The organism is Crenobacter caeni (assembly GCF_010435965.1).
In the GTDB taxonomy this organism is placed as follows: Bacteria; Pseudomonadota; Gammaproteobacteria; order Burkholderiales; family Chromobacteriaceae; genus Craterilacuibacter; species Craterilacuibacter caeni.
In genome coordinates, this window is the sequence record NZ_JAAGAA010000005.1 from 1 (window position 1) to 54,580 (window position 54,580).

Annotated in this window: 58 protein-coding genes, 1 tRNA gene, 1 other RNA gene and 2 pseudogenes; 29 read left to right on the forward strand and 33 right to left on the reverse strand. The window is 65.3% G+C overall.

Going from position 1 to position 54,580, the window contains the following annotated elements; all coding sequences use genetic code 11:
* Positions 1 to 120 (forward strand): annotated as a pseudogene (locus tag GZH52_RS06660) (IS5/IS1182 family transposase); the annotation flags it as partial.
* Here the strand turns inward: GZH52_RS06660 and GZH52_RS16660 are convergent.
* The 16 genes and pseudogenes from GZH52_RS16660 to ilvA form a co-directional block, all read right to left on the reverse strand.
* Positions 101 to 457 (reverse strand): hypothetical protein, encoded by a 357-nt coding sequence (locus GZH52_RS16660; RefSeq protein WP_203525656.1) that lies wholly within the window; start codon positions 455 to 457, stop codon positions 101 to 103. The pseudogene GZH52_RS06660 and the gene GZH52_RS16660 overlap by 20 nt on opposite strands.
* Before the next feature lie 950 nt (positions 458 to 1,407).
* A complete protein-coding gene (locus GZH52_RS06670; protein WP_163315715.1) occupies positions 1,408 to 1,590 on the reverse strand; it encodes a hypothetical protein in 183 nt (60 codons plus the stop codon).
* Positions 1,591 to 2,552: 962 nt separating this feature from the next.
* Entirely contained in the window at positions 2,553 to 3,029 is a 477-nt protein-coding gene (locus GZH52_RS06675; RefSeq protein ID WP_163315716.1) for a hypothetical protein, read from the reverse strand.
* An 851-nt stretch (positions 3,030 to 3,880) separates the two neighbouring features.
* Positions 3,881 to 5,989: pseudogene (locus GZH52_RS06680) on the reverse strand (DUF927 domain-containing protein); the annotation flags it as partial.
* Positions 5,947 to 6,273 (reverse strand): hypothetical protein, encoded by a 327-nt coding sequence (locus GZH52_RS06685; protein WP_163315718.1) that lies wholly within the window; start codon positions 6,271 to 6,273, stop codon positions 5,947 to 5,949. The pseudogene GZH52_RS06680 and the gene GZH52_RS06685, both read right to left, overlap by 43 nt.
* A 3-nt stretch (positions 6,274 to 6,276) precedes the next feature.
* Positions 6,277 to 6,654 (reverse strand): hypothetical protein, encoded by a 378-nt coding sequence (locus GZH52_RS06690; protein ID WP_163315719.1) that lies wholly within the window; start codon positions 6,652 to 6,654, stop codon positions 6,277 to 6,279.
* Positions 6,651 to 6,908, reverse strand: a complete 258-nt coding sequence (locus tag GZH52_RS06695) for a hypothetical protein (protein WP_163315720.1) — start codon at positions 6,906 to 6,908, stop codon at positions 6,651 to 6,653. The genes GZH52_RS06690 and GZH52_RS06695 overlap by 4 nt, the downstream gene beginning before the upstream one ends.
* Positions 6,905 to 7,084, reverse strand: coding sequence for a hypothetical protein (locus GZH52_RS06700; RefSeq protein WP_163315721.1), 180 nt, complete (start codon positions 7,082 to 7,084; stop codon positions 6,905 to 6,907). Before GZH52_RS06700 ends, GZH52_RS06695 begins: the two co-directional genes overlap by 4 nt.
* Before the next feature lie 281 nt (positions 7,085 to 7,365).
* Complete coding sequence (locus GZH52_RS06705) at positions 7,366 to 8,043, reverse strand: KilA-N domain-containing protein (RefSeq protein ID WP_163315722.1); 678 nt, start codon at positions 8,041 to 8,043, stop codon at positions 7,366 to 7,368.
* A 10-nt stretch (positions 8,044 to 8,053) separates the two neighbouring features.
* Positions 8,054 to 8,284 carry a helix-turn-helix transcriptional regulator gene (locus GZH52_RS06710; protein ID WP_163315723.1) on the reverse strand — a complete coding sequence of 77 codons (231 nt, stop codon included), beginning with the start codon at positions 8,282 to 8,284 and terminating at the stop codon, positions 8,054 to 8,056.
* A 167-nt stretch (positions 8,285 to 8,451) separates the two neighbouring features.
* The gene (locus GZH52_RS06715) at positions 8,452 to 9,153 is read right to left on the reverse strand and encodes a hypothetical protein (protein WP_163315724.1); all 702 of its coding nucleotides are present in this window, start codon (positions 9,151 to 9,153) and stop codon (positions 8,452 to 8,454) included.
* Between the two features lie 323 nt (positions 9,154 to 9,476).
* Entirely contained in the window at positions 9,477 to 9,686 is a 210-nt protein-coding gene (locus tag GZH52_RS06720; RefSeq protein WP_163315725.1) for a hypothetical protein, read from the reverse strand.
* Positions 9,687 to 9,731: 45 nt separating this feature from the next.
* Positions 9,732 to 10,949, reverse strand: a complete 1,218-nt coding sequence (locus GZH52_RS06725; protein ID WP_163315726.1) for a tyrosine-type recombinase/integrase — start codon at positions 10,947 to 10,949, stop codon at positions 9,732 to 9,734.
* Positions 10,950 to 11,111: 162 nt separating this feature from the next.
* Positions 11,112 to 11,474, reverse strand: a transfer-messenger RNA (tmRNA) gene (gene ssrA, locus GZH52_RS06730).
* A gap of 46 nt (positions 11,475 to 11,520) precedes the next feature.
* Entirely contained in the window at positions 11,521 to 12,168 is a 648-nt protein-coding gene (locus GZH52_RS06735) for an HAD family hydrolase (protein WP_163315727.1), read from the reverse strand.
* A 202-nt stretch (positions 12,169 to 12,370) separates the two neighbouring features.
* Positions 12,371 to 13,903, reverse strand: a complete 1,533-nt coding sequence (gene ilvA / locus GZH52_RS06740; protein WP_163315728.1) for a threonine ammonia-lyase, biosynthetic — start codon at positions 13,901 to 13,903, stop codon at positions 12,371 to 12,373.
* Positions 13,904 to 14,110: 207 nt separating this feature from the next.
* On the opposite strand from ilvA, the gene GZH52_RS06745 reads away from it, so the two are divergent.
* The 4 genes from GZH52_RS06745 to lipA all read left to right on the forward strand — a co-directional run bounded on the left by GZH52_RS06745 (position 14,111) and on the right by lipA (position 17,225).
* Complete coding sequence (locus tag GZH52_RS06745) at positions 14,111 to 15,247, forward strand: D-alanyl-D-alanine carboxypeptidase family protein (RefSeq protein ID WP_136552842.1); 1,137 nt, start codon at positions 14,111 to 14,113, stop codon at positions 15,245 to 15,247.
* Between the two features lie 76 nt (positions 15,248 to 15,323).
* Positions 15,324 to 15,596, forward strand: coding sequence for an HP0495 family protein (locus GZH52_RS06750; RefSeq protein WP_163315729.1), 273 nt, complete (start codon positions 15,324 to 15,326; stop codon positions 15,594 to 15,596).
* Positions 15,593 to 16,225, forward strand: coding sequence for a lipoyl(octanoyl) transferase LipB (gene lipB / locus GZH52_RS06755; protein ID WP_163315730.1), 633 nt, complete (start codon positions 15,593 to 15,595; stop codon positions 16,223 to 16,225). The genes GZH52_RS06750 and lipB overlap by 4 nt, the downstream gene beginning before the upstream one ends.
* Positions 16,226 to 16,277: 52 nt before the next feature.
* Positions 16,278 to 17,225, forward strand: a complete 948-nt coding sequence (gene lipA, locus GZH52_RS06760; RefSeq protein ID WP_163315731.1) for a lipoyl synthase — start codon at positions 16,278 to 16,280, stop codon at positions 17,223 to 17,225.
* Positions 17,226 to 17,292: 67 nt separating this feature from the next.
* On the opposite strand, the gene GZH52_RS06765 is transcribed toward lipA, so the two are convergent.
* Both GZH52_RS06765 and GZH52_RS06770 read right to left on the reverse strand, forming a co-directional pair.
* The gene (locus tag GZH52_RS06765) at positions 17,293 to 17,559 is read right to left on the reverse strand and encodes a hypothetical protein (protein WP_349290643.1); all 267 of its coding nucleotides are present in this window, start codon (positions 17,557 to 17,559) and stop codon (positions 17,293 to 17,295) included.
* A gap of 134 nt (positions 17,560 to 17,693) precedes the next feature.
* Entirely contained in the window at positions 17,694 to 19,478 is a 1,785-nt protein-coding gene (locus GZH52_RS06770; protein WP_163315732.1) for an acyl-CoA dehydrogenase C-terminal domain-containing protein, read from the reverse strand.
* Positions 19,479 to 19,660: 182 nt separating this feature from the next.
* Here GZH52_RS06770 and GZH52_RS06775 point away from each other — a divergent pair, with 182 nt between their 5' ends.
* The 6 genes from GZH52_RS06775 to GZH52_RS06800 all read left to right on the forward strand — a co-directional run bounded on the left by GZH52_RS06775 (position 19,661) and on the right by GZH52_RS06800 (position 26,006).
* Positions 19,661 to 20,191, forward strand: coding sequence for a DUF2062 domain-containing protein (locus GZH52_RS06775; protein WP_163315733.1), 531 nt, complete (start codon positions 19,661 to 19,663; stop codon positions 20,189 to 20,191).
* Positions 20,178 to 20,729: an NUDIX domain-containing protein gene (locus GZH52_RS06780; protein WP_163315734.1), complete on the forward strand. Its 552-nt coding sequence runs from the start codon at positions 20,178 to 20,180 to the stop codon at positions 20,727 to 20,729. The genes GZH52_RS06775 and GZH52_RS06780 overlap by 14 nt, the downstream gene beginning before the upstream one ends.
* Positions 20,722 to 21,039 (forward strand): PilZ domain-containing protein, encoded by a 318-nt coding sequence (locus tag GZH52_RS06785; RefSeq protein ID WP_163315735.1) that lies wholly within the window; start codon positions 20,722 to 20,724, stop codon positions 21,037 to 21,039. Before GZH52_RS06780 ends, GZH52_RS06785 begins: the two co-directional genes overlap by 8 nt.
* 191 nt (positions 21,040 to 21,230) lie before the next feature.
* Positions 21,231 to 23,159: a PrkA family serine protein kinase gene (locus tag GZH52_RS06790; protein WP_163315736.1), complete on the forward strand. Its 1,929-nt coding sequence runs from the start codon at positions 21,231 to 21,233 to the stop codon at positions 23,157 to 23,159.
* A 58-nt stretch (positions 23,160 to 23,217) separates the two neighbouring features.
* A complete protein-coding gene (locus GZH52_RS06795; protein ID WP_163315737.1) occupies positions 23,218 to 24,498 on the forward strand; it encodes a YeaH/YhbH family protein in 1,281 nt (426 codons plus the stop codon).
* Entirely contained in the window at positions 24,495 to 26,006 is a 1,512-nt protein-coding gene (locus tag GZH52_RS06800) for a SpoVR family protein (RefSeq protein WP_163315738.1), read from the forward strand. The genes GZH52_RS06795 and GZH52_RS06800 overlap by 4 nt, the downstream gene beginning before the upstream one ends.
* Positions 26,007 to 26,071: 65 nt before the next feature.
* On the opposite strand, the gene dapB is transcribed toward GZH52_RS06800, so the two are convergent.
* Complete coding sequence (dapB, locus tag GZH52_RS06805) at positions 26,072 to 26,881, reverse strand: 4-hydroxy-tetrahydrodipicolinate reductase (RefSeq protein ID WP_163315739.1); 810 nt, start codon at positions 26,879 to 26,881, stop codon at positions 26,072 to 26,074.
* Between the two features lie 21 nt (positions 26,882 to 26,902).
* A complete protein-coding gene (locus tag GZH52_RS06810; protein ID WP_136552873.1) occupies positions 26,903 to 27,244 on the reverse strand; it encodes an outer membrane protein assembly factor BamE in 342 nt (113 codons plus the stop codon).
* Positions 27,245 to 27,327: 83 nt separating this feature from the next.
* On the opposite strand from GZH52_RS06810, the gene fur reads away from it, so the two are divergent.
* From fur to GZH52_RS06825, 3 genes are read left to right on the forward strand one after another with little or no spacing between them, the layout of a single operon-like run.
* Positions 27,328 to 27,762 (forward strand): ferric iron uptake transcriptional regulator, encoded by a 435-nt coding sequence (gene fur, locus GZH52_RS06815; protein WP_163315740.1) that lies wholly within the window; start codon positions 27,328 to 27,330, stop codon positions 27,760 to 27,762.
* On the forward strand, positions 27,759 to 28,463 hold the full coding sequence (aat, locus tag GZH52_RS06820) for a leucyl/phenylalanyl-tRNA--protein transferase (protein ID WP_163315741.1): 705 nt from the start codon (positions 27,759 to 27,761) through the stop codon (positions 28,461 to 28,463). The genes fur and aat overlap by 4 nt, the downstream gene beginning before the upstream one ends.
* Complete coding sequence (locus tag GZH52_RS06825) at positions 28,450 to 29,166, forward strand: arginyltransferase (protein WP_163315742.1); 717 nt, start codon at positions 28,450 to 28,452, stop codon at positions 29,164 to 29,166. Before aat ends, GZH52_RS06825 begins: the two co-directional genes overlap by 14 nt.
* Before the next feature lie 27 nt (positions 29,167 to 29,193).
* Here GZH52_RS06825 and GZH52_RS06830 read toward each other — a convergent pair whose 3' ends face one another.
* Genes GZH52_RS06830 through GZH52_RS06865 form a run of 8 tightly spaced genes read right to left on the reverse strand, consistent with a single transcriptional unit; the run spans position 29,194 to position 35,061 of the window.
* A complete protein-coding gene (locus tag GZH52_RS06830) occupies positions 29,194 to 29,658 on the reverse strand; it encodes an outer membrane lipoprotein (RefSeq protein ID WP_239058046.1) in 465 nt (154 codons plus the stop codon).
* An 11-nt stretch (positions 29,659 to 29,669) separates the two neighbouring features.
* The gene (locus tag GZH52_RS06835; protein WP_163315744.1) at positions 29,670 to 30,719 is read right to left on the reverse strand and encodes a quinone-dependent dihydroorotate dehydrogenase; all 1,050 of its coding nucleotides are present in this window, start codon (positions 30,717 to 30,719) and stop codon (positions 29,670 to 29,672) included.
* Positions 30,720 to 30,763: 44 nt separating this feature from the next.
* Positions 30,764 to 31,354 (reverse strand): malonic semialdehyde reductase, encoded by a 591-nt coding sequence (locus GZH52_RS06840; RefSeq protein ID WP_163315745.1) that lies wholly within the window; start codon positions 31,352 to 31,354, stop codon positions 30,764 to 30,766.
* On the reverse strand, positions 31,351 to 32,166 hold the full coding sequence (gene motD, locus GZH52_RS06845; RefSeq protein WP_163315746.1) for a flagellar motor protein MotD: 816 nt from the start codon (positions 32,164 to 32,166) through the stop codon (positions 31,351 to 31,353). The genes GZH52_RS06840 and motD overlap by 4 nt, the downstream gene beginning before the upstream one ends.
* 12 nt (positions 32,167 to 32,178) lie before the next feature.
* Positions 32,179 to 33,117, reverse strand: a complete 939-nt coding sequence (locus GZH52_RS06850; protein ID WP_163315747.1) for a S49 family peptidase — start codon at positions 33,115 to 33,117, stop codon at positions 32,179 to 32,181.
* On the reverse strand, positions 33,114 to 33,491 hold the full coding sequence (locus tag GZH52_RS06855) for a Rieske (2Fe-2S) protein (RefSeq protein ID WP_163315748.1): 378 nt from the start codon (positions 33,489 to 33,491) through the stop codon (positions 33,114 to 33,116). Before GZH52_RS06855 ends, GZH52_RS06850 begins: the two co-directional genes overlap by 4 nt.
* On the reverse strand, positions 33,467 to 34,120 hold the full coding sequence (locus tag GZH52_RS06860; protein WP_163315749.1) for an HAD-IA family hydrolase: 654 nt from the start codon (positions 34,118 to 34,120) through the stop codon (positions 33,467 to 33,469). The genes GZH52_RS06855 and GZH52_RS06860 overlap by 25 nt, the downstream gene beginning before the upstream one ends.
* On the reverse strand, positions 34,117 to 35,061 hold the full coding sequence (locus tag GZH52_RS06865) for an RluA family pseudouridine synthase (protein ID WP_163315750.1): 945 nt from the start codon (positions 35,059 to 35,061) through the stop codon (positions 34,117 to 34,119). The genes GZH52_RS06860 and GZH52_RS06865 overlap by 4 nt, the downstream gene beginning before the upstream one ends.
* A gap of 570 nt (positions 35,062 to 35,631) precedes the next feature.
* Between GZH52_RS06865 and GZH52_RS06870 the strand changes: the two genes are divergently transcribed.
* The gene (locus GZH52_RS06870; RefSeq protein ID WP_203525658.1) at positions 35,632 to 38,529 is read left to right on the forward strand and encodes an Rne/Rng family ribonuclease; all 2,898 of its coding nucleotides are present in this window, start codon (positions 35,632 to 35,634) and stop codon (positions 38,527 to 38,529) included.
* A gap of 74 nt (positions 38,530 to 38,603) precedes the next feature.
* Positions 38,604 to 38,679, forward strand: a tRNA-Asn gene (locus GZH52_RS06875).
* 277 nt (positions 38,680 to 38,956) lie between these two features.
* On the opposite strand, the gene GZH52_RS06880 is transcribed toward GZH52_RS06875, so the two are convergent.
* Complete coding sequence (locus GZH52_RS06880; protein WP_163315751.1) at positions 38,957 to 40,249, reverse strand: sigma-54 interaction domain-containing protein; 1,293 nt, start codon at positions 40,247 to 40,249, stop codon at positions 38,957 to 38,959.
* A gap of 195 nt (positions 40,250 to 40,444) precedes the next feature.
* Between GZH52_RS06880 and cydP the strand changes: the two genes are divergently transcribed.
* From cydP to GZH52_RS06945, 13 genes are all read left to right on the forward strand, one after another.
* Positions 40,445 to 40,630 carry a cytochrome oxidase putative small subunit CydP gene (gene cydP, locus GZH52_RS06885; protein WP_163315752.1) on the forward strand — a complete coding sequence of 62 codons (186 nt, stop codon included), beginning with the start codon at positions 40,445 to 40,447 and terminating at the stop codon, positions 40,628 to 40,630.
* Positions 40,617 to 42,170 carry a cytochrome ubiquinol oxidase subunit I gene (locus GZH52_RS06890; RefSeq protein WP_163315753.1) on the forward strand — a complete coding sequence of 518 codons (1,554 nt, stop codon included), beginning with the start codon at positions 40,617 to 40,619 and terminating at the stop codon, positions 42,168 to 42,170. The genes cydP and GZH52_RS06890 overlap by 14 nt, the downstream gene beginning before the upstream one ends.
* Positions 42,171 to 42,180: 10 nt before the next feature.
* Positions 42,181 to 43,326 (forward strand): cytochrome d ubiquinol oxidase subunit II, encoded by a 1,146-nt coding sequence (gene cydB, locus GZH52_RS06895; RefSeq protein ID WP_163315754.1) that lies wholly within the window; start codon positions 42,181 to 42,183, stop codon positions 43,324 to 43,326.
* 18 nt (positions 43,327 to 43,344) lie between these two features.
* Positions 43,345 to 43,476, forward strand: coding sequence for a cytochrome bd-I oxidase subunit CydX (cydX, locus tag GZH52_RS06900; protein ID WP_136552903.1), 132 nt, complete (start codon positions 43,345 to 43,347; stop codon positions 43,474 to 43,476).
* On the forward strand, positions 43,469 to 43,732 hold the full coding sequence (locus GZH52_RS06905) for a cyd operon YbgE family protein (RefSeq protein ID WP_163315755.1): 264 nt from the start codon (positions 43,469 to 43,471) through the stop codon (positions 43,730 to 43,732). The genes cydX and GZH52_RS06905 overlap by 8 nt, the downstream gene beginning before the upstream one ends.
* A gap of 122 nt (positions 43,733 to 43,854) precedes the next feature.
* On the forward strand, positions 43,855 to 44,337 hold the full coding sequence (locus GZH52_RS06910) for a hypothetical protein (RefSeq protein ID WP_163315756.1): 483 nt from the start codon (positions 43,855 to 43,857) through the stop codon (positions 44,335 to 44,337).
* A gap of 30 nt (positions 44,338 to 44,367) precedes the next feature.
* Entirely contained in the window at positions 44,368 to 44,748 is a 381-nt protein-coding gene (locus GZH52_RS06915; RefSeq protein ID WP_163315757.1) for a rhodanese-like domain-containing protein, read from the forward strand.
* A 193-nt stretch (positions 44,749 to 44,941) separates the two neighbouring features.
* Positions 44,942 to 46,726, forward strand: a complete 1,785-nt coding sequence (gene frdA, locus GZH52_RS06920) for a fumarate reductase (quinol) flavoprotein subunit (protein ID WP_163315758.1) — start codon at positions 44,942 to 44,944, stop codon at positions 46,724 to 46,726.
* Entirely contained in the window at positions 46,723 to 47,478 is a 756-nt protein-coding gene (locus GZH52_RS06925) for a succinate dehydrogenase/fumarate reductase iron-sulfur subunit (protein WP_163315759.1), read from the forward strand. Before frdA ends, GZH52_RS06925 begins: the two co-directional genes overlap by 4 nt.
* Positions 47,475 to 47,885 carry a fumarate reductase subunit C gene (locus GZH52_RS06930; protein ID WP_163315760.1) on the forward strand — a complete coding sequence of 137 codons (411 nt, stop codon included), beginning with the start codon at positions 47,475 to 47,477 and terminating at the stop codon, positions 47,883 to 47,885. The genes GZH52_RS06925 and GZH52_RS06930 overlap by 4 nt, the downstream gene beginning before the upstream one ends.
* On the forward strand, positions 47,882 to 48,247 hold the full coding sequence (frdD, locus tag GZH52_RS06935) for a fumarate reductase subunit FrdD (RefSeq protein ID WP_163315761.1): 366 nt from the start codon (positions 47,882 to 47,884) through the stop codon (positions 48,245 to 48,247). The genes GZH52_RS06930 and frdD overlap by 4 nt, the downstream gene beginning before the upstream one ends.
* A 95-nt stretch (positions 48,248 to 48,342) precedes the next feature.
* Entirely contained in the window at positions 48,343 to 49,719 is a 1,377-nt protein-coding gene (gene dcuC / locus GZH52_RS06940) for a C4-dicarboxylate transporter DcuC (protein ID WP_163315762.1), read from the forward strand.
* Positions 49,720 to 49,771: 52 nt separating this feature from the next.
* Positions 49,772 to 50,902 (forward strand): M20 family metallopeptidase, encoded by a 1,131-nt coding sequence (locus GZH52_RS06945; protein ID WP_163315763.1) that lies wholly within the window; start codon positions 49,772 to 49,774, stop codon positions 50,900 to 50,902.
* Between the two features lie 147 nt (positions 50,903 to 51,049).
* Here the strand turns inward: GZH52_RS06945 and moaC are convergent, their stop codons facing one another.
* From moaC to GZH52_RS06965, 4 genes are all read right to left on the reverse strand, one after another.
* Positions 51,050 to 51,529 carry a cyclic pyranopterin monophosphate synthase MoaC gene (gene moaC / locus GZH52_RS06950; RefSeq protein WP_163315764.1) on the reverse strand — a complete coding sequence of 160 codons (480 nt, stop codon included), beginning with the start codon at positions 51,527 to 51,529 and terminating at the stop codon, positions 51,050 to 51,052.
* Positions 51,530 to 51,572: 43 nt separating this feature from the next.
* On the reverse strand, positions 51,573 to 52,862 hold the full coding sequence (locus tag GZH52_RS06955; RefSeq protein ID WP_163315765.1) for a TRAP transporter large permease: 1,290 nt from the start codon (positions 52,860 to 52,862) through the stop codon (positions 51,573 to 51,575).
* Complete coding sequence (locus GZH52_RS06960; RefSeq protein ID WP_163315766.1) at positions 52,859 to 53,356, reverse strand: TRAP transporter small permease; 498 nt, start codon at positions 53,354 to 53,356, stop codon at positions 52,859 to 52,861. Before GZH52_RS06960 ends, GZH52_RS06955 begins: the two co-directional genes overlap by 4 nt.
* 159 nt (positions 53,357 to 53,515) lie before the next feature.
* Positions 53,516 to 54,541: a DctP family TRAP transporter solute-binding subunit gene (locus tag GZH52_RS06965; protein WP_203525659.1), complete on the reverse strand. Its 1,026-nt coding sequence runs from the start codon at positions 54,539 to 54,541 to the stop codon at positions 53,516 to 53,518.
* Between the last annotated feature and the right edge of the window lie 39 nt (positions 54,542 to 54,580).

The following is a 54,580-nucleotide window of genomic DNA, read 5'->3' on the forward strand; positions in this document are numbered from 1 at the left end:
TGGCTTGCTGGCTTCGGTAAACTGCGCATCCGTTTCGAACGACGACTTGATACCCATTACGCCTTGCTCAAATTGGCCTGCTCCTTGATCTGCCTGCGATTTATCGACAAGTTTTGTTAGCGGCTCTTAGTGAAAACGTTCGTGTCGCAAATTCAGGGTCTGTTTCGACAAGCTTTCGCGTAAGCTCTTCTGAATTTGTAACTTTATGAATAAAAGTTCCTGCGAGATAGCCTTCAATTGCTGATACTACGTGTCCATGCAGCATTACCCGCAAACTAAAAAGCGTGTCTACAGGAACCTCTACTTCAAGAAGAACTCGTACGCTTTTTAGGTGATTCTGCAGGATTTCATGATGTGTCTTACTTGCGATATACCAGTAAAGCTCATCACTTTCATCTTCTGGGTGGTACGGCATTCCATAGCTCACTTCAACATCGCCGTAATTTATGGAAGCCATTGCGCCATAAAAGGTGTTTGTAACCTGTATCGTGTATTCCGCGTCGCAAGAAGGGCAATACACTTCCTGCCAGGAATCTGTCTGGCTGTCATTATTTTTTCTGCAGAAAAGTCTGGATCTTGAACATCAACTACGTCTTCTACATGCTCACCACATTTACACGTAAAAGAAATATCCATCTGCAAGCTCATAACTCTCCTTTAAACAAACCGTGAGATATACACCTGTGCAGGTGTATATTTGGTTTGTCTGTGTGTATATCTCGGTAGGATATGTGCATTTATCATTGTTTTGCAAGCCATTGGGGTTGCCAGTGCCTGAAAGTACACAGCCAGATGGGGTTGTCGCGCCACCGGCTTACTGGATGTGCTGCGTGTACAGTATTGCAGCCTACGTACCGAGCAGTAACATGTCAATTGGGTGTTGTGCTTTCACCATCATCGACACTCTCGCGAAATGGGGAGGAGAAGGGAAACAGATTTCTTACCCATCTGGCTGTGGATATGCAGGCGTCTGTATCCACGCCAAAATCAGGATTTCTGGATGCTGGAAGTCCCCTCAGGTGCAAAAAGTTGAGTTCTTGCTTGTGACAGCGACTTCGGAAGGGTAAAAGTGCGAGGGGCTGGTGCCGCGCCGAGAGCGGAATTGCAGGCAAGAAAAAACCCAACCGGGGCAGGTTGGGTTTGGTGTCTGGTGGAGCCGGCGTCTATCACATAGACGCTTGAAAGCATTGCCAGATAAGGGTTCCTGTCGTTTTTTTTTATGAAATACCGTCAAAAATACCGTCTCCGGATTCTTGCTGCCCCGTGTTGGGCGATATTGGTTGGTGGTGGCGAGGTCGCGGGTATCGCCATTGTCAGAGGGGCCGGAAATATTTCTGGCTCCTCTTGCCTCATGCTGGTTGGAGCCGTGCCGCCACTGAAACCGCTCGCTGATCCGCTCGGCAATCGTCAGGCGTCAGCAATTGCCGGATGCGCGCGCTGTAGCGTCGAGGCGATGCCAACATGCACATGGTCGTCCAGTGCGGCGATCTCGCGGCAGGCGTCGATTTCGTGGCCTTGGCGGGCATTGCGCGCGGTTTTTTTGTCCACGTTTGTGCAAGGCGAGGGGAGCGGGCGGTCATCGGCGGCCATCAGCTCGACTTTCGACCAGCCCCACCACCGATGCCCCACAAACTGAGGTTCTGGAGTAAATCAAATGCCCCTGAAAGCCTTGTCCAGCGCGGATTTGCGAACAGTTCCCATTTGATTGTTTGTGGCGCCTGGGATTTTTTCTGCGCATGGGAGGAAGAGCGGTCTACAAGGGGCCGGCCACAAGGTTTCTGCCATACCCCCACCCCAGCCACCTTTTTATGGTGTGTCATTGCGTCATCACGGCGGCAGCCGGTGCTTCTGCTCGATGCCCCTTTTTATGGACGCGCAAAATTCGGCACGGTGTGGACTTGGGCTTGCCAGTGCCGGCCACTTTTTGGACTCAAGAAACTACCGGGTTGGCCTTGGTCCGGGCCTCCACCATCGGTGTGAAGCTCGGCGGCTGGTGTGGGCCCGCTCTCGCGCGCGCTGGACTACGGAAATTGCATCAGGTCGGCGGGCTTGGTGCGGATCATTTGCGCGCACCAATCCCCGCATTAACGCGGTCTAGGTGTGCTCGGCGTGTCGCTTTTTGCCTGTCGGTCTGCAACCAGCCCTGCAACCAGCCCGTGCTCCTCGGGTTCCGTGCCCTAGTCACGCCTTTTTGCCCGGGCGGCGCTAACTCTGGTGCTAACTTCGCCCGCTGCCTTTTTGCCGGCAGGCTGGAAACTTCGCGGAAACATTGCCGGCCTTTTTTGGGGGGCAGGCGTTAACCTCGGCGTTAACTGTGAACAGTTAAGTTAGCTATTCAGTTAACCGGCTAGTGAAGTCTCGCGCCTGCCCTACCCGTATAGGGCGGGCGCACAGAAAGTACCTTTGCGCGGCGTAGAGGCCGTGCTCATGGTCGATGTAGTCGGCCAGCGACGTATAGTTTTGTGTAGTTCGATCCCTAGTTTTCCCTAGCCCATGACCTGTACTTTTCTCTACCGTCAGTCAGCAAAACCCCGCGCTCGGCGGGGTTCGGGTCAGCGGGTCATCGTTCGCAGTATCACGGCTTCGGCTTCTGCTAAGGCAACGCGCAGCGCCTCGGCGTCTGGTGCTGATTCGGCCACGATGGCGAAGCGCTCGCGCACGCGCTCGGTCAAGTCGTCGAGGTCAAGGCGCTGGCCGTAGCGTGCCACCAGCTCTAACACCAGCGATGTCAGGTCGTCGTCGGCAATCACCGTGCCGCCGGCATTGCCGCCTTTGCTGCTGTCCAGCCTGAATTGCAGGACGTTGCGCGGTGGCGGGCCAGGTTCGCGTGTGCTGTCGCCCGTGTTTTTGCAAACATTGCTATTTTCTACGCGAACCACGCGAACCACGCGAACCAGCGGCTGCAAGCCTTGTCCCGTAAGGGTTTCATCGTTTGCAGTTGGTTCGCGTTCGGTGTTTTGCGCAACGCGAACCACGCGAACCACATTAGCGGCTTCGGTGCTGGCCGACGGAACGAAAGACAGCTTCATGCTGCGTCCTCCAGAATCGCCGGGCCAATCAAGTACACCTCGGTCTTTTTGTTGCCCATGCCGGGCAGCTTTGCCGCGTAGGTGCAGCGATCCTCTCGCTGTGTCTTGAGCCAGCCCTTGTCGACCATCGCGCGGGCTATCGTCGGGGCGTTGAAGCCTTTGCACAGCTCGCCCCGAAACACGGACGGCAGCACGTAGTAGTTCAAGCCGTCATCCTGTGTGCGGCGGAAACCGGCGCGGTTGATCGTCCTGGCCGCCGTTTCTGGGTCAGCGTCCCAAGGGGTGAACCGGCTTTCGCCGTGCTGTTCGATGAACGCACGCACCGACAGCAGGCCGTTGGTGACCTCGGCATCACCAGCCCCTCCGCGAGCGGCCAGCCACTCATGAAACAAGCGCACCGCTGTATGCATGGCTTCACCTGGCGGCCAGCCTGTCAGGCCGTATGCGGTTGCCAACTCCCCGGCTACGGCCACCAGAGCGAAGCGCCCGGCAGCGCGCAACACTTGCCCGGCTGCCCCCCTGGGTACGTCCTCAGCAATGATGCTGTCCCGGCCCTCACGGATGGCGGCCAGCACAGCTGCGCGATCTTCCACAACACGGCGCAGAAAGGCTCGGCCAGCGTGGCCATAGTGTTGTGCCGCGTTCCGCTTGAACGCCATGGACAAGTCCGCGCCTGATGCGGAGCCCGCCAGCGTATCGAATAGCCCAAGCCCTGCGCCCGCATCGGCGGCGATGTCGATCAAGCGCACCTCCTGCCCGGCACGGGCATGCTTGCCGGCCTCGCGCATGTGCTGGCTCAGGTTGATTTCGCCAGCCGACAGCATCAGCGTGCGCCAGCGGCGCGGGGTACGAATGGCCCCCGTGCGGTCAGACCGTGCCTTGCCTTGTCCGTTGGCGATCATGTAGGCCGCTTCGCCTGCCTCGCGTGGGTCAACCTGCGCCAGCTCGTCTAGGATCACCAGCAGGTCGTTTCGACTGGCACACATGCCCTCCAGCCCGTTGCTGGTGGCGCGCCACTTGAACCCGTATTCGGCGGGATGGCCCCAGACAGAGGCTGCGGCCTCCAGAGCGGTGGACTTGCCGGCGCTTGATCCGCCGACGATGTGAAACCCGCCCGATTCGTTGGCGAGCTCGGCCAGCGGTGCCGCGAATGCCAGCGACAGTGCAAACACCATGCGGCTGTTGCCAGAGGCCAGCGCGGCCACCTCATCGCGCCAGCACTCCAGCGTGCCGGCCTGGGCCATCCCGATAGACTCGTCACGATCGCTTTGCAGGATGACGCGCTCGCCATCTTTGGCGCCGATGACTTCGCCGTGCAGCACAAACACGCCATCGTGCCAGCCGGTGCGCTGGGTGCAACGGGCGAAGTGTTGCGGGGCCGCCTTCACGATGTACGCGGTCAGCAACTCGCGGGCTTTGCGGCCTGGCTCTACATCCAGCCCGCCCCGGGCCAGCTCCTGCGCCAGCGCGCCGCCATCGCTGTGCGGTAACTCGGCGGGCATGGCCCACTCATGCAAGCGCCCTTCGGCGTCGAACCACACCAGCAAGCGGCCCCAGTTCGAGCCGTTGCCGTCGCGCGTCTTGGCGTCCACGATCAGCGGCGAGCACAGCCAGCGCGGCGGCTTGTCGCCCTCTGGATCGAGCCAGTACACCCCCGGCCTGCTGCCATCCTGCTTGAGCAGGTAGCCGTAGGGCACGGCGGGCTTGTCCGTGTTTTGGTTCGCGTGGTTCGCGTTCGCGTTTTCGGTGTGCGCGAACCACCCCCCATTGCTGGAACCCTCGCCGTTATTGGGTTCTTGCGGTTGGTTCGCGTGGTTCGCGTGGTTCGCGTCGATTTTTGGAATGTTTGCATTTTTCTGGGTGTCAGGCAGGGCAGAAGGGGGCTTCTCTCCCTCCAAAACTTGAGGCGACATATCAAAATGGGGTTTTTTGCCCCCTTTTACGCGAACCAACATGGTGTCGCGGACACTTTCCAGCCCCGCCAGCTGGTGCAGGTCGTTGAAGTCAGAAGGTGCCTTGCCCGTGGCGTGCTGGTGGCGTTCGATCTGTGCCTGGCTGAACTCGGGCAGCACCACTTCGCCGCGCGGCGCGAGGATGGCGGCGGCCTGGCTGGCCGCTTCTTGGCCGGTGCCGCTGGTGTCGGTATCACCACACACCAGCACCCGAAGCGTCTCCGCCAGACTGGTGGCCATACGCTCGGCCACGGCCTTGAGGTTGCCGGCGTTGAACGCCACCACCACAGGCAGGCCGGTGGCTTCCTGTAGCGTGCAGCCGGTCGCCCAGCCCTCGCACAGCAGGACGGTTTGCGGATCATGCTGCCAGCCTAGCGCCAGTGAAGTGCCCTTGACCTGGCCGCCGGTCAGGAAACGCTTGCTGCCGTCGCTGCTGATGATTTGCAGGTTCACCAGCTCGCCGTCCACCCTGAGCGGTACCAGCAGCATGTCGCGCAACTGGCGCGCGCCGTAGGGGCGGGTGCCCTTGCTGACTAGGTACGGGTGGGTCGCGCTCACATCACGCCCCAGCGCCCATAGCTTCGCCGCCTTGGCCTTGGCGGCCTCGCGCTGGGCTTGCTGGAGGGCTTCGGCCTCTTGCCTGGCGGCGGCGCGTTCGTCCTCGATGCGGGCCAGTTCTTCTGGCGATGGCGGGGCGATCGGGCGGCTGGGTTGCCATCCCTTGGCCTTGGCTGCGTGGTACAGCGTGCGCGCGGTGACCCGCCCGCCGGCTTTGACCGACTTCCACACGGCGCGGGCGTCCTTGGTGCGGTAGTTGTCAGCGCCCTGGCTCCAGTTGTCCCAGATCGGGAAGCCGTCTTCGCCTAGTGCGGCCTTGCACGCCATCGCCATCGTGACCCACTCGTCGCGGTCGTGCGGGTCGAGGCAGGCTAGGGCCGATGCCAGTTCGTCATGGTCGTAGTGGCTCATCCCAGCCCCCTTTCCAGCTCGGCAATGAGCGCCGGGCATTGTTCGATCAGCGAGGCCATGAACACGTCCACAGCGTCAGCGCTTGGGCCAGTCATGGCATCCAGCAGGCAGGCGCTGAACACCCCGAAGAAGCTGTCTGCAAAGGCCGTTGCGGCCTGTTTGCCGTGTGCTGGGTATTCGTGTCCATCCAGATGCCAGCGCAGCGTGTGCAGCATGCGTAGCGCCGCCATCAGTCCATCCCGTTCGGCCATGTGCAGAGCGTTGGGGGCGATTCTAGGCAAGCCGGTAGCCTCACCCGTCAAGGTGATGTCTTTTTCATGCATGGCTTATTCCTCGGTCAGCGCCTTTTGGCGGGCTTTGGCGGTGTGGTACTGATGGGCATAGCCGGCGGTGCGCTCCATTTCGTTGGCTAGCTTGAGTGCGGAGCCAATCAGGCGTAGAGCGCCGGGCATGTGGTCGACAATTTCTTCTTCGTCGCCTGCCGTTCTGTCGCGGTGAGTCATCAGGCGGGCCAGCAGTTCGATGGCATCGGCGCAGTCGTCGGCGGTGAGGGCGGCGGCGCTCTCCAGGTGGCTGGCCTCTTTGGCGCTGACAGCCGGAACGGTGAACCCGAGTGCGTCATCGAAGCCCGCGCGCTGTTGTAGGGCGGCGTGGTACTCGGCCAGCAGTGGCAGGCTGGAGGCGGTATGCATTTTCGCGTTCATGCTGCTGCCTCCATGCGTTTTGCGCGCTTGTAGGTGCTGGCGTCGTCGATCGCTTGGTTCAGATCGTCCACGATGCATGTCATCAGCTTGGTGACGGCAACCAGTGCATAGCCGTGTTCCGTGTTGATCTCGGCTTCGATCTCTGCCGATGCGATACGCTCCAGCAGGGCCCGGAGGTTGTGGGCATCCGTGCGGACAGCTTCGATTTGGCCACGGACTGCATCGAGCTGGTTGATGATGTCAGGCGCGTTCATGCGGCCACCTCCGCAACGGTGAAGCCTTGGGCGGCGGACTGGATGACAACACGCTTGCCCATGGACACCAGCAGCGCAGCCAGGGCGCGGGCTTCGGCCAGCGTGGGCATGGTCGAGACGGTACGAGCGGAAAGCGGGAAGACGGCGCGAAAAGCGCGCAGGGTGATGCTAGGCATGGTGGCCTCCTGTGCAGATTTACACCTGCTCCCAGACGCCAATCGGGGGTGGCAGGCACGTGGCGGGATTGGCGTACCGGCGCACAGGGAACCGGCGAGCCTTGCGGCTCTCCCACCACGGCCCGCCATAGAAAAGGACGCACCAATGGTGTTGTGGACGGACATAAAAAATGCCGCGTGGTGGCGGCTGTCCGCCTGTGCATTCGAGACGCCAATCTCGGTGCCGCTATTGAACGGCACGGAGCCATTCTGTGCCATGTCGTGGCATTGGGTCAAGGCGATCATGCCGAAGCCCTCCCTGCGTCATTGGCTGGCAAGGCGAGGCGCTGGCGTTGCTCGGCGGCGAAGGTTGCCAGCGCACGTTTGCGTGCCTCGTAGGGCAGGCCACGGCCCAGCAACACCATATCCTGAGCTTCCAGCAGCTCCAGCAGACGCAGCTCGGACTTACCCAGTGCATCTCGGTTGACCGGTGCTGTGCTGCCAGTCAGTGCCAGATTGATGATCCTGGCTTCGTTGATGTAGTGGTGCTTGGCTGCGCCCTTGCCCTCGGCCATCCGGGTGAGCCTCACCATGTCGCACACGCCCCGGAAGCGCGCGCCGGCATCGTGCCGGGCGGCCTGCCAGCTGTCGGCGCTGGTGTTGCCACGGACTAGGGCATCTAGCTGCTCGTCGCACCAGATGGCGAACCGGACATCCAGCCAGCGGGCAAACATGACTGCCAGTTTGGGGTGTAGCCAAGTACCGCCAGTGTTGCCGCGCTTTGTCTTGATCAAATTCCCGAGATTCCGGGTATTTGGCGATTCACTTAGCGCCGTGATGTACTCGGTTGTTTCCTGATTGGCCAGCCAGTGGTCGACCCGCTTCCCGTACTTGTTCGCCGCCAGCGTGGCATTGAACCAGCCGTCCCCATTGAATTGCATGACGCTGCCGTCAAATTCGGCTTTGATGATCTTGGTCATGGCTATTCCCCTATGCCGCTTGGCCCTGTTCGTCCAGCCAGCGGCGCACGTCCTCAGCGCGCCACGCGGTCACGCGCTCGGACAGTTTGACCGGTGCAGGGAATGTGCCTGCACGAACGCGACGCCAGAGGGTGGAAGGGGAGAAAGGCAGCACGCCTGGGGTGCCAGTGCGCGTATCGCCCACCAGCAGCGGCTGGCGGACGAAACCGGTTTGGGGAAGGGTGATGATCGGGCTTTGCATGTGTCGCTCCTTTGTGAAGTGTTGCGACACGTATTAAATAGATCAGTCTATAGAGGCGCACCGCAACTGCGGCACGCCGTACTGCAATAGCGGAACTAGGTAGGGTGGGGTGGCAGAAGGATGCGGCGTAACCCACCACGATTTGGCGAGGCTCGGCCGCTGGTGGGTCACGTGTCCTGCTCCCTTAGCCGGCGCTTGGCCTCCGGGAATTTTCGGGAGAGGTTGCTTTTGGATAGCCCACGATACCCACGATAAAAGTCGTCGATCTTGTCTATGAGTTTTGCTTCACTTTCGAATGACGGGTGCTTCTCAATATTCGGTAAATTACCCGCGATACAGTCGAGAAGAGCTGCCACCATGTGCTGGTAGCTTGTCTCTGAGCGGTCATCCACTTGCACTACGCTTTTTGCCTGCTTCCCCAGGTTTTCAACCATCACACGCAATGCATCTCTTTCAGCCTCCGCGGAATTTTTGGCATCGTGTAATTCGCGGATGCGTTCATGGGCGGCAGCTAGCTGCTGCACCTTGGCATCGTGAGCAGCTTTAAGAGCACGGTAGGAGTCGGCGCTGATTGCTGAGTGAGCGTCTCGTTCGATTTCGTCAAACAAAAAAGTTGGTCGCTCTGTTGGCGCAATTTTCTTTGCCCACTCTTTTAAGTCGAGCCCATAAACATGTCGGCGTTCGTAGGCAACGTGCCCATCATCCTTCCGCCCGTCTTCGCGACATGCAGTGATTTCGCCTGAATCAATGGCCGTTTGTATTGCCCGTATCCGAGGCTCAAGGCATTTCAGATATGGATGTCTGAGGATTGCCCGACTGAGAGCATTGGATTGTCCAATTGGCTTTGCGTGGCGTAACTCCTCATCCACTTGGTCAGGCGGTACTCCACACCATAAGGCCGCGGCCACTGGTACGGGATATACGGCATAGCATGCTTGTACCGTTGCGCAGCTATCGTTCTCCCACGGTCTATTCATTGCGTTCCCTTTGCGCTTCCCTGTGAGGATTGCCACGCCAGCCGGGCAGGGTTCCCGGTCTTCGGCCCGTCGGCCTAGGCGTGGCAAAGCTGGTGTCTGTTTTGCGTGTAGCGTCTTGGCTGCGGTGTCTAGTCGTTCAAGCTGTAGTCATTTGTAAGCACTAATACTTTGTGCGGAGGGTGACTGGCTATAGGAACGCCGGGTGCCATGCCCTCTCATTCGCCACTGGACGGGAACCGGCGGGTGATGTTGACCCGGTAAAATTGCTCCACGGCGGGATCGTAATCGCTCGAAAGATCGGCACCCGATTTTGGGTAGATGTACTCCGCGTAGTACCGACTTTTAGCGCGCTTCCAGCGGCGGAACAGAAGGCCGCACGCGACTAGGGCGGCAACGAGCGCGATACCAAGTATGTATTTGGTCACGGCTTAAACCTTCAGTTCGTTGTTGGTGAGCAGAGGTAGCTGGTGTCAGGCCGTTTTGAATAGCGGCGTTACATTTGCGCCGGCTTTCAGGCTGTCCAGGTAGTCCGCCCACGCCTGCATCATGCGGCGGCGTTCTGGTAGGTACTCGGCGTAGTTGTAGGTGGCTCGGATGCTGTTTCTCTCCGCGTGCGCCATCTGGCGTTCGATGGCGTCACGGTTCCAGCCTTGCTCATTTAGCAGCGTGGATGCCATGTGGCGGAAGCCGTGCCCGGTCATGGTGTCCTTGTCGTACCCAAGGCGGCGCAAGGCTGCGTTGACGGTGTTTTCGCTCATCGGGCGGCCGTTGGTGCGCGCGCCCGGGAAAACGTACTGTCCATACCCTGTGAGTGGCTGCAATTCGCGTAGCGTCTCCACGGCCTGTTTGGAAAGCGGGACGATATGCTTTTCCCTTGCCTTCATGCGCTCTGCCGGGATGATCCACTGCGCGGCCTCTAGGTCGATCTCTTGCCATTCGGCCTTACGCAGTTCACCTGGGCGCACAAACACCAGGGGTGCGAGCTTGAGCGCACATTGCGTCACAAACGAGCCTCGGTAGCCGTCGATGGTATTGAGCAGTTCGGCGATCAGGGCAGGGCTGGTGATGGTGGGAAACGATGTGGAGATGACTGGGGCTAGCGCGCCGGCCAAGTCAGCGGCGGGGTTGCGTTGGGCGCGGCCAGATGCCACCGCATACCGGAATACCTGTCCACAGCTCTGAAGGGCGCGATGTGCTGTCTCGATGGCTCCGCGATGCTCAATGCGGCGCAGGGCGGCTAGGAGTTCAGGGGCTTCGATCTGTGCAATGGGGCGTTTTCCTACCCACGGAAAGATGTCCCGCTCGAAGCGGCGCATGATTTTGTCTGCATGGCCGGCTGTCCAAGTAGGCAGGTACTTGGCAAACCATTCGCGCGCGATGACCTCGAAGCTGTTCTCGGCTTGCAGTGCCTTGGCGGCCTTTTGCACTTTCCTGTTGACGCCCGGGTCTACACCTTCGGCTAGTAGGCGGCGCGCCTCGTCTCGCTTCTCTCTGGCGCTCTTGAGGCTTACCTCTGGATACACCCCTAGGGCCAGTGTCTTGCGCTTGTCGGAGAAGCGGTAGTCAAGACGCCAGTACTTGCCGGTTTGCTTGACCAGCAGATACATGCCTTTTTCGTCGGAGTACTTTGCCTGAGCCCCGTCCGGCTTGGGTTTGGCGTTCTTGCAGGCGGTATCTGTGAGCGGCATGGCGGTATCGGCCTTGGCGGTATCGGGTTTACCGACATAAGTACCGCCTGCGGTGGCGGTATGTCAAGGCACGGCATGACACGGTAGCGGACAATAAAAAACCCCGAGAGGCTTATTTCTCGGGGTTCTTGAGGCTTCATGACACGTCATGAAGTACTAGTTTGGTGGAGCCGGCGGGAATCGAACCCGCGTCCGGAAATCCTACACAGTGAGTTCTACATACTTAGTCTCGCCATTTGGATTTAACCTTTGCCACGCCGACGGACAGGCTGGACATTGGCGAGTTACCTAGAGTTTCGCCCCGGGTCAGGTAACCCGGCTCGGGACTAGCTGATGTAAAGTGACACTGCAGTGGTTTGACCCACCCGGCCCATCAGCGAACCGTTGCAGTGTCTGGCGCAATTAAGCGGCCAGAGCGTAAGTTTCGTCGTTTGCGACTATTGCATTTCAGCGTTTTACGGGGTGACTGAAATCCCGGTATGCCCTCATCCGCTTCGCAACCCCCGTCGAAACCAGGTCGGCCCCAGATAAGTGAGGCCAGTATACCCCGGGTGCTTGGGCAGCGCCAGCGTTACAGGTGGGCGAGCAGCGCCTCGGGGCGCGGGATCTCGATGTCGGCGCCCCATTCGGCGGGGCGGTCGCTGTCGGCGATGTAGCCCCAGGCGGCGAGCACGGTGGTCATGCCGACCGCGCGACCGGCAGCGATGTCGCGCTCGGCGTCGCCCACGTACAGGCAGCGTTCGGGCGCCACACCGATGATCCCGGCCGCGTGGCGCATCGGGCGCGGGTCGGGTTTGGCGACGCCGACGGTGTCGCCACTCACCACCACCGCGGGCGGATGGCGGAAGGGCAGGGCGGGCACCAGCCGGTCGGTGAAGCGCATCGGCTTGTTGGTGATGATGCCCCATTGCAGGCCGCGTTCGACGATGCCGTCGATGAGTTCGTCAACGCCGTCGAACAGACAGGTCGACTCGGCGAAGCACGCCTCGTAGTGGTCGAGGAAGCGCAGGCGGTATTCCTCGAAACGCGGGTGGGTGGCGTCGATGTTGAAGCCGAGGCTAACCAGCCCGCGCGCGCCGTGGCTGGCGATCGGGCGCACGGCCTCGTAGGGCTGCGGCGGCAGGCCTTCTTCGGCGAGGAGGCGGTTGAGCGCGCCACCCAAGTCGCGCGCGGTGTCAGCGAGGGTGCCGTCGAGGTCAAACAGGACTGCCTGCATCATGCGGTATTCCGTGGTCGGGTTTAGGCGGACGGGCGGCCATTGTAACCGACCGCGTATCCTTAGAACCTGTTCATGATCTGCTGCGCATCAGCGATACGGCGTTGAAAACGGTTTCGAAATGCTCATGTACGACCTGTACATTCCGCTTTCTCAGCCGTTTTCGCCTTGTCTCGCCCTCGCTCGCGAGATCATGGACACGTTCTTAGCGCAGCGTCTTGCCGAGGAACAGCTTGTACGCCGGGTTGTCGGTCTCGTCGACACAGGGGTAGCCCAGCGTGTCGATAAAGCGCGCGAACGCTTCGCTGTCGCTGGCGGGGACCTGGATGCCGACCAGCACGCGGCCGTAGTCGGCGCCGTGGTTGCGGTAGTGGAACAGCGAGATGTTCCAGTCGGTGCGCATGGTGTCGAGGAAGCGCTTGAGCGCGCCCGGGCGCTCGGGGAACTCGAACCTGAGCACGCGCTCGTCGGCCAGTTGCGGCGCGTGGCCGCCGACCAGGTGGCGGATGTGCAGCTTGGCCAGTTCGTTGTCGGTGAGGTCGATGCCCTCCAGCCCGGCTTCCTTCAGTGCGCCGACGATGGCCTCGGCGTCCTGCCGGTTGCTGATCTGCACGCCGACGAACACGTGCGCGGTCTTCGGGTCGGCGAAGCGGTAGTTGAACTCGGTGATGTTGCGGTTGCCGATCACCGCGCAGAAGCGTTTGAAGCTGCCCGGCGTCTCGGGGATGGTCACCGCGATGATCGCCTCGCGCCGCTCGCCCAGCTCGGATCGCTCGGAGACGTGGCGCAGACGGTCGAAGTTCATGTTGGCGCCGCAGTTGATGGCGACGAAGGTCTTGCCCCGGCAGGCTTCGCGCTCGATGTACGCCTTGGCGCCGGCCACCGCCAGCGCGCCGGCCGGCTCGGTGATGGCGCGGGTGTCCTCGAAGATGTCCTTGATCGCCGCGCAGATGGCGTCGGTGTCGACCACGATGATCTCGTCGAGCAGTTCGCGGCACAGGCGGAAGGTCTCTTCGCCGACCAGCTTGACGGCGACGCCGTCGGCGAACAGGCCGACGTCCTTCAATTCGACGCGGTGGCCGGCGGCGATCGACTGGCGCATCGCGTCGGAATCGACCGGCTGCACGCCGATCACCTTGATCTCGGGCTTGAGCCGCTTGATATAGCTGGCGACGCCGGCGGCCAGGCCGCCGCCGCCGATGGCGACGAACACCGCGTCGATCGCGTCCGGGTGCTGGCGCAGGATCTCCATGCCGATGGTGCCCTGGCCGGCGATCACGTCCGGGTCGTCAAACGGCGGGATGTAGGTCTTGCCGGTTTCCGCCACCAGTTCCATCGCGTGCTGGTAGGCGTCGCTGTACGACTCGCCCCTGAGCACCACCTTGCCGCCGCGGCTCAGGACGCCGTCGATCTTCACCTGCGGGGTGGTCTCGGGCATCACGATGGTCGCCTCGCAGCCGATGCGCCGGGCCGACAGCGCGACGCCCTGCGCGTGGTTGCCGGCGCTGGCGGTGATCACGCCGCGGGCGCGCTCCTCGGCGCTGAGGCGCGACATCTTGTTGTACGCGCCCCTGAGCTTGAACGAGAACACCGGCTGCAGGTCTTCGCGCTTGAGCAGCAGGGTGTTGCCGGTGCGCCGGCTGAGGTTGGGCGCGATGTCCAGCGGCGACTCGATCGCTACGTCGTAAACGCGCGAAGTCAGGATCCGTTCCAGGTAGTCTCGAGAGTCGGCCGCCATTTTGCTTTCCTTTGTGAAATGCCCATGTATTTTAGAGGGTCAGGTTAGCAGGAAGCGGCGGGGCAGGGAAAGCCCCGGGATCGGCCTGTACGGCTGATTTTGCCGGTCCGGCCGCTGTTCGCGCGCTGCACGGTGCGGTTGGGTGTGTATAATCTGCGGCTGATCCTTTGTGAACCGATCGGTTCGCTTTCCAACGCAAGACAGATGATGAAAAAACTGACTTCCCTGCTGGTCGCAGCCACCTTCGCGCTGCCGGCCTTCGCTTCGGTTCCCTTCGTCCCGCCGGCGCCGCAGATCGCCGGCAAGGCCTACTACCTGATCGATTTCCATAGCGGCGAGACGCTGGCCTCGCTGTCGCCGGACGAGCGCGTCGAACCGGCCTCGCTGACCAAGCTGATGACCGCCTACCTGACCTTCAAGGCCTTGAAGGAAGGGCGCCTGAAGCCCGAGCAGACGCTGCTGGTGTCGCAGAAGGGCTGGAAGACCGAAGGCTCGCGCATGTTCCTCGACCCCAAGGTGCCGGCCAAGGTCGACGACCTGATCAAGGGCATGATCGTGCAGTCGGGCAACGACGCGTGCGTGACGCTGTCCGAGGCGATCGCCGGTAGCGAGGAAGTGTTCGCCCAGCTGATGACGGCCGAGGCCAAGCGCCTGGGCATGAAGAACACCAACTTCCAGAACTCGACCGGCCTGCCGGGCGACGCGCACTACACCACCGCGCACGACCTGGGCATCCTCGCCGCGGCGATCATCCGCGACTTCCCGCAGTACTACCAGATCTACTCGATGAAGTCGTTCACCTACAACGGCATCACGCAACCGAACCGCAACCTCCTGCTGTACCGCGACCCCAACGTCGACGGCATGAAGACCGGCTTCACCAACTCGGCCGGCTACAACCTGATCGCGTCCAGCCACCGCGACGGCCGCCGCGTGGTGTCGGTGGTGGTCGGCACCGCCAGTCCCGAGGCGCGCGCGGTGGAAAGCTCGAAACTGCTCAACTACGGCTTGCAGTTCTTCGAAACGCCCAAACTGTATGCGGCTAACAAGGCGGTGTCCGAAGTGCCGGTGTACAAGGGCAGTGAGAGCAAGCTTGGCGTCGGCTTCAACCAGGACGTGTACGTGACCGTCGCGCGCGGCCAGGCCGGCAAGCTCAAGGCCGACCTGTCGACCATGCAGCCGGTGATCGCGCCGGTGAAGAAGGGCCAGGTCGTCGGCAAGCTGACGGTCAGCCTGGACGGCAAACCGGTGCGCGAAGTGCCGGTGGTCGCGCTCACCGCCATCGAAGAGGGCGGCTTCTTCAGCCGCCTGTGGGACAGCATCAAGCTCTGGCTCGGCTGGTAAGCGGGCAGGGCGGCGTTCTCGCGCCGCCCTCTGCCTTGTGCCGCCAGGCGAAGGGCGCAGTTTAGGAGACAGATTCATGAGTGATAACCCGGCCGACGCGCTGTTCGAGTTCCCTTGCCGCTTCCCGGTCAAGGTGATGGGCGAGCGCCACGAGGAGCTGCATGCGCAGGTGATCGAGGTGGTGCGCATGCATGCGCCGGACCTCGACGAGGTCGACGTGGTGGTGCGCGAGAGTTCGAGCGGCAAGTATTTGTCGCTGACGGTGACCGTCAACGCGCAGAACCGCGCGCAGCTCGACGCGATCTACCTGTCGCTGACCAGCCACCCGCTGGTCAAGATCGTCCTGTGACGCGGCAGGTCAGGCAACTGGGGGTTGCCGACTACGAACCGACCTGGCGGGCGATGCAGGCGTTCACCGACACGCGCACGGCTAACACGCCGGACGAGCTGTGGGTGGTCGAGCACCCGCCGGTCTACACGCTGGGGATGGCGGGCAAGGAAGAACACCTGCTGCGCCACACCAACATCCCGCTGGTGCGCACCGACCGTGGCGGCCAGGTGACCTACCACGGCCCAGGCCAGCTGGTGGTCTACCTGATGATCGACTTCAAGCGCCTGGGCGTCGGCGTGCGCGAGCTGGTGCGGCGCATCGAGAACGCGATCATCGCGACGCTGGCGGATTACGGCATCCAGGCCAACGGCGACGTCAACGCGCCCGGCGTTTATGTCGACGGCGCCAAGATCGCGTCGCTCGGCCTGCGCATCAAGGGCGGTGCCGTCTACCACGGCCTGTCGCTGAACGTCGACATGGATCTTGCGCCGTTCGGCTGGATCAACCCGTGCGGCTACGCTGGGCTCAAGGTTACCCAACTGCGCGAACTGGGCGTGGTCGCGACCGTCGACGAGGTGGCCGCGCGGCTGCTCCCCGAACTTGAGCGCGCGATCGACGCGCCGGTGGCGGTGCCGCAGGCGGACTGAACAAACCGATACGCAATGACAAAAGCACCCACAAGGTGCGACTGGAGACCTCATGAAGCAGGACAACGAAGCCGGCATCAAGCACAAGGGGGCGTCCAAGACCGCCCGTATCCCGATCAAGGTGGTGCCGCTCGACGAGAAGCTGAAAAAGCCCGAGTGGATCCGCGCCAAGCTGCCGTCCGGCCAGCGCTTTGGCGAAATCAAGGACATCCTGCGCGCGCAGAAGCTGCATACGGTGTGCGAGGAGGCGACCTGCCCGAACATCGGCGAGTGCTTCAGCAAGGGCACCGCGACCTTCATGATCATGGGCGACATCTGCACCCGCCGCTGCCCGTTCTGCGACGTCGGCCACGGCCGGCCGAACCCGCTCGACCCCAACGAGCCCAAGCACTTGGCCGAGACGGTCGCCGCGCTCAAGCTGCGCTACGTGGTGATCACCTCGGTCGACCGCGACGACTTGCGCGACGGCGGTGCCCAGCACTTCGCCGACTGCATCAGCGAAATCCGCCGCGTCTCGCCCACCACCCAGATCGAGGTGCTGGTGCCGGACTTCCGCGGCAGGCTGGAGATCGCGCTGGAGATCCTCGCCGCGACGCCGCCGGACGTGATGAACCACAACCTGGAAACCGCGCCGCGCCTCTACAAGCAGGCGCGCCCGGGTGCCGACTACCTGCACTCGCTCGAACTCCTCAAGCGTTACAAGGCGCTACGCCCCGAGGTGAAGACCAAGTCCGGCATCATGGTGGGCTTGGGCGAGACCGACGAGGAAGTGCTCGAGGTGATGCAGGACATGCGTGCGCACGACGTGGACATGCTGACCATCGGCCAGTACCTGCAGCCGACCGACGGCCACCTGCCGGTGCTGCGCTACGTGCACCCGCAGGTGTTCGCCGGCTTCGAAGCGCAGGCGACCGAGATGGGCTTCAGCCACGCCGCCGTCGGCGCCATGGTGCGCTCAAGCTACCACGCCGACCAGCAGGCGCATCAGGCCGGGGTGTAAGGCTTGACGGCATGAACAAGGCCCGGTGGGAGAAACCTCCTGCCGGGCTTTGTTGCGTCTGGGGTCCTCAATCTTCCGCTGCGTCCTGCAGGCGGTGGCTGGCGGAAGCGTCCAGGTCCAGCCCGTAGATCGCCTTGAGCTGGGCGATGACGGCGAGCGTTTCGGGCGAGAACGCCTGCTTGCCGTCGAAGGCGTGCAGGACGATGCCTTCGATGAGGTCGCCCAGCGTCATGTCCTTGTGTTCGGCCAGCGCCTTGAGCACCTTGAGCAGTCGTTTCTCCAGGCGGACGCCGGTCTGCACGCGCTCGACCGGGATGGGGGTGGTGCCGCTCACGATATTGCTCCTGTTGTCTTGGTATGCATGTACCAATGTACCTTGGTTTAATCAGGACGCCAACCGGGCGCGCAGCAGGCGCAAAAAAACCGCCCCTGGTCGGGGCGGTCGTGGTTTGGCGTTGTGCGACGTGATCAGAATGCGAAGCTGTCTTCGTCCAGCGCCATCAGCGGCTTGCTGCCCGTCTTGATCTGCGCCTTCAGGCTTTCGACTTCCGGCAGCAGCTTGGCGTAGTAGAAGCGCGCGGTGGTGATCTTGGCGTTGTAGAACGCGTCGTCGCCCTGGCCCAGCTTGGCGTACGCGACTTCGGCCATGCGCGCCCACAGCCAGGCGTAGGTGATGTGGCCGATCAGGCGCAGGAAGTCGGTGGCGGCGGCGCCGGCCTCGTCCTTGTTCATCATCGCGGCCATGCCGATGCCCATGGTGGTCTCGCCGACTTCCTTCAGGAGCTTGGAGAGCGGGCCGACAAACTCGGCCAGTTGCTCGTTGCCAGCGTTCGCTTCGCAGAACTTGTGGATCTGCTTGCTGAACTTGCGCAGCTTGGCACCCTGGTCGAGCAGCACCTTGCGGCCCAAGAGGTCGATCGCCTGGATGCCGTTGGTGCCTTCGTACAGCTGCGAGATGCGGCAGTCGCGCACCAGCTGCTCCATGCCCCATTCGCGGATGAAGCCGTGGCCGCCGAACACCTGCATGCCCATATTGGTCGCGGTGTAGCCGTTGTCGGTCATGAAGGCCTTGGCCACCGGGGTGAGCAGGGCGACCAGGTCTGCCGCGTCCTGGCGCGCTTCGGCGTCCGGGTGCTTCTCTTCGATGTCAAGCTGCAGCGCGAGCAGCGCGGTCAGCGCACGGCCGGCTTCGGTGTACGCCTTCTGGGTGAGCAGCATGCGGCGCACGTCCGGGTGGACGATGATCGGGTCGGCCGGCTTGTCCGGGCACTTGGCGCCGGTCAGCGCGCGCATCTGCAGGCGCTCTTTGGCGTAGGTCAGCGCGCCCTGGAACGACGCTTCGCCCAGACCCAGGCCCTGCATGCCGCAGCCCAGGCGCGCGGCGTTCATCATGGTGAACATGCAGGCCAGGCCCTTGTTCGGCTCGCCGATCAGGTAGCCCTTGGCGTTGTCGAGGTTGATCACCGCGGTGGCGTTAGCCTTGATGCCCATCTTGTGTTCGAGCGCGCCGCAGGAGACCGGGTTGCGGCTACCGTCGGCGTGGAACTTCGGCACGATGAAGAGGGAAATGCCCTTCACGTCCTTCGGCGCGTCCGGCAGGCGGGCCAGCACCAGGTGGATGATGTTGTCGGACATGTCGTGCTCGCCGGCCGAGATGAAGATCTTGGTGCCGGTGATGCTGTAGCTGCCATCGCCGTTCGGTTCGGCGCGGGTCTTCAGGAGGCCCAGGTCAGTGCCGCAGTGCGGCTCGGTCAGGCACATGGTGCCGGTCCAGCTGCCGTCGACCAGATGCGGTAGGTAGGTGGCCTTCTGCTCGTCGGTGCCGTGCGCGTGGATCGCGGCGTAGGCGCCGTGCGACAGGCCCGGGTACATGCTCCAGGCGACGTTGGCCGAGCACTGCATTTCCATGATCGGGAAGGCGAGGGTCTTGGGCATGCCCTGACCGCCGTAGGCCGGGTCGCAGTCCAGACCGGTGAAGCCCAGCTCGCAGAACTGGCGGTACGCGTCCTTGAAGCCGGCCGGGGTGGTCACGCTCCTGGTGGCCGGGTCGTACGCGCAGCCTGCCTCGTCGCCCGAACGGTTCAGCGGTGCGATTTCGTTCTCGCAGAACTGCGCCGCAGCCTCCAGGTAGGAGGCGAAGATGTCCTGGGTGGCTTCTTCGTAGCCAGGCAGCGTCGGGATGGTATCCTGAACGCGGATCAGTTCGTTGAGGACGAAGTCGAAGTCACGCAGGGGGGCTTTGTAGGCAGGCATTCGCTGGATCTCCTTGTGGTGTCGCGCCCGGTGTCCGGGAGGGTTCGTCGCTGCCGGTACTTGCCAACAGCATTCAAACGTATGTTTAAATCAGTGGCGCCGCTTTTGCAATCCCCGCGCCGCATTTTTTCGTCTGCCCGCGACGGGAGTCGGTCAAATTGCGACAATTTCTGCATAAACATATGCCCAGTCGCGAGGAGGTGCTCGCCAATCCGTGGTTGCGCCCGTTCGCGCCTGTCCTGCTGCAGCCGGCGTACTGGACGTGGAACCGGCGCAAGGTGTCGCTGGCTGTGGCGGTCGGCCTGTTTTCAGGGCTGATGCCCGGGCCGACCCAGATGCTGGCCGCGGCCTTGCTCGCGCTGTTGTTCAGGGTCAACCTGCCGGTCGCGCTGCTGACCACGCTCTACACCAACCCGCTGACCTATTTGCCGCTTTACTGGCTGGCCTTCGAATACGGCCGCTTCTTACTCGATATGAATGGCGCGGTTACAATGGACCTCGCGCCCTTGCCGGTATTGCACGGTGTCGATTTCGGCCGCTGGCTGGCCGACTTCGCGCGCTGGTGCCATGCGCTCGGCTGGCCGCTGCTGGTTGGCGTGCCGGCGCTGGGGCTGACGCTGGGCGGTATCGGCTACCTGTCGGTGCGCCTTGCCTGGCGCGCGTACCTGGTCGGCAAACTACGGAAAAGAAGGAGCACTCGTGCAACTCGATGAACAAAGGCTGGGTGGCTCGGAAGTGTTCCGCGGGCGTTTCCTGCGGGTGAACCGCGACGAAGTGCGCCTGCCGGACGGCACGCGCGCTAGCCGCGAGTACGTGCGCCACCCCGGCGCGGTCGCGGTGCTCGCGCTGACCGGTGACGGGGAGTTGGTGCTCGAGCGCCAGTACCGCTACCCGCTTGCGCGTACCTTTGTCGAGATCCCGGCCGGCAAGATCGACCCGGATGAGGCGCACGAGGCGACCGCGCGGCGCGAGCTGATGGAAGAGACCGGCTACAGCGCGGCGCGCTGGACGTGGCTTGGCACCGCCTACCCGTGCATCGGCTACTCCGACGAGGCGATCCACTACTACCTGGCCGAGGGCCTGGTGTCCGGCGAGCGCGCGCTGGACGACGGCGAGTTCCTCGAGGTGTTCACGCTGCCCTTGGCAACGGTGCGGCAGATGGCGGGCAGCGGCGAGATCTGCGACAGCAAGACGCTGGTCGGGCTTTACTGGCTGGACGCGCATCTGGCGAAGGCCGGGCGCGATGGCTGAAGTCGACCCGCGCCGCGACCGGCGCGTCACCCGCCGCGTGAAGATGGGGTGCAAGGCGAAGATCAGGGTGCCCGCCAGCGGCGAGACCTTCTACGGCGAGTGCGTCGACTTGTCGGTCGACGGGCTGGCGGTGCGCTCGAACTTCGTGCCGTGCTTTGGCGAGCGCGTCGACGTGGTGCTGATGGTGCCCGGCATCGGCGCTCAGGCGGCGCGGCCGTTGATGCTGCACGCCGAGGTCCGCCGCTGCAACGAGTGGGTGCCCGGCTACCTGTACGATATTGGCTTGAGGATCGTCTCGCGCGAGCCGTAATGACGGCCTTGTCCTTCCCGAGTAGCCGGCGCGTGCCGGCTTTTTTGTTGCTTTTTTTTTGCTTGTCTTCTGCGCGCTCGCTATACACAAAAAAACACCAAACATAAGTCGTAGGGAGTTCATCTGGCCAAAGGGGGACGCGGTTGCATTGCGCAGCGCGCTGCCCGGGTCAATAGCGAAGGAGCAGAGCCATGCCCGCGGACATCTTCAGTCACTACGCCGCCCGGTACGACCGTACCCGCGAAGAAGAGTACACCATCCAGGAATACCTCGAGCTGTGCCGGCGCGACAGGACCGCGTACGCCACGGCCGCCGAGCGCATGCTGATGGCGATCGGTGAACCCGAGCTGGTCGACACCCGCTCCGATTCCCGCCTGTCGCGCATCTTCTCCAACAAGATGATCAAGGTCTATCCGGCGTTCCGTGACTTCTACGGCACCGAAGAGGTGATCGAGCAGGTGGTCGCTTATTTCCGCCATGCCGCGCAGGGGCTGGAGGAGAAGAAGCAGATCCTCTACCTGCTGGGGCCGGTCGGCGGTGGCAAGAGCTCGATCGCCGAGAAGCTCAAGGAGCTGATGCAGAACGTGCCCTTCTACGCGATCAAGGGCTCGCCGGTGAACGAGTCGCCGCTCGGCCTCTTTAACCCCGAGGAAGACGGCCGCCTGCTCGAGGAAGAGTACGGCATCCCGCGCCGCTACCTGAAGAGCATCCCCAGCCCGTGGGCCGTCAAGCGCCTGCACGAGTTCGGCGGCGACATCGGCCAGTTCCGCGTCGTCAAGCGCTACCCGTCGGTATTGCGCCAGGTGGCTATCGCCAAGACCGAGCCTGGCGACGAGAACAACCAGGACATCAGCTCGCTGGTCGGCAAGGTCGACATCCGCAAGCTGGAGAAGTACGCGCAGGACGACCCGGACGCGTACAGCTTCTCCGGCGGCCTGTGCCTGGCCAACCAGGGCCTGCTCGAATTCGTCGAGATGTTCAAGGCGCCGATCAAGGTGCTGCACCCGCTCTTGACCGCGACGCAGGAGGGCAACTTCAAGGGCACCGAGGGCTTCGGCGCGATCCCGTTCGACGGGGTGATCCTCGCGCACTCGAACGAGTCCGAATGGAAGCAGTTCAAGAACAACAAGAACAACGAGGCCTTCCTCGACCGCATCTACATCGTCAAGGTGCCTTACTGCCTGCGCGTGACCGACGAAGTGCAGATCTACGGCAAGCTGATCGACAACTCGTCGCTGGCCAAGGCGCCGTGCGCGCCGGGGACGCTGAAGATGATGGCGCAGTTCGCCGTGCTCTCGCGCCTGAAGGAGCCGGAGAATTCGAGCCTCTTTAGCAAGATGCAGGTGTACGACGGCGACAACCTGAAGGACACCGACCCCAAGGCGAAGAGCCTGCAGGAGTACCGCGACTACGCGGGCGTCGACGAGGGGATGAGCGGGCTCTCCACGCGCTTCGCGTACAAGATCTTGAGCAAGGTGTTCAACTTCGACCATAGCGAGGTCGCGGCGAACCCGGTGCACCTCCTGTACGTGCTCGAGCAGCAGGTCGAGCGCGAGCAGTTCCCGCCGGAGATCGAGCAGCGCTACCTGACCTTCCTGAAGGAGTACCTGGCGCCCAAGTACATCGAGTTCATCGGCAAGGAGATCCAGACCGCGTACCTGGAGAGCTACTCGGAGTACGGGCAGAACATCTTCGACCGTTACGTGACCTTCGCCGACTACTGGATCCAGGACCAGGAGTACCGCGACCAGGACACCGGCGAGATCTTCGACCGCGGCTCGCTGAACGCCGAGCTGGAGAAGATCGAGAAGCCGGCGGGGATCTCCAACCCGAAGGACTTCCGCAACGAGATCGTCAACTTCGTGCTGCGCGCGCGCGCCAACAACCACGGCAAGAACCCGGCGTGGACCAGCTACGAGAAGCTGCGCACGGTGATCGAGAAGAAGATGTTCTCCAACACCGAGGAGCTGCTGCCGGTGATCTCCTTCAACGCCAAGGCGAGCGTCGAGGACTCGAAGAAGCACGAGGACTTCGTCAACCGCATGGTCGAGAAGGGCTACACCCCGAAGCAGGTACGCCTGTTGTGCGAGTGGTACCTGCGCGTGCGCAAGTCGTCCTGACCGGCCGGCCCGGGCGGCAGGTGCCGCCCGGCAACGCCAGACGAGGGGAGGAAGCGGCATGGCCCATATCATCGACCGCCGTCTGAACGGCAAGAACAAGTCCGCGGTCAACCGCGAGCGCTTCCTGCGCCGCTTCAAGGCGCAGATCAAGGAGGCGGTGGCGCGGGCGGTCAAGGGGCGCAGCATCACCGACATCGACAGTGGCGAGAGCGTGTCGATCCCGGTGAAGGACACCTCGGAGCCGGTGTTCCATCACGGCAAGGGCGGGGTGTGGGAGCATGTGCACCCGGGCAACGAGGAATTCGTGAAGGGCGACCGCATCCCGCGCCCGCAAGGTGGCGGCGGGGGCGGCGGCAGCGGGCAGGGCAAGGCAAGCCAGGACGGACAGGGCGAGGACGCCTTCGCGTTCGAGTTGTCGCGCGAAGAATTCATGGACGTGTTCTTCGACGACCTGGCGCTGCCCAATCTGGTCAAGACCCAGCTCTCCGGCATCATCGAGATGAAGACGGTGCGCGCCGGCTTCACCAACGACGGCACGCCGGCCAATATCAATATCGTGCGCTCGCTCCGGGGTGCGATGGGGCGGCGCATCGCGATGGCCGCGCCGATGCTTGCGTCGCTGAACGAGGCGGAAGAGGAACTTGACAGCCTGCTCGAGTCGGACGCCGACACCGATCTGGACGAGCGCGAACGGCGCCGGCGCATCCACCTGCTACGCGAGCGGCTGTCGGCGATCCCCTTCATCGACCCGTTCGACTTGCGCTACAACAACCGCGTCAGGCAGCCCAAGCCGACCAGCCAGGCGGTGATGTTCTGCCTGATGGACGTGTCCGGGTCGATGGACGAGCAGAAGAAGGACATGGCCAAGCGCTTCTTCATCCTGCTCTACCTGTTTTTGCAGCGCGCGTACGACCGCATCGAGCTGGTGTTTATCCGCCACCATACCAGCGCGGTCGAGGTGAACGAGCACGACTTCTTCCACTCGCGCGAGTCGGGCGGCACCGTGGTGTCGTCGGCGCTGAACCTGATGAAGGAGGTCGTGCACAAGCGCTACGCGTCGAGCGAATGGAACATCTACGCGGCGCAGGCGTCCGACGGCGACAACTGGGACAGCGACTCGGCCAACTGCGCGCGCATCCTCGAGGAGGCGCTGCTGCCGGTGTGCCAGTACTACGCGTACATCGAGATCACCGAGGGCGAGCCGCAGAACCTGTGGTACGAGTACCTGCGCATCCGCGAGGGCAAGCGCAACTTCGCGATGCAGAAGATCCGCGACGCGGCCGACATCTACCCGGTGTTCCGCGAGCTGTTCAAGAAACAGCAGGGGGTGAACAAATGAAGCCGATTTCCAGCGGTTCCGAATGGACGTTCGATTTGATCGACCGCTACGACGCGGCGATCCGCGAGGTCGCCCTCGGCGAGTACGGCCTCGACATCTACCCGGTCCAGCTCGAGGTGATCACTGCCGAGCAGATGATGGACGCCTACTCGTCGGTCGGCATGCCGGTCAACTACCACCACTGGAGCTTCGGCAAGCACTTCGTGTCGACCGAGAAGAGCTACCGGCGCGGGCAGATGGGGCTGGCTTACGAGATCGTGATCAACTCCAACCCGTGCATCGCCTACCTGATGGAGGAGAACTCGATGACCATGCAGGCGCTGGTCATCGCGCACGCCGCGTACGGGCACAACTCCTTCTTCAAGGGTAACTACCTGTTCCGCGCGTGGACCGACGCCTCCAGCATCATCGACTACCTGGTGTTCGCCAAGCAGTACATCACCCAGTGCGAGGAGCGCTACGGCATCAGCGCGGTCGAGGATCTGCTCGACTCCTGCCATGCGCTGATGAACTACGGGGTCGACCGCTACAAGCGGCCGGAGAAGCTGTCGCTCGAACAGGAGCGCGTGCGCCAGGCCGAACGCGAGCAGTACCTGCAGACGCAGATCAACGATTTGTGGCGCACCATCCCGCGCCGCGAGCGCGAGGCGGACGGGCACGCCGCGCCGCGCTTCCCGTCCGAGCCGCAGGAGAACCTGCTCTATTTCATCGAGAAGGCGGCGCCGCTGCTCGAGCCGTGGCAGCGCGAGATCGTGCGCATCGTGCGCAAGGTCGCGCAGTACTTCTACCCGCAACGGCAGACGCAGGTGATGAACGAGGGCTGGGCGACCTTCTGGCACTACACCCTGCTCAACCGCCTGTACGAGAAGGGGCTGGTCACCGACGGCTTCATGATGGAGTTCCTGCAGAGCCACACCAATGTGGTGATGCAGCCGCCGGTCACCTCGCAGTGGTACAGCGGCATCAACCCGTACGCGCTGGGTTTCGGCATGTACCAGGACATCAAGCGCATCTGCGAGGTGCCGACCGGCGAGGACCGCGCATGGTTCCCCGACATCGCCGGTTCCCCGTGGCGCGACACGCTCGACTTCGCGATGAAGAACTTCAAGGACGAGAGCTTCATCGCGCAGTACCTGTCGCCCAAGCTGATCCGCGACTTCAGGCTGTTCTCGATCCGCGATGACGACCGCGACGACAAGCTCGAGGTGTCGGCGATCCACGACGAGGGCGGCTACCGCCAGGTGCGCGAACTGCTGGCCGACCAGTACAACCTCGGCTCGCGCGAGCCGAACATCCAGGTGTGGTCGGTCAATATGCGCGGAGACCGCAGCCTGCTGTTGCGCCACACCATGCACAACCGGCGGCCGCTCGACCGCGGCAGCGCGGTCGAGGTGCTCCGCCATGTCGCGCGGCTGTGGGGCTTCGACGTGCGCATGGAGAGCGTCGACGCTGACGGCCACGCGCGCGAGCATTTCGAGGTCAAGGCACCGACCGAAGCGTACGCCTGAGCCGCGGCTTGGCCAGCAAAAAGCCCTGCGCGCTGCGCAGGGCTTTTGTGTGTAGCGGCGGGCGCTCAGCGCAGCGCGAGCACGTCCTGCATGTCGAAGAGGCCGCTTGGCTTGTCTTTCAGCCAGCCGGCGGCGCGCACCGCGCCGTTGGCGAAGGTCGCGCGGCTGGAGGCCTTGTGGGTGATCTCGACGCGCTCGCCGATGGCGGCGAACAGCGCGGTGTGGTCGCCGACCACGTCGCCGGCGCGCACGGTGGCAAAGCCGATGGTGTTCGGGTCGCGCTCGCCGGTCACGCCTTCGCGGCCGTACACCGCGCAGGTCTTCAGGTCCCGGCCCAAGGCGTCGGCGATCACCTCGCCCATGCGCAGGGCGGTGCCGGACGGTGCGTCGACCTTGTGGCGGTGGTGCGCCTCGATGATCTCGATGTCGTAGCCTTCGTTCAGCACGCGGGCGGCGATGTCGAGCAGCTTGAAGGTCAGGTTGACGCCGACGCTGAAGTTGGCGGCAAACACTACCGGCACTTCGCGCGCGGCTTCTGCGATGGCCGCCTTGCCTGCGTCGTCAAAACCCGTGGTGCCGATCACCGCCTTGACGCCGTGGCGCACGCAGGCAGCGAGGTGTTCGAGCGTGCCCTCGGGGCGGGTGAAGTCGATCAGCACGTCGGCGCCCTTGAGGGCCGCGTCGACGTCGCTGCTGATGGCCACGCCGGTTTGCGTGCCGCAAAACAGGCCGGCGTCCTGGCCGAGGTAGGGCGAGCCTGTGCGTTCGAGTGCGCCATGCAGGGTGCAGGCGGGCGCGGCGAGCACCGCTTCGATCAGCGCGCGGCCCATGCGGCCGCCGGCGCCGGTAATGACGATCTTCAGTTGCTGGTCCATCGGGTTTCTTCCGTGTCTGTCTTATTGTTTGGCCGGCGTCTCGCCGCGACCCTCGACGGAGACCACCATGTCGTCCTTGAAGACGACGGTGACGAGGCCCTTCTCGGTCGGCTTGCCCTGGACTTCACGCAGGTAGCTGTAGTCCCAACGGTTGGCGTGGAAGGGGTCGGCCAACAGCGGGGTACCCAGCAGGAAACGCACCTGATTGCGCGTCATGCCCGGCTTGACCTGCGCTACGGCCGCTTCGCTCAATTCGTTGCCTTGCTCGATCACCATGCGGTGCGGGGTGAACCAGTTGATCGGGTTGACCGAACTGCAGGCCGTCAGCAGCAGGGCGGCGGCGAGGGAAAGGATCTTGGTCATCGTGTGCGCGCCGGCAGAACCGGGTTGGGTAAACGTTTAAAAGCCTTTATGATACAGAGAATCACCGCACCAGTCATGACACGATGAGCAAAGCCAGTCACCTCAAGGATATCGGCCTGAAAGCAACCGGGCCGCGCCTGACCATCCTCGAACTGTTCGAGAACAGCGAGACCCGCCACCTGTCCGCCGAGGACATCTACCGCAAGCTGCTCTCGGACGAGGTCGACATCGGCCTCGCGACCATCTACCGCGTGCTCACCCAGTTCGAGCAGGCGGGCATCCTGGTGCGCCACCATTTCGAATCCGGCAAGGCCGTTTACGAACTGAACCAGGGCGGCCACCACGACCATATGGTGTGCGTCGGATGCGGGACCGTCACCGAATTCTTCGACCCGGAGATCGAGCGCCTGCAGGAACGCATCGCCAAGCAGCACGGCTTCGCGATCCAGGACCATTCGCTGTACCTGTACGGTGAATGCGCCGAGTGCCAGTCCAGGCGCGCACCGGGCAAGCGATGATTCCCTGGCTCGGCTCGTCGCCGGCCTTTCCGCCGGTCGATACCGCGCAGGAAGACCCGGACGGCCTGCTGGCCGCCGGCGGCGAGCTGACCCTGCCCTGGCTTGCGCGTGCGTACGGCCGGGGCATCTTCCCGTGGTTTTCCCGCGGCGAGCCCATCCTGTGGTGGTCGCCGTCCGAGCGCATGGTGCTGTTGCCCGGCGACCTGAAAGTCAGCCGTTCGCTGGACAAGACCTTGCGTAACCGCGCCTACGAGGTGCGCTGCGACAGCGCGTTCGAGGCGGTGATCCGCGCGTGCGCCACCGCTCCGCGCGAAGGGCAGGGCGGCACCTGGATCGTCGACGAGATGGTCGACGCCTACGTCGCGCTCCATCGTGTCGGCCACGCGCATTCTTTCGAGACGTGGATGGACGGTGAGCTGGTCGGCGGCCTGTACGGCGTCGCCTTCGGGCGCATGTTCTACGGCGAGTCGATGTTCCACCGTGCGCGCGACGCGTCGAAGATCGCCTTCGTGCATATGGCGCGCCACCTGCAGGCGAACGGCTTTTCGATGATCGACTGCCAGTTCCACACGCCGCACCTCGCCTCGCTCGGCGCAGCGCTCATCCCGCGGCAACGCTTTGTTGCGACGCTCGCAGGCCTGGTGGCGCAGCCGCAGCCGGCCGGGCTCTGGCATTACAGGTTCCGCAATGAGCCATCGTGACGCCAGCCAGTCGGTCGTGCATTTCTACGCGACCGCGCCTTACCCGTGCAGCTACCTCGACGGGCGCGAGGCGCGCTCGCAGGTCGCGATCCCGGTGGAGGCGATCGACGCCGCGCTCTACAGCCAGCTGGTGCGCATGGGGTTCCGGCGCAGCGGCTATTACACCTACCGTCCGTTCTGCGAGGGGTGCGAGGCGTGCGTGCCGGTCAGGCTGCGCGCGGCGCAGTTCGTGCCGGACCGCGCGCAGCGGCGCACCTGGCGTCGCCACCAAGGCCTGACGGTGCGGGTGCTGCCGCTCGCGTTCGACGCGCGCCACTTCGAGCTGTACCGGCGCTACCAGTGCGCGCGCCACCCCGGCGGCGGCATGAGCGAGGACGGCAGCCAGCAGTACAGCGAGTTCATCCTGAAAAGCCGGGTCGACAGCGTGCTGGTCGAATTTTGCGAAGGGGAGACAGTGCGCATGGTCAGCCTGATCGACCGGCTGGAGGACGGGCTGTCGGCGGTGTACACCTTCTACGACCCGGACGTGCCCGGCGCGAGCTACGGCAACTACAGCGTGATGTGGCAGGCGCGCTGGGCGCGCGAGCTGGGCCTGCCCTTCCTGTACCTTGGCTACTGGATCGGCGAGTGCCGCAAGATGGTGTACAAGTCGCGTTTCAAGCCGCTCGAGCGGCTGGCGGATGGTGTCTGGGCGCCGTTCTGAGGCGCCCGAGGTTACATCGGCACTACTTTACATTGGGACCACGCGCATGGTGCCGGCGCCGGTCAGGATGCGCACGCGCTGGCCTGCCACCAGCGGCAGGTCGCCGTCCTGCACCACCGAGATCATGCGGCCGTCGCGGTCGAGGCGCACGGTGACTTCCAGCGCGTTCTTGGTGCCCACGCCCTGCTGGATCGACTCGCTGGCGAGCCCGCCTATCATCGCGCCGGCGATCGCGCCGACCGTCGAGCCGGAGCCGCCGCCGATATTGCTGCCGGCGATGCCGCCGATCGCGGTGCCGCCCAGGGTCAGCAGCGGATTCTTCTCGCCTTCGACCTTCACGTTCTGTACCGAGACCACCTGGCCGAATTCGACCGTCTGCGGCTGTTGTAGTTGGCCGCGCTTGTAGACCACCGCCGAGTCCGAAGGCGCAGCGCAGCCGGTGACAGCCAGCGCAGCGGCGACAAAGAGGGTGGCGGGCAGGATTTTTTTCATTGCTGTGTCTTTCAGGCCTGGACGCTTGTGGCGCCCGTATTGTTCAGTCGCGCGATCGCGTCGACGCATTCGCCGACCAGGGACGGGCCCCGGTAGATCAGCCCGCTGTAGAGTTGGACGAGGGTGGCGCCGGCTTCGATCTTGCGTGCGGCATCGGTTCCGTCAAGGATGCCGCCCACCCCTATGATAGGCATCGCCCCGCCGAGTTCCTGCGCGAGGGTGCGGATCACTTCGGTCGAGCGCTCGCGCACCGGCGCGCCGGACAGGCCACCGGCCTCGTCCGCGTGCAGGTGGCCGGCGACCGCGTCGCGCGACAGCGTGGTGTTGGTCGCGATCACCGCGTCGACTTCGTGCTCGGCGAGCAGCCGCGCGATGTCGCGCACCGCGTCGTCGTCGAGGTCGGGCGCGATCTTCACGGCGAACGGCACGTAGCGGCCGTGCGTGTCGGCCAGCTGCGCCTGGCGTGCCTTGAGCGCCGCGATCAGCGCGGCGAGCTCCTGCCCCTGCTGCAGCTGGCGCAGGTTCTTGGTGTTCGGCGACGAGATGTTCACCGTCACGTAGCTCGCGCACGGGTAGACCTTGTCGAAGCAACTCAGGTAGTCGTCGGTGGCGCGTTCGATCGGCGTGTCGGCGTTCTTGCCGATATTGATGCCGAGCACGCCCTTGAAGCGGCTCGCCTCGACGTTGCGCACCAGGTTGTCGACGCCCAGGTTGTTGAAGCCCATGCGGTTGATCACCGCCTGGTGCTCGGGCAGGCGGAACAGGCGCGGCTTGGGGTTGCCCGGCTGCGCGCGCGGGGTGACGGTGCCGATCTCGATGAAGCCGAAGCCCAGGGCGGCGAGCGCGTCGATATGCGCGCCGTCCTTGTCGAGCCCGGCGCCAAGGCCGACCGGGTTGGGGAAGGTCAGCCCCATCGCCTTGACGGGGAGGCGCTTGGGCTTCTTCCCCAACAGGGTGTCCAGTTGCAGGGCGTGCGCCCTGTCCAGCGCGCCCAGCGTCAGGCGGTGGGCGGTCTCGGCGTCGAGGCTGAACAGGAGCGGGCGAAGCAGGCTGTAGAGCATGGCGGGTGCGGGCGTGATGCCCTATTTATGCAAACTTGCTGATCCTACAGGATCCGGCACGCTTCGTCGAAGGCCGGGCGCGGCAGCCGCGGGTGCAGGCGGCTCGCGTCGCCGTAGCCCAGGTTGATCAGGAAGTTGCTGCGCCAGCGTCCGTCGGCGAAGAATTCGGCGTCGACGCCCGCCTTGTCGAAGCCCGACATCGGCCCGCAGTCGAGGCCGAGTGCGCGCGCGGCCAGCATCAGGTAGGCGCCTTGCAGGTTGCTATTGCGCAGCATGGTCTCCTCGATCAGCACGTCGTTGCCGGCGAACCAGCTTCTGGCGTCGGTATGCGGGTAGAGCGTCGGCAGCGCTTCGTAGAATTCGCGGTCGGCGGCGACGATCACGGTGACCGGCGCCTGCAGCGTCTGCGCGACGTTGCCGGGGGCGAGGTGCGGCTCGAGCCGGGCCTTGGCCTCGGGCGAGCTCAGGAACACGAAGCGGCCCGGGCAGCTGTTGGCGCTGGTCGGCCCCTGGCTTGCGATTGCGTAGAGCTGGCGCAGCATCGCGTCGCTGACTCGGCGTGCCTGCCAGTGATGGTGGGTGCGTGCCAGGTTGAACAGTTGGTCCAGTGCGCTGTCGGCGATCGCGGTGCTCATTGTGTACCTCGTAGAGGGGTGGGCGAGGAAGCGTCTTCGGTGAGGGTAGAGGGCAGCGCGGCCAGCTCTTCCTTGCCGCGTGCCAGGATGGTGATCGCGACGCGCCGGTTCTGCGCGCGGCCCTGTTCACTTGTATTGTCGGCGAGCGGGCGCGTCTCGGCGCGGCCGATCGCGACCAGGCGCTCGGCGGCGACGCCGTTCTCCTGCAAGAGGCGCACCACGCTGCCGGCGCGCGCGGCGGACAATTCCCAGTTGGACGGGTAGTTCGCGTTGCGGATCGGCACGTTGTCGCTGAAACCCTCGACCTTGATCGGGCTGTCCAGCGGTACGAGCACGCCGGAGAGCGCGGTCACCAGCCGGATCGACTCGGGCGACGGCGTCGCCTGGCCGACCGGGAACAGCGCGTTGTCGCGGATGTCGACCTGGATGTCGTCGCCTTTGCGGCTGACCTTGACCTGGCCGTTGGCCGACAGCGGCGCGAGCACTTCGTTAAGCGTGCGCTCGAGCCGGTCGGCCTGCGTCTTCGGCGGCACCGGTTGCGAGGCGACCTTGCGCGCGATGTACTTGGCGTCAGGCGCGGCGATCTGGGTGTTCGCGCTGCCGGAGGGCTTGCTTTGCAGCGCCAGCGGCGAGGTGCCGAAGGCGTCGACCAGCGCACTGGAGAGCGAGCGGTACTTGCTCTCGTTCACCTGCGACACCGCGTACATCACCACGAAGAATGCGAAGAGCAGGGTGATGAAGTCGGCGTAGGAAACCAGCCAGCGCTCGTGGTTCTCGTGTTCTTCCTCGTGTCGGCGGCGTCGGCGGCTCACGGCGGCTCCGGCTCAGTAAAAGCGCGTACCGAACAGGGTTGCGAACCCCTGCGCGAACTCGACGCCCAGCAAACGCGCGGCGCGCTTGCCGAAGCCTTCTTCCTGCGTGAATTCGACCAGCTTCTCGGCCTTGAACTCGTCGCGTGCGACCTGACGCACCGACGAGAGTCCGTCGACGAGACCGTTCTGCTTGCCCTGCGCGCCCAGCCAGACGCGGCCGGAGAAGGTGTCGTCCGAAACCTGCAATCGCGCGCCGCGGCCGCTCTTCACCGCCTGGATGAACTGGCCGTGGATGGTGTCGACCAGTTCGTGGCGGATCGCCTCGTGCTGCGGGTTGGCCGGCGAGAACGGGTCGCCCATGCCCTTGTTTTGGCCGGCGGTCACCAGCCGGCGTTCGACGCCGAGCTTCTGCATCGCGTCGGTGAAGCCGAAGCCGTCGGAGAGTACGCCGATCGAGCCGACGATGGACGCCTTGTCCGCGTAGATGCGGTCGGTGGCCGCCGCGATGTAGTAGCAGCCGGACGCGCACACTTCCTCGACCACGGTCACCAGCGGGATGTCCGGGTGCGCCTTCTTCAGGCGACGGATCTCGTCATAGGCGATGCCGGAGAGCACCGGGCTGCCGCCGGGGCTGTTGGCGCGGATGATGATGCCGCGCGTGCCCTTGTCGCGGTACGCGGCTTCCAGGCCTTCGAGCAGGCGGTTGCTGCTGTCGTTCTCGCTGCTGATCGCACCTTCGAGGGCGACCACGGCGGTGTGCGTACCGTCGAGCAGGCGATTCTGGCTGTCCTGGTTGCGGCCGCTGACGGCGAGCGCGATCAGCGCGACGGCGACCGCCAGCCAGGCGAGGCGGAAGAAGATCTTCCACTGGCGCGCGCGCGTCTGCTCCTTCAGTGCAGCACCGGCAAGTTTGGTGATTAGTTCGCGTTCCCAGTCGGGTTGTTCGTTCACGTGGCGTCCGTCGTCAGAGTATGGTTTTCCGGCAGATGATAAACCCCTGCGTCATTTTCGTGTACGGCAACCGGTAGAAGCGACGCACCCGCGCACGGCCCGGCGACGCACAGGCCGCTGTCGGGCGCGTACAGCGCGCCGTGGGCGCTGCACACCAGGAACGCGCCGTCCCGGTCGAACACCTTGCCGTCGATCAAATCCAGTTCGAGCGGCAGGTGACGGCAGGCGTTGACCCAGCCGTAGACGCGGCCCTGGTAGCGCACCACGAAGGCGGGCCGCGTTTCGCCCCCGAGCCTCGCCTCCAAGCGCACGGCAAGGCCGCGTTCCTTGAGCGCGCTGCCCGCGCAGATCAGTACAGGCGCGGCGTCAGCCATGCGTCCAGCGCGGCGAAGTTATCGAAAATGGCGGCGGGCTGGCACGCGGCGAGGGTGTCGACCGGATGTGCGCCGTAGCTGACGCCCAGCGCGTGGGTGCCGGCGTTGGCGGCCATCAAAAGGTCGTGGCTGGTGTCGCCGACCATCGCCGTGCGCGCCGCGTCGACGCCAAGGTCGGCCGTGATCTCGGCGAGCATCTGCGGGTGCGGCTTGGACGCGCACTCGTCGACGGTGCGGGTGGCGTCAAACAGACCGGCGAGGCCGGTGGCCGCGAGTGCGCGGTCGAGGCCGCGCCGGCTCTTGCCGGTGGCGACCGCGAGCAGGGCGCCGCGCGCCTTCCAGCGTGCGAGCGCGTCGGCGACGCCGTCGAAGAGTTCGATGGTTTCCTCGCCGGTCAGGTAGGCGCGGCGATACGCGTCTTCCAGCGCGCGGTACGCCTCGTTGCTCTGGCCGGGGCAGGCGGTTGCCAGCGCACGCGGCAGCGCGAGGCCGATCACGTGGCTGGCCGCCGCGCGCTCCGGGACGGGCAGGCCGGTCGCCTCGCAGGCGCGCTGGATCGAGCGCACGATATGCGCGGTCGAATCCATCAGCGTGCCGTCCCAGTCGAAGACGATCAGTTCGAGCTTCATGGCTGTTTCTCCAGACGGGCGGTAAACGCGGCCAGTTCTTTCGGCAGCGGGGCGGACAGCTCCAGCGGTTCGCCGGTCAGGGGGTGCGGCAGCTTCAGGCTGTGCGCGTGCAGGAACATGCGCTTGAGGCCGTCGCGTACCAGCGTCTTGTTGCGCGCGAAGTCGCCGTACCGCTCGTCGCCGGCGATCGGGCAGCCATTCGCCTGCGTGTGCACGCGGATCTGGTGGGTGCGGCCGGTCTTCAGCCACGCCTCGACCAGGGTGAAGCCGCGGTAGCGTTCGAGTACGCTGAAGATGGTATGCGCGTACTGGCCGCCTTCTTCCTGCACGCGTACCCGTTTCTCGCCCTCGGGGGTGTGCCACTTGAACAGCGGCAGCTTGACGTGGCGCAGCTTGTCCGGCCACTGGCCGAGCACCAGCGCGAAGTAGCGCTTTTGCGGCACGTCGTTGCGGATCATCTCGTGCAGCTTGACCAGCGCCGAGCGCTTCTTGGCGATCATCAGCAGGCCCGAAGTCTCGCGGTCGAGGCGGTGCACCAGCTCCAGGTAGCGCGCCTCGGGCCGCGCGCGCCTCAGTTGTTCGATCACGCCGAACGACACGCCGCTGCCGCCGTGCACGGCGACGCCGGCGGGCTTGTCGATCACCAGCAGCGCGTCGTCCTCGTATACCACCGGGAAGTGCCCTTCCGGGACGAAGGTCTGCGCCGCCTCGCGGCTGGCGGTGCGCACCGGCGGTAGGCGCACGTTGTCGCCCGCGACGAGGCGGTAGGCGGCGTCGACGCGGCCCTTGTTTACCCGTACTTCGCCCGAGCGCAGGATGCGGTAGACATGGCTCTTGGGCACCCCCTTGAGGATGCGCACCAGGTAGTTGTCGATGCGCTGCCCGGCGTCTTCTTCGTCGATCTGGACGAAAGAGACGGACTCTTTGCGTATATCTGTCATATTGCTTATACTTCGCAAGCTTCGCCACGCTTGGCAAGGCCCGGCAGAACCGGGCGCCGGCGGGCGCTAGTGAATTCCGGAAGAGATTAAGGTCGAATGCCTGACGGACAAGACGGGTGTTCGGCGCTGCTGTGCTTTCAAGCGCGGTCCGGCAGGGTCAAGCCCTGGCCTGATGACCGCTGCGGCCGGACACAGCCAAGGGTTGTCTCGCTCACCAAAAAGTAGCGATGGTAATGCATTTGTAAGCACCGCGCACTCACGAGCATCCATTCCCGGACGCCAAGCCAGTCCGGGAGTCATGCGGCAAAGTTTGACCCGGCGCGAAGCCCTCACAGCATTTTTGGGGCGTCGATACTGTAACGGTCGGCGCCCGCGTCTTTAGGTGTCGCCTCCCGTTTGCGGGAAGCGGCAGCGGGTTTCGCGCGAATGAGCACTTCGAGAAGTCGGCTACGCATATCGCAGCATTTCGTTCTTTACTGACACTTCTTTCGGTTAGCGCCCATCCAACAGACACTGGGCCGTCAAATACTTGCCGCGAACCTTGCGTGAGTGCTGCGCAAGGAACCACCCATGAAACGGATGTTGTTCAACGCGACACAGGCCGAAGAGCTTCGTGTCGCCATCGTCGACGGGCAGCGCCTGGTCGACCTCGATATCGAGACGGTAGGCAAGGAACAGCGCAAGGGGAATATCTACAAGGGTGTGATCACCCGGATCGAACCCTCGCTGGAAGCCTGCTTCGTCGATTACGGTACTGACCGCCACGGCTTCCTGCCGTTCAAGGAAGTCGCCCGTTCCTATTTCCAGAACTATGAAGGCGGCCGTCCGCGCATCCAGGACGTACTGCGCGAAGGCCAGGAAGTCGTCGTCCAGGTTGAAAAGGACGAACGCGGCAACAAGGGCGCGGCGCTGACCACCTATATCAGCCTGGCCGGCCGTTACCTCGTGCTGATGCCGAATAACCCGCGCGGCGGTGGCGTTTCGCGCCGCATCGAGGGCGAAGAGCGCCAGGAACTCAAGGAGCAGATGGCCAAGCTCGAGGTCGCGCCGGGCATGAGCCTGATCGCGCGCACCGCCGGTATCGGCCGCAGCTACGAAGAGCTGCAGTGGGACCTCAACTACCTGGCCCAGCTGTGGAGCGCGATCGACGCGGCCGCCGGCGCGCAGAAGGCGCCGTTCCTGATCCTGCAGGAGAGCAGCCTCGTCATCCGCGCGATCCGCGACTACTACCAGACCGACATCGGCGAGATCCTGATCGACACGCCCGAGGTGTTCGAGCAGGCGCGCCAGTTCATGGCGCATGTGATGCCGAACAACGTCGGCCGCGTGAAGCTCTATACCGACACGGTGCCGCTGTTCTCGCGCTTCCAGATCGAACACCAGATCGAGACCGCGTTCTCGCGCAGCGTGCAGCTGCCGTCCGGTGGCGCCATCGTGATCGACCACACCGAGGCGCTGGTGTCGATCGACGTCAACTCGGCGCGTGCGACCAAGGGTGCCGACATCGAGGAGACCGCGCTCAAGACCAACCTCGAGGCGGCCGAAGAGATCGCGCGTCAGTTGCGCCTGCGTGACCTCGGCGGTCTGGTGGTGATCGACTTCATCGACATGGAGAATCCGAAGAGCCAGCGCGACGTCGAGAACATGCTGCGCGACGTGCTGCGCCACGACCGCGCCCGCGTGCAGATGGGCAAGCTCTCGCGCTTCGGCCTGCTCGAGTTGTCGCGCCAGCGCCTGCAGCCCAGCCTCGGCGAATCCAGCCATATCCCGTGCCCGCGTTGCCACGGCATCGGCTTCATCCGCGGCACCGAATCGTCGGCGCTGCACATCCTGCGCATCATCCAGGAAGAGGCGATGAAGGAGAACACCGGCGCCGTCCACGCGCAGGTGCCGGTCGACGTCGCGACCTTCCTGCTCAACGAGAAGCGTACCGAGCTTTACTCGCTGGAAGAGCGCCTGGGCGTGCACGTGCTGCTGATCCCGAACATGCACCTGGAGACGCCGCACTACAAAATTGTGCGCGTGCGCCACGACGACATGGGCGAAGTCGGCGACGCGCCGAGCTACCGCCGTGTCGAGGCGCCGGAAGAAGAAGCCGGCGCGCCGTTCGGCCAGCCCAAGGCCAAGGTCGAGCGCATGGAGCCGGCGGTCAAGGGCATTACCCCGCAGCAGCCGGCCCCGGTCGCCGAAGAAGCGCCCGCCAAGCCTGTCGCAGCGGCTGCGCCGCAACAGCCGGTCGCCGCGCCGGCACCGCAAGGCCTGTTTGCCCGCATTGCTGCCTGGTTCAAGGGCGAGCCGGAGCCGGTGAAGCCTGCGCCTGCCGAAGAGGCCAAGCCTGCCCGCGACGCGCGCAAGCCGCGTAACGGCGAGCGCCGCCAGCAGGGCAACCAGCAGCGCCGCGAGCGCGGTGGCGACGAGCGCCGCAACGACGAGCGCCGCGCCCGCAACAATCAGGAGCCGCGCCGCCAGGGCCAGGCAGAAGAGGCCCGTCCGGAAGCCGCCGCCAGCGAGCAGCGCCCGGGCGAGCCGCGTGCGCCGCGCCAGCGCCGCGAACGCGATCCGAATCGCGACAAGTCGCGCGGCCAGCAGGAAGAGCGCGCAGTGCAGCAGGGTGCACCCGAGGCGGAAGCGCAGCCGCGTCCGGCCGAACAGCCGCGCCGCCGCGAGAAGCCGCAACGCGAGGCACCGGCCGTCGAGGAGACGCTGCCGCTGAACGCCGAAGCGCAAACCATCCAGCCTGAGGCCGCACCGGTACCCGAAGCCGGCGAGGCCCAGGAGCGTGGCGAACGCCGCCGCCGCCGCAGCCGCCGCAGCCGCCGTGATGAGCAGCCGACCGACGCCGTGGCGCCGGCCGAGGGTGCCGTCGCTGCCGGGGTGGTCGCCGTAGTCGAGGTCGCGGAGCAGCCGCAGGCCGAGCCGGTGGCGGAACTGGTGCAGGTCGAGGTGCGTGCCGAAGCCGTGGCCGAGCCGGCCGTGGTGGCAGCGTCTGCCGCCGCAGTGGCCGAACCGGTGGCTGAAGTGGCCGAGGTCGTCGAGGCGACGGTGGTCGCCGAGCCGCAGCCGATCGAGCCGGTAGCCGTGGTGGCCGCAGCGCCGCAGCCGGTGCAGGAAGCCGTCCAGCCGGTGGTGGAAGAGGTGGTGGCCGTGGTTGAGCAGGCCGTGCCGGCGCAAGACGCCGAGGTGGTCGAAGTGGCCGCCGAAGTGGCCGCCGAGCCGGTCCTGGCCGAGTCCGTGCAGCTTGCCGCGGAAGCCGTAGCGCCGGTTGCCGCGGAAGTGGCGGCTGAGCCGGCCGACCTGGGTGGTCTGGTGATGGTGTCGACCCGCGCCGACGCACGAGCTGCCGACGAGGCGCCGCTGCCAGAAGTGCAGCAAGGCCCGCGCCGCAGCGACGTGCTGCGTAGCCGCCAGGACGAACCGGCAGCTGCTCCGGTCGAACTGATGCAGGTCGAGACCCGCAACAACGGCTAAGCCGTCCAGCCCCCAGCCCTGAGGGCGGGGGTTGACCCGAAGGCCGGATGCATTTAGTATCCGGCCTTCGATATTCCCTGATAGCTCAGTTGGTAGAGCGACGGACTGTTAATCCGCAGGTCGCAGGTTCGAGCCCTGCTCGGGGAGCCAATAGATTCAAGCATTTAGCCCGCCATTAGGTGGGCTTTTTGCTTTGCGCCGCCTTTTTTGCTGCATTTTTGCTGCACTCGCTGCAGCCTACCGCAAATCTCCCGCCCCTTCCCGCATTGCAGCTTCGCTATACGCACATCCACTTCTGGAGGATCAGTATGGCCAGCATCATCCGACGGGGCCCCGACCAGATTCAGGCGATCATTCGCCGCCGGGGCTACCCTTCACAAACCCGCGCCTTTGAAACTCGCACCGATGCGAAAGTCTGGGCGCGCCGTCACCCTTTCGCCGTGTCATCCTGATGGACCCGGGCGCTGCCCTGCCTGAGCAGGCGGTACAGCGTGCGTTCGCTGATGCCCAGCGCCAGCGCCTGCGCCTTGCGTCCCAGATGGGCGGTGTCGGCGAGCCTATGTTCGAGCGTGCGCGCGTCGGATGCCGGGGTGGGGGCGGCGGCGAGCCCGAGCGCGAGTGCCTCGCGCACGGTGGCCGCGTCCAGCGTGTGGCCGTCGGCGAGCAGGCAGGCGCGCACCAGCACGTTGCGCAGCTCGCGGATGTTGCCGGGAAAGGGCTGGGCGGCGATCAGCGCGAGCGCGCCATCGTCCAGTTTCATCGAAGGCGCGTGGCGTTCGAGCAGGCCGCGCGCGATCAGCGGGATGTCGCCCGTACGCTCCCTGAGTGCGGGCAGGTAGAGCGGGAAGGTGGCTAGCCGGTGATAGAGGTCGGCGCGGAACGCGCCGGCTTCGACCATCGCCGCGAGGTCGCGATGGGTCGCCGAGACGACGCGTACGTCGGTGCGCCGCCATTGGGTCGAACCCAGCCGGCGGTAGGTGCCGGTCTCGATCAGGCGCAGCAGCTTGGCCTGCATGGGCAGCGGCAAGTCGCCGATCTCGTCGAGAAACAGCGTGCCGCCGTCGGCCGCTTCCGCCAGGCCAACCTGCCGGCTGGCCGCGCCGGTAAACGCGCCTTTCTCGTGGCCGAACAGCTCGCTCTCGATCAGCGTCTCCGGCAGGCCGGTACAGTCGACGGTGACCAGCGGCCGCGCGGCACGCGGGCTCGCCGCGTGGATGGCCTGCGCGGTCAATTCCTTGCCGGTGCCCGACTCGCCCAGCAGCAGCACGGCGGCGTCGCTGGGCGCGACCCGCGCCAGGCGGTCGAGCATGCGGGTGAACGCCGGCGCCTCGCCGACCAGCCCGGCGCCGGTATGCGCGTGCGCGGGCAGCGGGTTCATCTTCTCGATGAAGCACTCGAGGCGGCCTTGCGCGTCGGTGATCGGCGTCAGCTCGATGTCGACGTACTCCTTGCCGCCGCAGCCGTGGTGCAGGTGCACCACATGGTGCGGGCGGCCGCGCGCGAGCGCTTCACGCAAGGGGCAGCTCTCGCCGCACGCTTCGCAAGGCGCGCTGTAGCGGTGCGACACCTCGTAGCAGGTGCGCCCGGCCAGCGCCCGGCCGTCGCCGAAGCGCGCGTGGTAGGCCGGGTTGGCGTGCACGATGCGGTAGTGCGCGTCGCACAGGATGTGCGGCTCGGGCAAGGTGTCGAGGTAGCCGCGCAGGAATCTATCGTCTGTCATCGTTCGGCCTGTCCTGTTAGTTGACTGCCATTATCTGCCAGTTGTGGCGGTCGTGGCAGTGCCGTCCGGCGGAATTTTTCCCTTCTGTCATGCAAGCGACTGATTCTCAAGACCGTTTTTATGCACAAGTCGTTGGCACGCTTATTGTTAACGGGTACGCGTCGCGGCAGCCGGCCGCGCGCCTAAGGAGGCAGGATGGATTCGAACGATCGCAAGCTGCGCGACCACCTGGTGCTGGTGGTCGTGGTCAAGCTGCTGGTGCTCGCGCTGTTGTGGTGGGCTTTCGTGCGCGATACTCGCGTCGAAGCCGACAGTGCCTCCGTCGCGCGCGTGCTGACCGGCGCCGTATCACAACAAGGAGAAATGAATGGCAATCGATAGCGTGGTCGAGCTGTCGCGGCTGCAGTTCGCGGCGACGGCGATGTACCACTTCCTGTTCGTGCCGCTGACCCTCGGCATGGTCTGGCTGCTGGTGATCATGGAGTCGGTCTACGTGATGACCGGCAAGCAGGTGTACAAGGACATGACCCGCTTCTGGGGCAAGCTTTTTGGCATCAACTTTGCGCTCGGGGTGACCACCGGCATCACGCTGGAATTCCAGTTCGGCACCAACTGGGCGTACTACTCGCACTACGTCGGCGACATCTTCGGCGCGCCCTTGGCGATCGAGGGCTTGATGGCGTTCTTCCTCGAGTCGACCTTCATCGGCCTGTTCTTCTTCGGCTGGGACAGGCTGTCGCGCCAGCAGCACCTGCTGGTGACGCTCCTGATGGCGGTCGGCACCAACCTGTCGGCGCTGTGGATCCTGATCGCCAACGGCTGGATGCAGAACCCGGTCGGTGCCGAGTTCAGCTACCACACCATGCGCATGGAGATGACCGACTTCTGGGCGGTGGTGTTCAACCCGGACGCGCAGGCCAAGTTCGTGCACACGGTGTCGGCCGGTTACGTGACCGGCGCGATGTTCGTGCTGGCCGTCTCCAGCTGGTATCTGCTCAAGGGGCGCGACACCGAGTTCGCCAAGAAGAGCTTCCGCATCGCGGCGGCGTTCGGCTTCGCCAGCGTGTGCTCGGTGATCGTACTGGGCGACGAGTCGGGTTATACGGTGGGCGAGGCGCAGCAGACCAAGCTCGCGGCGATGGAGGCGATGTGGCATACCGAGCCCGCGCCGGCGTCGTTCAACCTCATCGCGTGGCCGAACGAGGTCGAGATGAAAAACGACTGGGCGGTCGAGATCCCGTGGGTGATGGGCATCATCGGTACCCGCTCGCTCGACAAGCAGATCCCGGGCATCCACGAGATCGTCGAGAAGAATGCGCGGCGCATCGAGTCGGGCATCCACGCGGTGAAGGCGCTTGAGGCGCTGCGCGCGAACCGCAACGACGCCGCGGCGCTGGCGAAGTTCGAGGCGCACAAGGCCGACCTGGGCTTTGGCCTGTTGCTGAAGAAATACAGCGCCGATGTCGCGCAGGCGACGCCGCAGATGATCGCCCTGGCCGCGCGCGACACCATCCCGAAGGTGGCGCCGATGTTCTGGGCGTTCCGCGCGATGGTGGGTCTGGGCTTCTGGATGCTCGCGCTGTTCGGCGCGGCGCTGTGGTTCTCGGTCAAGGGCTGCTTCGACCGCCGCCGCTGGCTGCTGAAGGCGGCGCTCTACAGCCTGCCCGCGCCGTGGCTCGCGTGCGAGGTCGGCTGGTTTGTTGCCGAGTACGGCCGCCAGCCGTGGACCATCTACGGCGTGCTGCCGACCCACCTGTCGGTGTCGACGCTGTCGGCCCAGTCGCTATACGGCTCGCTGGCAGGGTTTGTCGGCTTCTACACCGTGCTTTTGATCGTCGAGGTCTACCTGATGGTGAAGTTCGCGCGGCAGGGGCCGGGCAGCCTGGGCACCGGCCGCTACGCCAACGAAGCGGCGCACTGAGGGAATACATATGGAACTGATTGACTACCCGACGCTGAAACTGCTGTGGTGGCTGCTGGTTGGCGTGCTCTTGGTCGGCTTCGCCGTGATGGACGGGCACGACATGGGGGTGGGCACGTTGCTGCCCTTTGTCGGGCGCAGCGACATCGAGCGGCGCGTGATCATCAACACGGTCGGCCCGCACTGGGACGGCAACCAGGTGTGGTTCATCACCGGCGGCGGCGCCATCTTCGCCGCGTGGCCGCTGGTGTACGCCACCGCGTTCTCGGGCTTTTACTGGGCGATGCTGCTGGTGTTGTGGGCGCTCTTTTTCCGGCCGGTCGGCTTCGACTACCGCAGCAAGATCGATAACCCGCGCTGGCGCTCGACCTGGGATTGGGGGCTGTTCATTGGCGGTTTCGTGCCGCCCGTGGTGTTCGGCATTGCGTTCGGCAACCTGCTGCAGGGCGTGCCGTTCCGCTTCGATGCCAATCTGGTGTCGCATTACGAAGGCAGTTTCTGGCAGTTGCTCAACCCGTTCGGCCTGCTGTGCGGCGTGGTCTCGAGCGCGATGATCACCTGCCACGGCGCGGTCTACCTTGCGCACCGCACCGAGGGCGTGATCCAGGCGCGCGCCGCGCGCGCTGCGCAGGCGTGCGCGCTGGTGACGCTTGCCGCGTTCAGCGTCGCCGGGCTGTGGCTCGCGCGCGGCATCGACGGCTATGTGATTACCTCGGCGCTCGATGCGGCCGCCTTGCCCGACCCGCTGGCCAAGACCGTCGCCGTAGTGCCGGGCGCGTGGCTCGCCAACTACGCGCGCACCCCGGCGGCCATGCTGGTGCCGGTGGCGGGCTACCTGGGCTTTGTCCTCGCGCTCTTGCTGGTGCGCGGCGGGCGCACCTTTGCCGCGTTCTGGTGCTCGGCGCTGGGGATGGCCGGCGTGATCGGCACGGCGGCGGTGTCGATGTTCCCGTTCGTGATGCCGTCCAGCCTCGATCCGGCGGCCAGCCTGACCGTGTGGGACAGCGTCTCCAGTCACCGCACCCTGTTCATCATGCTGGTCGCGACGGTGATCTTCATGCCCATCATCATCCTTTACACGCGCTGGGCGTACAGCGTGATGCGCGGCAAGGTGACTGCCGCGTACGTGAAGGAAAACAGCCATAGCGCGTACTGAGCGCGGGAAAGGAAGCTTATGTGGTATTTCGCCTGGACGCTGGGCATCGGCTTTGCCGTGCTCTTGGCCATCCTCAACGCGATGTGGGGCGAGAACGAGGACGCGCGCGCCGCCTCGCTCGGTCATCCGCTGCGCCGGCACGATGACTGAAGGCAAGGCTCGCAGCAGCGTGCCGCTGCTTGTGGTGGGCCTCGCGCTGATGCTGGGGCTCACCGTCTACCCGGCACTGCTCGCGGGTAGCGACGGGCGCGCCGACCATCTGGCGGCACTTGCCGCGTTCTGGGCGATGAGCGCGGCCTTTGTGCGTGGGGTCGGCTTCGTTCCGCTCAGTCTGCTGCCGCGCGTGCTGCTGGGCGCGCCGGCGGTGCCGGTAGCCTTGCTGCTGGCCGCCTGGCGGCTGTGTTAGCGCGAATCGCCTTTGTCATCGGTAAGCGTTAACAAATATTACATAAGGGAACGCGGGTGCGCGCGCTCGGTCAGGCAAGGTATCGCCACCGCACCCAGGTGGCCCATGAACGGATGAAACCGATGATTCTTTACGCCTGCCGGCGGCTTGCCGCCGCTTCCTTCCTTGTCCTGATGCCGATGGCCGCGCTGGCGGCGCCGCTGGTGCCGGGCAGCGCCTTGCCCTCGCTTGCGCTGGAAAACCAGCATGGCTTGCCGATGACGGTCGGCGCTGATACCCGGGTGGTGCTGTTCAGCGCGCAAAAGGCGACCAGCGCGCTGGTCAACGAGGTGCTCGCGGCGGACAAGACCCAACGGCCGCCTGCCGTCGTGCATGTGGCGGATATCAGCGGCATGCCGTCGGTGATCACCCGCATGTTCGCCTTGCCGAAATTGCGCGAGCTCGGGTTCGACGTCGCGCTCGCCTACAAGCCGGAGGCCGCCGGGGGGCTGCCACGCAGGCAGGATGCGGTCACCGTCGTGCATGTGCGCGGGGGGAAGGTCGATCGCATCGCCTACGTGGCCGACGCTGCGGCCTTGCGCGCGCAACTCGCGGCGCGGCCGTGACAATTCAAAAGACGGCAAAGGAGCCATGAAGTGAAGACTGCACAGCAGATGGTTGCGGAGGCGAAGGCGCGCATCCGCGAGATCAATCCCAAGGAGGCGGCGGAGGCAATCGCGCGGGCGGACCTTTTGCTCGACGTGCGCGAGGCGGACGAATACGCCGCCGGCCACCTCGCGGGTGCGGTCAATATCCCGCGCGGCCTCGTCGAGTTCAAGTTTTCGGCCACGCCCGAATACGCGTCGCCCGAGCTCGCGATCGTCGTCTATTGCAAGACCAGCGGGCGTGCCGCGCTGGTCGCGTGCGCGCTCAAAGAGATGGGCTACCGCAACGTCACCTCGATCCTCGGTGGTTACGACGCGTGGCTCGCCGAAGGGCGGCCGCTTGTAACGCCGTCTCTGCCGGCGTTCGGCTAAACCTGCCCAGCCCCGATTTCCACGATTCTCCAAGTGTTGCCCGGCCGCAAGGCCGGGCTTTTTTGCGGGCGCATGCCTTGCGCACTATTGACGGGGGTCAACTGCGCGCTGCCAGTCGTTTGCTAGATTCAGCCTCAGCGCTGCGCTTGGGCGCGTGCGCGGCAAGAACAGTAAAAAAGGGGAGGTGGGCAGCGTGCAAGTATTCAAGGCCGACGTGGTGATCGTCGGCGCCGGCGGTGCCGGGCTCAGGGCGGCGATCGCCGCCGCAGAAAGCGACCCGGCGCAGACCATCGCGCTGGTGTCCAAGGTCTACCCGATGCGCAGCCACACGGTGGCGGCCGAGGGCGGGTCGGCCGGCGTCGTGCAGGCGCACGACAGTTTCGACCACCACTTCGCCGACACCGTGACCGGCGGCGACTGGCTGTGCGAGCAGGACGTGGTCGACGAATTCGTGCGCGAGTGCCCGCGCGAGATGGTGCAGCTCGAGCACTGGGGCTGCCCGTGGAGCCGCAAGGCGGACGGCCACGTCAACGTGCGCGCGTTTGGCGGCATGAAGATCGAGCGCACCTGGTTCGCCGCCGACAAGACCGGCTTCCATATCCTGCACACGCTGTTCCAGACCTCGCTGCGTTATCCGTCCATCCGCCGCTTCGATGAGTATTTCCTGGTCGACCTGATCGTCGATGAGGGTCGCGCCGCCGGCGTGCTGGTGGTCGAGATCGCCAGCGGCGAATTCACGCTGATCGAAGCCGGCGCGGTGGTGTTCGCCACCGGCGGCGCCGGGCGGGTGTTCCGCGAGAACACCAACGGCGGCATCGTCACCGGCGACGGCATGGCGGTGGCGTACCGGCACGGCGTGCCGTTGCGCGACATGGAGTTCGTGCAGTACCACCCGACCTGCATGCCTGGCACCGGCCTGCTGTTCACCGAGGCGTGCCGCGGCGAGGGCGGGGTGCTGGTCAACCGCGACGGCTACCGCTACCTGCAGGACTATGGCCTGGGGCCGGCCGAAGACAAGCCGCGCAACAAGTATATGGAGCTGGGCCCGCGCGACCGCTTAAGCCAGGCGTTCTGGCATGAGATGCAGAAGGGGCGTACGGTCGACGGCCGCTACGGGCCGGTGGTGCACCTCGATTTGCGCCATCTGGGCGAGGCGCGGCTGCACGAGCGGCTGCCGCAGATCTGCGAGCTGGCCCGCGAGTTCATGGGCATCGACCCCGCGCGCGAACCGATCCCGGTGCGCCCGGCGGTGCACTACACCATGGGCGGCATCCTAGTCGACGGCGGCTGCGCGTCGCCGATGCCCGGCCTCTACGCCGCCGGCGAGTGTTCGAGCGTCGGCATCCACGGCGCCAACCGGCTGGGGTCGAATTCGCTGGCCGAGCTGTCGGTGTTCGGCAAGCGCGCCGGCGAGGCGGCGATGCGCTATGCGCGCGAGGCAAGCCGCGCCGACAGCGCGCGCCTGCTGCAGCTGGCCGAGGCGGCGGCAACGCCCGCCCGTGCGCTGCTCACGGGCGACGGCAGCGAGCGCATCGCCGACATCCGCCGCGAGATGGCGCAGAGCATGGAAGAGGGCTGCGGCATCTACCGCACCGGCGAGCGGATGCAGGCGACCTGCGACAAGCTCGCCGAGCTGGCTGAGCGCTACACGCGGGTGCGGCTCACCGACCGCTCGAGCGTGTGGAACAGCGAGTGGCTGCTGGCGATCGAGCTGGGTTACCAGCTGGAGGTCGCGCGCGCGATGGCGCACTCGGCCTTGCTCAGGCGCGAGTCGCGCGGCGCACACCAGCGCCTGGATGGCTTCGAGGCGCGCGACGACGTGAATTTCCTCAAGCACACGCTCTCCACCCGCGCCGCCGATGGCGTGCCACAGATCAGTTACCAGGACGTGAAAATCACCCGCTCGCCGCCGGCGGTGCGCGCCTACGGCGCCGCGCAGCACGCGGCGGAGCAGGCCGCGCAGGGAGGTGCGGTATGACCGGGCAGACAAAGACGGTCGCGGTGCTGCGCTACCGCCCCGAACAGGACGAGGCGCCGGTGTGGCAGGAGTACCAGGTGCCGTACGGTGACGATACTTCGGTGCTCGCCGCGCTCAACTACATCAAGGACGAGCTCGACGGCACGCTGAGTTTCCGCTGGTCGTGCAGGCAGGCGATCTGCGGCAGTTGCGGGATGATGATAGGCGGTAAGCCGCAGCTCGCGTGCAAGGCCTTCCTGCGCGACTACCCGGAGCGGGTGACGGTCGAGGCGCTCGCGCACTTCCCGATCGAGCGCGACCTGGTGGTGGTGATGGACGGCTTTATCGACAAGCTTCAGAAGGTCAAACCCTACCTGATCCCGCGCGAGATGCGCGCGCTGGAAGACGGCGAGTACCTGCAGACGCCCGAGGAAATGGACCTTTACGCGCAGTTCGCCGGCTGCATCAACTGCGGGCTCTGTTACGCGGCGTGCCCGCAGGTCGGCCTCAACCCCGACTTCCTCGGCCCCGGCGCCATTGCGCTGTTGCACCGCTACAACCTCGACAGCCGCGACGGCGGGCAGGCGGAACGGATGGAGATGATCAACGCCGAGCTTGGCGTGTTCAACTGCACTGCGGTCGGCTACTGCTCCGAGGTGTGCCCGAAGATGGTCGACCCGGCCAACGCGGTCAACGTCAACAAGATGAACAGCGCGCGCGACTACTTCTTCCGTTTCCTGCGCCCAGCGCCCAAGCAAGGAGGCTGCCGATGAGCAAACGCAGGCCGTATGTCCGGCCTATGGACGGCTGGTTCAAGCGCGACCCGTTCTTTATCGAGTACATGGCGCACGAGGGGACGGCCGTGTTCGTGTGGCTGTTCGCGCTTGAGATGCTGGCGGGGCTCTTTGCGTTGGCCGCAGGCGAGGCGGCGTGGGGCGGGTTCACCGCGTTTCTCGCGTCGGTGCCGGGTTTGCTGCTGAACGGGCTGATCCTCGTGATGCTGCTCTACCACGGCGTGAGCTGGTTCCTGATCATGCCGCGCACGCTGCCGCCCGTGCGGGTGGGCGGGCGCAAGGTACCGGGCTCGACCATCAGCGCGGTCGGCCTCGCGGCGATGCTGGTCGCCAGCTTCGCGGTGGTCGGCTTTTTCTGTTTGCTGGCGAACGGAGGGCAGGGATGAGCGATCAACTCAAGCGCAGCAACGAGCCGGTGTTCTGGCTGCTCTTTGGCGCTGGCGGCATGCTCGCGGCGCTGATCGGCGCCGCGCTGGTGTTCGTGCTGGTGTTCGCGGTGCCGCTGGGGCTGATGCCGGAGGCGGCGCTCTCCTACGGGGCGGCCCGTGCCTTCGCGCAGCACTGGCTGGCCAAGGCCTTCCTCTTCGTGGTGGTGTCGCTGTTTTTCTGGCACGCGGTGCACCGCATCTTCCACAGCCTGCACGACATCGGCGTCCACGCGGGGCGCGGCGCGCGTGTGCTGGTGTACGGCAGCGCGCTGGCTGGCACCGTGGCCGCGGCGTTCGCCCTCGCGCTGATCGGCGGTTAAGGTCAGTCACGCCTGTCCTCGCTTGAGCCAGATCAAGCGAGGACAGGCTTTTTTTGTTACATTCCATTAGTAATTCGTTGAATATGGAATAACTGATGGAACTGATCGTCGTCTTACTGGTGCTGGGGCTGGTCGTCTACGGCATCATCAAGGACTACAACCCGCAGGCGGTACTCGCGCTGGCCGGCATGGCGCTGTTCGCCGTCGCCTACTGGTCCGGCATCCACCCGATCCTGCCGGCGGACAAGAGTACCGGCTTTGCGCTGTTCGACCTCTTCGAGGTGTTCAAGGGCATCTTCTCCAAGCGCGCCGCCGCGCTGGGCCTGACCATCATGGCGGTCGCCGGTTTTGCGACCTACATGTCGCATATCGGCGCGTCGCAGGCGCTGGTGCGCATCGCGGTCAAGCCGGTGGCCGGCATCCGTTCGAGCTACGTGATGCTCGCCGTGTGCTACCTGGTCGCGGTGTTCGTGTCGCTGTTCGTCACCTCGGCCACCGGCCTTGGCCTGTTGTTGATGGTCACCATGTACCCGATCATGCGCAACCTGGGCATCAGCCCGGCGTCGGCCGTCGGCGTGATCGTGACCTCGCAGGCGTTCGAGATCGGGCCCACCCAGACCAACGCGATCTTCTCGGCCGGCCAGTCCGGCCTCGACCCGACCACCTACTTCGTCGACTACCAGGTATGGCTGGTGGTGCCGATGCTGGTGGTGACCACCTTGTTGCACTTCTTCTGGCAGCGCCATTGCGACCGCCGTGCCGGCTGGGACCCGGCCCTGCACCGCGGCGAACACGCCGAGACCGACGAGGCGGGCAGCGAGGGCAAGCTCGCGCCGGCCGGCTACGCGCTGCTGCCGGTCATCCCGTTCGGCCTGATGATGGTGTTCTCCAAGCTGGTGATCGCCGACATCAAGGTGAGCGTGGAAGTGGCGATGCTGCTGACCGTGTTCGCCGGCATGGCGTGCGAGCTGGTGCGTACCCGCTCGATCCGCACCGCGCTGTCCGGCCTGTCGAGCTTCCTCGACGGCATGGGCAAGGTGTTCGGACCGGTGGTCGCGCTGATCGTGTGCGCCGAGCTGTTCGCCGAGTCGCTCAAGGCGATCGGCGCCATCGACGCGCTGCTGCACTCGGCGGACGGCGCTGGTCTCGGCGCATCCTTCATGACCCTGGTGCTGGTCGGCCTGATCATGGGCGCGGCGATCGTGATGGGCTCGGGCAACGCGTCCTTCCTCAGCTTCGCGACGCTGGCGCCGGCGGTGGCCGCCAAGTTCGGCGTGCCGGCGGTGACCATGCTGCTGCCGATGCAGCTCGCCTCGTCGATCGGCCGCACCGTCTCGCCGATCGCGGCGGTGATCATCGCCTGCGCGGGCATCGCCAAGGTCTCGCCGTTCGAGATCGTGCGCCGTACCAGCGTGCCGATGGCCGGCGCCCTGCTGACCGCGCTGTCGCTCAACTACGCCTTCTTCATGTAATCCCTGCCGCCGGCGGCAAGGGTGCTGCCGGCGGCACGCTTTTGGAGTTGCCATGTCCTTCAGCCTGCAAGACTACCTCGCCAAGCTCGAACCGCTGGTCAACGTCGACTGCGGCAGCCGCACGCCCGAGGGCGTCGCCGCCGTCGCCGACTACGTGACCGGGCTCTACCAGGCCATCGGCTACCGGGTGACGCGCCGCCAGTTCTCCGACGCGTGCGGCCCCTGCCTCGAGATCACCAACGCGCCGGATGCGGAACGCTACGACGTGATGCTCTCCGGCCATATGGACACCGTGTTCCCGGTCGGCACCGCCGCCGAACGCCCGCTGCGTATCGAGGGCGACATGGCGTACGGCCCGGGCGTGTCCGACATGAAGGCCGGCGTGCTCGCGCTGTGGTATGCGTTGAAAGATTTGCCGCAGGCGATGGACGGCAGCCTGAAGGTGGTGGTCTGCTACAACTGCGACGAGGAAATCGGCTCGCCGTATTCGCGCGACTGGCTCATCGAGACGGCGAAAAGAAGCGCCTGCGTGCTGGTGGCCGAGGCCGCGCGCGCCAACGGGCAGCTGGTGAAGGCGCGCAAGGGCAACGCCAAGTACCGCATCGCCTTCCACGGCAAGGCCTCGCACGCGGGCAACGCGCTCGCCGAGGGCATCTCGGCGATCACCGAGCTGGCGCACTGGACGCTGGCGATCAACCAGATGGTCGACCTGGACGCCGGCACCACGCTGAACGTGGGGCTGATCAAGGGCGGCACCGGCGTCAACGTGGTGCCCGACTTTGCCGAGGCGATCGTCGACTTGCGTTTCTGGGACAACGACGCGGCCGAAGCCATCGACGCGCGGCTGCGCGCGCTGGCAAAGACGCCGTTTGTCGCGGGTTGCCGCGTGGAAGTGGAGCGGCAGACCTTCAAGCCGGCGATGCGGCCGAATGCCGACACCGAGGCGCTGATCGCGCTGGTGGAAGCAGTGGCTGCCGAGCAGGGTCTGGCGATCGGCTGGCAGGAGGCGGGCGGCGGCTCGGACGCCAACTTCACCGCCGCGGCGGGCGTGCCCTCGCTCGACGGCTTCGGCCCGCAAGGCGGCGGCTGGCACGCGGTGAGCGAGTTTTTGATGCTTGAAAGCGTCGAGCCGCGCATCCGCCTGCTGCAGGGGGTGCTCGCACGGCTCGCCGCGCGCGGCTAAGAACCTGCTCACGATCTGCTGCGCATCGCCGATACGGCGTTAAAAACGGCTTCGAAATGCTCATGTACCACCTGTACATTCCGCTTTCTCAGCCGTTTTCGCCTTGTCTCGCCCTCGCTCGCGAGATCATGAACACGCTCTAAAGCCTCAGGGTTCGGCCTGCCAGTGGCCGGACTTGCCGCCCTGTTTTTCCAGTAGACGCAAGCCGTCGATCCGCATGCCGCGGTCGACGGCTTTTAGCATGTCGTAGACGGTCATGAGGCCGGCGCTCGCCGCGCTCAAGGCCTCCATCTCGACGCCGGTGCGGCCGACCGTCTCGCAGGTGACCTCGATGTGCAGCCGGTGCGTGTCGGGCTCGGGCGTGAATTCGACGGCGACGCGGGTCAGCGCGATCGGATGGCACAGCGGGATCAGGTCGGCGCAGCGCTTGGCGCCCTGGATCGCGGCGATGCGCGCGATGCCGATCACGTCGCCCTTCTTGCTGGTGCCCGCCATCAGGCGCGCGAAGGTATCGGGCAGCATGCTGATATGGCCGGTCGCGCGCGCGACGCGCAGCGTCTCGTCCTTGCCGCCGACGTCGACCATGTGCGCCTGGCCGGCCGCGTCGAAGTGGGTGAGTCCGTTCATGTCCTGGGTCCGCCAAGGGTTGGGCCTGCGATTATAGCGCCCGCTAGTAGCCGAGTGAGCGCGGCAGCCACAGCACCAGCTCGGGCCACAGCGCGACCGGCAGCAGCGCGAGCAGCATCGAGGCCATCATCCACAGGCACCAGCGCACGGTCTTCTCGATGCCGACCCCGGCGATGCGGCTGGTCACCATCAGGTTGACCGCCATCGGCGGGGTGAACTGGCCGATGGCCAGGTTCATCACCATCAGTACGCCGAACCATACCGGATCCCAGCCGAAACGCTCGACGATGGGCATCAGGATGGGCAGGAAGATCAGCAGGATGGAGACGGCGTCGAGCAGCATGCCGGCGATCAGCAGCATCAGCATGATCAGCGCGAGCATGCCCAGCGGCGCGTCGGTCAGCCCGAGCAGCGCCTCGGCCAGCGCATCGAACGCGCCGAGCGTCGAACCTGCGTGCGCGAACACGCCGGCCATCGCGATGATCATCATCACCACCGCCGAGATCTCCGCCGAGTCGACCAGCACCCGGTACAGCGTGCAGAGGTCGAGCGTGCGGTAGACCAACATGCCGACGAAAGCTGCGTAGGCGACGGCCACTACCGCCGCCTCGGTCGGCGTGAAAGCGCCGCTGCGCAGCCCGCCCAGGATGATGATCGGTGCAGCAATGCCCCAGGACGCGTCTTTCAGTGCCGGCCACCACGGCGTGCGTGCACTCTCTCCGGCTTCGCCGAAGCCATGCCGCCAGGACAGCCACAACGCCGGCGCGATCAGCGCGAGCCCGGCGAGCACGCCGGGGACGAGCCCGGCGGAAAACAGGGCGGGGACGGTGGCTTGCGGCACCTGCACGCTGTAGACGATCAGCGCGATCGACGGCGGGATCAGGATGGCGGTCGCGCCGGCCGCCGCGATCAGGCTGGCCGAGAACGCTGGCGGGTAGCCGTGGCGCGTCATGGTCGGGATCATCACCATGGCCACCGCCGCAGCGTCGGCGGTGCCGGAGCCCGACATGCCGCCCAGGAACAGGCAGACCAGGATGGCGACCGTCGCGTGCGCACCGCGGCGCGGGCCGACCAGCGCGTTGGCCAGCGCGACCAGCCGCGCGGCGACGCCGGCGCGCTCGAACAGCATGCCGGCCAGCACGAAAAGCGGCAGCGCGAGCAGCGGGTACTTGGCGATACCGCTCCACACCATGGCCGGTGCCGATACCAGGCCAATATCCCCGAGCCAGATGGCCAGCGCACCGGCGACGCCGAGCGTGGCCAGCAGAGGAAAACCTGCCAATAGGCCTGCGAAGAAGGCGATAAACAGCAGCGAGATGATGTCGGCGCTCATTGGTCGGCCCTCCATACATCGTAAAGACGGCCGGCGATGCGCAGGCAGATCCACACCGACAGCGCGGGCAGCCACGCGGTGTACCACCACTGCGGCACACCGATGCCCGGCGAAGTGGTCTCGAACTCGAAGTCATCCAGCGCCAGCAGCGCACCTTGCCAGGCCATCAGCGCGAAGAGCGCAAGGCTGGTCAACAGGCCCAGGGCGGCCAGGCTTCGCCGCGCCGTGCCTGGCAGGTGGTCGGCAACGCAGCCGATGCGGATGTGGCGGCCGCGCGCGAAGGCGGCAGCGGCACCGAAAAAGGTCAGCGTGACCAGCAGGAAGACCGAGACTTCCTCGGTGAAAGCGAACGACTGGTCGGTGAAGTAGCGTACCAGCACGTTGGCCAGGCTGATCACGCAGATCAGCAGCAAGGAGAGGGCGGCGAGCGCTTCGTCAAGCGAGACGGGAATCAGGTGGCGCGCAGTGGACGCCTGGGAGCAAGGATCGGACATGACGGCTTTTCAATGTGGGCGCGGGCGGCCCGGGCGGCGGCAGGCGTGTCTGGCAGCCGGGTGGGCCGCCTGGGTGCGAGGGTGACGCATGGTTACGCGGCGGCGCCCGTCCTGCGCTGCCGCGTGCCTGCTGCCGCCGGGGTGGCCGGCGCTAGGGGTTTATTGTTTTCGTTTGGCGATATCGGTTTCGGCCTGCTTGACGAGGCCGGTGCCCACGCGCTGGGCCCACTTGTCGTAGACCGGACGCGCGGCGCGCGCGAACGTGGCCTTTTCGGCCGGGGTCAGCGCGGTGACCTTGACGCCTTGGGCGCCGATGGCACGCAAGGTCGCGTTGTCCTGGCCGCTGATGCCGGCACGGGCGAGCTTGATCTGCTCACGCGCGGCGTCACGGGCGGCCTGGGCGACGATCTTCTGGTCGGCCGGGCTCCACGATGCCCACACCTTGCGGTTGACCGCGAACACGAGCGGGTCGGCCATATAGCCCCACAGGGTCAGGTACTTCTGGCCGACGGTGTTGAGCTTGGCCGCGCTGAACAGCGACAAGGGATTTTCCTGGCCGTCGACGGCGCCGGAGGCCATCGCCGGCTGGGCGTCGGCCCAGCTCATCTGGGTCGGGTTGGCGCCGAGCGTGCTGAAAGTCTCGTTGAAGATCGGCGAGCCGACGATGCGGATCTTCAGGCCCTTGAGGTCGGCCGGGTTGCGGATCTCGCGCTTGCTGTTGGAGAGCTCGCGAAAGCCGTTTTCGCCCCAGGCCAGCGGCACGATGCCGGCTTTTTCCATCACGCCGAACAGTTCGGTGCCGACGCGGCCCTGGGTCAGCGCGTCGAGCGCGGCGTAGTCCGGCAGCAGGAAGGGCAGCGCGAACAGGTTGAGCTGGCGAATCTGCGGCGACCAGTTGATGGTCGAGCCGACGGCCATGTCGATGCCGCCCTGGCGCATGCTGGTCAGCTCGCGGGTCTGGTCGCCGTTGACCAGCGCGGCGCCGGGGTAAACCTTGATATTGATGCGGCCACCGGTGCGTTCCTTGACGAGCTGGGCCCAGCGCTCGGCGCCCTGGCCCCAGGGGAAGGCGTTGCCAAGGACGGTCGAGAGCTTGTATTCGGCCTTGTACGCCGCGTGAGCGGTGGCCGGGACTGTCAGCGCGAAGGCCGCGCCGCATAAGCTAGTGAGGAGGAGTCTGGACACTTTCATTGCAATCACCCTTGCATGGAAAGCATATAAAAT

Coding starts and splice junctions, on each gene's coding strand:
- GZH52_RS16660 (WP_203525656.1), bottom strand. CDS start 457: ATGGCTTCCATAAATTACGGCGATGTTGAAGTGAGCTATGGAATGCCG.
- GZH52_RS06670 (WP_163315715.1), bottom strand. CDS start 1,590: ATGGCCGCCGATGACCGCCCGCTCCCCTCGCCTTGCACAAACGTGGAC.
- GZH52_RS06675 (WP_163315716.1), bottom strand. CDS start 3,029: ATGAAGCTGTCTTTCGTTCCGTCGGCCAGCACCGAAGCCGCTAATGTG.
- GZH52_RS06685 (WP_163315718.1), bottom strand. CDS start 6,273: ATGCATGAAAAAGACATCACCTTGACGGGTGAGGCTACCGGCTTGCCT.
- GZH52_RS06690 (WP_163315719.1), bottom strand. CDS start 6,654: ATGAACGCGAAAATGCATACCGCCTCCAGCCTGCCACTGCTGGCCGAG.
- GZH52_RS06695 (WP_163315720.1), bottom strand. CDS start 6,908: ATGAACGCGCCTGACATCATCAACCAGCTCGATGCAGTCCGTGGCCAA.
- GZH52_RS06700 (WP_163315721.1), bottom strand. CDS start 7,084: ATGCCTAGCATCACCCTGCGCGCTTTTCGCGCCGTCTTCCCGCTTTCC.
- GZH52_RS06705 (WP_163315722.1), bottom strand. CDS start 8,043: ATGACCAAGATCATCAAAGCCGAATTTGACGGCAGCGTCATGCAATTC.
- GZH52_RS06710 (WP_163315723.1), bottom strand. CDS start 8,284: ATGCAAAGCCCGATCATCACCCTTCCCCAAACCGGTTTCGTCCGCCAG.
- GZH52_RS06725 (WP_163315726.1), bottom strand. CDS start 10,949: ATGCCGCTCACAGATACCGCCTGCAAGAACGCCAAACCCAAGCCGGAC.
- GZH52_RS06735 (WP_163315727.1), bottom strand. CDS start 12,168: ATGATGCAGGCAGTCCTGTTTGACCTCGACGGCACCCTCGCTGACACC.
- ilvA (WP_163315728.1), bottom strand. CDS start 13,903: ATGGCGGCCGACTCTCGAGACTACCTGGAACGGATCCTGACTTCGCGC.
- GZH52_RS06745 (WP_136552842.1), top strand. CDS start 14,111: ATGAAAAAACTGACTTCCCTGCTGGTCGCAGCCACCTTCGCGCTGCCG.
- GZH52_RS06750 (WP_163315729.1), top strand. CDS start 15,324: ATGAGTGATAACCCGGCCGACGCGCTGTTCGAGTTCCCTTGCCGCTTC.
- lipA (WP_163315731.1), top strand. CDS start 16,278: ATGAAGCAGGACAACGAAGCCGGCATCAAGCACAAGGGGGCGTCCAAG.
- GZH52_RS06770 (WP_163315732.1), bottom strand. CDS start 19,478: ATGCCTGCCTACAAAGCCCCCCTGCGTGACTTCGACTTCGTCCTCAAC.
- GZH52_RS06775 (WP_163315733.1), top strand. CDS start 19,661: ATGCCCAGTCGCGAGGAGGTGCTCGCCAATCCGTGGTTGCGCCCGTTC.
- GZH52_RS06785 (WP_163315735.1), top strand. CDS start 20,722: ATGGCTGAAGTCGACCCGCGCCGCGACCGGCGCGTCACCCGCCGCGTG.
- GZH52_RS06790 (WP_163315736.1), top strand. CDS start 21,231: ATGCCCGCGGACATCTTCAGTCACTACGCCGCCCGGTACGACCGTACC.
- GZH52_RS06795 (WP_163315737.1), top strand. CDS start 23,218: ATGGCCCATATCATCGACCGCCGTCTGAACGGCAAGAACAAGTCCGCG.
- GZH52_RS06800 (WP_163315738.1), top strand. CDS start 24,495: ATGAAGCCGATTTCCAGCGGTTCCGAATGGACGTTCGATTTGATCGAC.
- dapB (WP_163315739.1), bottom strand. CDS start 26,881: ATGGACCAGCAACTGAAGATCGTCATTACCGGCGCCGGCGGCCGCATG.
- GZH52_RS06810 (WP_136552873.1), bottom strand. CDS start 27,244: ATGACCAAGATCCTTTCCCTCGCCGCCGCCCTGCTGCTGACGGCCTGC.
- fur (WP_163315740.1), top strand. CDS start 27,328: ATGAGCAAAGCCAGTCACCTCAAGGATATCGGCCTGAAAGCAACCGGG.
- aat (WP_163315741.1), top strand. CDS start 27,759: ATGATTCCCTGGCTCGGCTCGTCGCCGGCCTTTCCGCCGGTCGATACC.
- GZH52_RS06825 (WP_163315742.1), top strand. CDS start 28,450: ATGAGCCATCGTGACGCCAGCCAGTCGGTCGTGCATTTCTACGCGACC.
- GZH52_RS06830 (WP_239058046.1), bottom strand. CDS start 29,658: ATGAAAAAAATCCTGCCCGCCACCCTCTTTGTCGCCGCTGCGCTGGCT.
- GZH52_RS06835 (WP_163315744.1), bottom strand. CDS start 30,719: ATGCTCTACAGCCTGCTTCGCCCGCTCCTGTTCAGCCTCGACGCCGAG.
- GZH52_RS06840 (WP_163315745.1), bottom strand. CDS start 31,354: ATGAGCACCGCGATCGCCGACAGCGCACTGGACCAACTGTTCAACCTG.
- GZH52_RS06855 (WP_163315748.1), bottom strand. CDS start 33,491: ATGGCTGACGCCGCGCCTGTACTGATCTGCGCGGGCAGCGCGCTCAAG.
- GZH52_RS06860 (WP_163315749.1), bottom strand. CDS start 34,120: ATGAAGCTCGAACTGATCGTCTTCGACTGGGACGGCACGCTGATGGAT.
- GZH52_RS06865 (WP_163315750.1), bottom strand. CDS start 35,061: ATGACAGATATACGCAAAGAGTCCGTCTCTTTCGTCCAGATCGACGAA.
- GZH52_RS06870 (WP_203525658.1), top strand. CDS start 35,632: ATGAAACGGATGTTGTTCAACGCGACACAGGCCGAAGAGCTTCGTGTC.
- GZH52_RS06880 (WP_163315751.1), bottom strand. CDS start 40,249: ATGACAGACGATAGATTCCTGCGCGGCTACCTCGACACCTTGCCCGAG.
- cydP (WP_163315752.1), top strand. CDS start 40,445: ATGGATTCGAACGATCGCAAGCTGCGCGACCACCTGGTGCTGGTGGTC.
- GZH52_RS06890 (WP_163315753.1), top strand. CDS start 40,617: ATGGCAATCGATAGCGTGGTCGAGCTGTCGCGGCTGCAGTTCGCGGCG.
- cydB (WP_163315754.1), top strand. CDS start 42,181: ATGGAACTGATTGACTACCCGACGCTGAAACTGCTGTGGTGGCTGCTG.
- cydX (WP_136552903.1), top strand. CDS start 43,345: ATGTGGTATTTCGCCTGGACGCTGGGCATCGGCTTTGCCGTGCTCTTG.
- GZH52_RS06905 (WP_163315755.1), top strand. CDS start 43,469: ATGACTGAAGGCAAGGCTCGCAGCAGCGTGCCGCTGCTTGTGGTGGGC.
- GZH52_RS06910 (WP_163315756.1), top strand. CDS start 43,855: ATGATTCTTTACGCCTGCCGGCGGCTTGCCGCCGCTTCCTTCCTTGTC.
- GZH52_RS06925 (WP_163315759.1), top strand. CDS start 46,723: ATGACCGGGCAGACAAAGACGGTCGCGGTGCTGCGCTACCGCCCCGAA.
- GZH52_RS06930 (WP_163315760.1), top strand. CDS start 47,475: ATGAGCAAACGCAGGCCGTATGTCCGGCCTATGGACGGCTGGTTCAAG.
- frdD (WP_163315761.1), top strand. CDS start 47,882: ATGAGCGATCAACTCAAGCGCAGCAACGAGCCGGTGTTCTGGCTGCTC.
- dcuC (WP_163315762.1), top strand. CDS start 48,343: ATGGAACTGATCGTCGTCTTACTGGTGCTGGGGCTGGTCGTCTACGGC.
- GZH52_RS06945 (WP_163315763.1), top strand. CDS start 49,772: ATGTCCTTCAGCCTGCAAGACTACCTCGCCAAGCTCGAACCGCTGGTC.
- moaC (WP_163315764.1), bottom strand. CDS start 51,529: ATGAACGGACTCACCCACTTCGACGCGGCCGGCCAGGCGCACATGGTC.
- GZH52_RS06955 (WP_163315765.1), bottom strand. CDS start 52,862: ATGAGCGCCGACATCATCTCGCTGCTGTTTATCGCCTTCTTCGCAGGC.
- GZH52_RS06960 (WP_163315766.1), bottom strand. CDS start 53,356: ATGTCCGATCCTTGCTCCCAGGCGTCCACTGCGCGCCACCTGATTCCC.